A 48,995-nucleotide genomic window follows, 5' to 3' on the forward strand; every position below is an offset into this window, starting at 1 on the left:
CCAGCGAGCAGCGCCATGGGCAGGGCGACGAGCGCCCCGGCGAAGAGGTACATCCCCGCCGAGGCCACCGACACGTCGAAGCCGGCGATGCTGCGGCCGTCGAGCAGGCCGATCCGCAGCCGGGCCGCCGACGGCGTCTCCCGGACGGCCATCGACCCCGCCGGCTTGGGCCCGCCGGCCATCCGGACGATGGCGCGGGCGGTGGGCAGCGGGCCGACCTCGCGGACGGCCGCCCGGTCGGCGAGGACCTCGATGAGCAGCTGCACCTCCCGCAGCGCTGCCTCGGACCGCACTGCAGGGGGCACGGCCTCGTGCACGACGGTGAAGAACTCGAGCACGAGGTCGTGCCGACCGGCGAGGTGCGCGCGCTCGTGGGCCAGCACGGCGTCCAGCTCGCGACCGGGAAGCGTGTCGATGGTGCCCTGGGTGAGCACCACGCGGCGCCGGGACCCGGGCAGGCAGTATGCCGTGGGGGTGGCGTGCTCGAGGACGCGGACGTGGGCGTCGCCGTGGACCGCCAGCACGTCCACGAGCTCGCGGTGGCGGCGGCGCACCGCCCGCAGGGCCCGGCCCACGCGGTGCCCGGAGAGCAGCAGGCGTGCGAGGACGACGCCGCTGACGGCGGCCGCGGCTCCGATGAGTCCGACGTGGTCGAGCAGCCGGTCCTCGCGGCGCACGATCAGCGGCAGGGCGGCCGGCGCGGCGAAGAGCGCGGAGAGCACGGCGGCCACCGCCGTCGCCTGCCACACGACGAGCGCGGCCCGCGGCGCGCGCCGGAACGCGGTGAAGCCGGCCATGAGGCGCGGCACCGGCCAGGCCAGCGCGAGCGCGAGCGCGACGAGCCCCGCGATGTACACGTGCCTCAGGTCGCCCGGCGGCGGCGCAGCCGGTCGGCGACGGTGTGCCGGGTCGCGGCAGGCGCCTCGCCGCGCGCCTCCAGCTGCGCCAGAGCGGCCCGCAGCTCGTCGATCTCCTCCGGGGTCGACTCGTCGAGGAAGTGCAGCAGCGCGCTGCGCCGCTCCTCGCCCGCGAGCTCGCTGAGCGTGTGGTGCAGCGACTCCGACGTCAGCTCCTGACGCGTGGAGGCGGGCGTGTAGCGCCAGGCGCGTCCGTCGCGCTCCCGGCTGACGAGGCCCTTCTTCGCCATCCGGTCGAGGACGGTCATCAGCGTCGTGTAGGCGAGGCCCCGCTCGACGCCGACGGCGTCGTGGACCTCGCGGACCGTGACGCCCGCGGCAGCGTCGGCGGCGCTGGTCTGGGGGACGGTCCAGAGGTGCTCCATGACGGCACGCTCCAGGTCGCCGAGGCGGTTGCGTGGGTTCCGGGGCATGGTGACTCCAATCTACTCGTCCGGTCGACCGACTCTGACGACCCGGTCGAAGAGCTCGAGGCCCTCCAGGCGGTGGGTGACGAGCACGATGGTCCGGCTGCGGTCGTCGGCCTGGGCACGGAGCAGGTCGGTGAGGACGGCGAGCGCCGTGGGCCCGTCGAGGTGGGCGACGGGCTCGTCGAGCAGGAGCACCGGTCGGCGGCTCACGAGCGCTCGGGCGATGCCGAGCCGCGCCCGCTCGCCGCCCGACAGACCACGGCCCGAGCCGCCGAGGCGGGCGTCCAGCCCCTCCGGCAGGTCGGCGAGGAGCCCGCCCAGCCCCGCGCGACGAAGGGCCCCACACAGGTCCGAGTCGGTCGCGGCAGGCGCCGCGAGCAGCAGGTTGTTGCGCAGCGTCGTGGCGAAGAGGTGCGGCTCGTCGTCGACGAGCGCGACGTGGTCGCGCACCGCGTCGACCGGCAGCTCGAGGACGTCGGCGCCGTCCCACGTGTAGCGGCCGGCGCGCGGGTCGAGCTGCCGGGCCAGGACGGCGAGGAGGGTCGACTTGCCGGAGCCGTTCGACCCGGTGAGGGCGACCCGCGAGCCGGAGGGCAGGTCGAGGTCGACGGGACCGACGTGGTCGACGTCTCCCGTCCACGAGGCCGTCACGCCGCGGACGACGATGTGCGGCGCGTCGCCCGTGGGGGCGCGGTCGGCGGGGGAGCCCTCGACGGCGCGGGCCGCCGGCGGCAGGCCGAGCAGCGCGGCGATGCGGGCCGCGCTGCCCTGGGCTCGCGCGAGCGCCCGCATCGCGTCGGTGAGCGGCGTGATGGCGTCCGTGACGGCGACGGGCGTGAGCAGCAGGAGCGCCTTCACCGGCCCGGACAGGGGCAGTGGCGCGACGACCGCCGCCGTCGCCACGACGGCGCCCCCGACGGCGACGAGGAAGAGGCCCGAGGCGGCCGCCCGGCCCGCGCTCTGGCGGCGCGCGGCCCCCGCGAGCGCCTCGTGCGCGGACTCGAGCCAGCCCAGCGCGGTGTCCCAGCCGCCGACGGCGCGCAGCTCGGTGGCCGAGGACGTGACGAGCTCGGCCACCCGCGTGACCTCCGCCCGGGCGTCGAGCAGCGCGGCGAGGGAGCGCGACTCGAGCCGGTGGGCGAGCCCGCTCACCGCCGCCACGACGAGCGCGAGCCCCACGAGCACGAGCCCGACCGACGGGCTGAGCCACGCCGCCAGCACGATGGCGACCAGCCCAGCCACCGCGGAGGCGAGCACCGGCACCGTGACGCGGACCTGGGCGTCCGCGACGTCGGTGAGGTCCTCCACGACGCCCGTCAGCACGTCGGAGCGGCGGCGTCGGCCGAGCCGGGCAGGGGTGAGCGGGATCAGCCGGGCGTATGCCGCGGTGCGTCGCTCCGCGAGGGACGCGAGGGCAGCGTCGTGGCTGGCCAGGCGCTCCCAGTAGCGGAAGACCGGCCGCGCCATGCCGAAGGCCCGCACCGCGACGATGGCCGTGAGCAGGGTGAGGATGACGGGCTGCTCGGAAGCGCGCACGATGAGCCAGCCCGACGTCGAGGTGAGGGCGATGCCGGCCGCGGTGGCGACGCCGCCGAGCAGCCCGCCCCGGGCCACCCCCGCCGCCGGCCACCACACGGCCCGTCGCTGCCCCTCGTGGGTCGCCCCGGGGCCGGCGTGGGTCTGGGTCGTCATGCCGGCACCTCCGTGGCGGTTCGGGGCGGCAGCAGGTGCACGTCGGTGGGCCGGGACAGTCGCACGTGGGCGGCTGCCAGGTGGAGCAGCTCGGGTCGGTGGGTCACGGCGACGACGGTGCGGCGCTCGGCGAGCTCGGCGATGAGCTCGTGCGCCGCGTCGGCGGCCGGTCCGTCGAGGTGGGCGGTCGGCTCGTCGAGGAGCAGGAGCGGCTCGACGCTGAGCCACGCGCGGGCGAGGGCGAGGCGCTGGCGCTGCCCGGCGGACAGGCCGAAGCCGTCGTCGCCGAGCCGCCCGCCGAGGCCGCCGTCCATCCCGGCCACCACCCCGTCGAGGCGCACCCGGCGCAGCGCCTCCCACAACGCCTCGTCGGGGGCCGCACGGGAGATCGTCAGCGCCTCGCGCACCGTCCCGGCCGCGAGGAAGGGGCGCTGGGTGACCAGATGGGCACCCGGGGCCCGCAGCACGCCACCGGTCGGGGTGCGCACCCGGGCGAGCAGCTCGAGCAGGGTCGACTTGCCGACGCCGGAGGGACCGGTGATGGCGGTGAGGCCGGGACCCGCCGCGAGGTCGAGGCCCGCGAGGACGTCGGCGTCCGATCCGGGATGGCGGTAGCGCAGCCCGCGGGCCGCCACCGACGGCACAGGCGACGGCGCAGGCGAGGGCACGAGGGTGGACGCCACGGGGGACGCCGACCCCGCCTGTCCGCCCACGGACGGCCCGGCCATCGGCTCCCTCGTCAGCGCCGCGAGGATCCCGTCGAGGGCCGCGGCGCCGTCGGCGGCCGCGTGGAACTCGGCGCCCACCCGCCGGATCGGCCAGTAGGCCTCCGGAGCGAGGAGGATGGCCGTCAGGGCGGGACCGAGCGCCATCGACCCGCCGGCGAGGCGGACCCCGACGAGGACGGCGACGATGGCCACGCAGATCGTGGCCAGCAGCTCGAGCGCTGCCGAGCTGAGGAAGGCCAGCCGCAGGGTCCCCATCGTCGCGCGCCGGTGCCGGGCGCTGACGTCGCGGACGGTCTCCACCTGGCGTTCCGCCCGGCCGTAGGCGACGAGCGTCGGCAGGCCGCGCACGACATCGAGGAAATGGCCCGACAGCGCGGCCAGCGCGGCCCACCTCGCTGCGGTGGACTCGGCCGTGGCCCGGCCGATGAGCGCGGCAAAGAGCGGGAGCAGCGGCACGGTCAGCACGACGACGACGGCGCTCGGCCAGTCGACCACCGCCAGGGCGGCCAGCGCCAGGACGGGCACCACCGCGCCGGTGGCGAGCGCGGGCAGGAAGCGGGCGGCATACGGCTCGACCGCGCTCGTGCCCGCCGTGGCGAGGGTGACGGCGGTGCTGCGCTCGGGCCGCTCGTCCGCGTCGAGGTCCCCCCACCGCCGCAGCAGCGCCCAGCGCAGCCGTGTCGAGACGGACACCCCGGCCCAGGCGGCGACGACGTCGCCCGCCGCGGCGAGCAGTGCCCGAGCGACGAAGAGGGCGGCGAGCCACCACGCCGGCCCCGGCAGCGGGCGGCCCGTCACGACGGCCACGACCAGGCCCGCGAGGGCGAAGGCCGTCCCCACGGTGGCGGCGCCACTCAGCACGCCGAGGGCCGCCAGGGTGGCCAGGGGCGCGCGCACCTCGGGCACGGCGCGCACCAGGCGGGCGTCGAAGGGTCGCACGGCGGAGTCCTCTCTCGGTGGGCCGGGCCGGTCGGGTCAGTGGGTGGCGACCGAGAGCTGGACGTCCTCGGGGATGTGCGCCGCGGTGAGCCGCTTGCGGAACACCCAGTAGGTCCAGCCCTGGTAGAGCAGCACGATGGGCGTGAAGACCGCGGCCACGACCGTCATGACCGTGAGGGTGTAGGGCGTGCTCGAGGCGTTGGCCACCGTGAGGTCGTATGCCGGGTTGGTGGTCGAGGGCATGACGTCGGGGAAGAGGATGAGGAAGTAGGTCGCGACGGCCATGGCGATGGTGACGGCCGTGCCGAGGAAGGCCCAGCCCTCGCGCCCCCGGGCGTTGGCGACGAGGGCGGCCACGAGCGCACCGGCCGCCACGACGGTCGTGGCCCACGAGGCGGCCTTGCCGTTGCCGAGGCCGAGGACGAGGAGCAGCACGACGGCGAGCACGGCCGCCACGACGCCCACCTTGGCAGCGATCCCGCGGGCCTCCGCCCGGATGGGACCATCCGTCTTGAGGGCCACGAAGATCGCGCCGTGGGTGAGGAAGAGGGCGACGAAGACGAGCCCGCCGAGCAGCCCGACCGGGTTGAGGAGGGTGAAGAGGTTGCCGGTGAACTCCTTGTCCGCGTTGATCGGCAGACCGCGCACGACGTTGGTCAACGCGATCCCCCACAGCAGCGCGGGCACGAGCGAGCCCCAGAAGATCGCCGTGTCCCAGCCGGACTTCCAGGCCTGCTCGGGCCGCTTGTGCCGGTAGTCGATGCCGAGGTTGCGCAGGATGAGCGCGACGAGGATGAGCAGCAGCGGCAGGTAGAAGCCGCTGAACATGGTCGCGTACCAGTGCGGGAAGGCCGCGAAGGTCGCGCCGCCGGCCGTGAGCACCCACACCTCGTTGCCGTCCCAGACCGGGCCGATCGTGTTGAGCAGGACCCGCCGCCGCTTCTCGGCGTCGGCGGCGTCGGCGGCGAAGGCCTTGCCGCCGAGGACGGGGAAGAGCATGCCGACGCCGAAGTCGAAGCCCTCGAGGACGAGGTACCCGGTCCAGAGGACGCCGAGGACGATGAACCAGAAGGTGCTGAGTTCCATTGGTATCCCTTGGCTTTGCTGTCAGTAGGCGAAGACGAGCGGGGCGTCCTCGTCCTGGTCGCTGGGCTCGTGCGGCGGCTCGAAGGGCTCGGCGCCGCGTGCGACGTAGGCCAGGAAGAGCCGCACCTCGACGACGGCGAGCGCGCCGTAGAGCAGCGTGTAGACGACCATCGAGGTGATGACCTCACCGGCGGAGACGGCGGGGGAGACGCCGGTCGCCGTCGTCATGAGGCCGAAGACGAGCCAGGGCTGGCGGCCGACCTCGGTGAAGATCCACCCGAAGGAGTTGGCGAAGACGGGCAGCAGGGGCGCGGCCACGGCGGCATACAGCAGCCACCGCGCCGTCGGGGCGCGGTCCTTGCGGGTCAGCCACAGCACGAGGGCCGCGATGCCGGCTGTCGCGATGCCGGTGCCGATCATGAGACGGAACGTCCAGTAAGTGGTCGGGATGTTGGGCACGTATGCCGTTGCCGGATCGGCCACGAGCGGGTTGCCGCTCGCGCCGTAGCGGGCGGCATACTCCGCCTTGAGGTCGGTGATGCCGCGGACCTCGCCGGTGAAGGTGCCCGTCGCGAGGAAGGACAGCAGGCGGGGGATCTCGAGGAGCGCGTTGGCGTGCTGCCCGTCGAGGGAGCCGACCGTGAGGACCGAGAACGGTGCGCCCGCGCCCTGCGGGGACGTCTCGTAGAGCGCCTCGGCGGCCGCCATCTTCATCGGCTGCACCTCGGTCATGATCTTGCCCTGGATGTCGCCGCTCAACGCCACCCCGAGGCCGGCCACGAGGGTGAGCGCGGCTCCGAGGCGCGTCGCGCGCCGGTAGAGGGGCACGTCGGAGCTCCCCGGCGTGCGGTCCGGGTTGCGCCGAGCCTCCCGGCGCAGCAGGTGCAGCGCCACCCCCATGACGACCCCGCCTCCGACCATGTAGGCCGAGAGGGCGACGTGGGGGAAGGTGACGAGCTGGACCGGGTTGGTGAGCACGGCCCAGAAGTCCGTGAGCTCCGCGCGGCCGGTGGCCGGGTTGAAGCGGTAGCCGACGGGGTGCTGCATGAAGGAGTTGGCGGCGAGGATGAAGTATGCGGACAGCAGTGTCCCGACATGCACGAGCCACATCGTCGCGGCATGCAGCCGCTCGGGGATCCGGCCCCAGCCGAAGATCCACAGCCCGAGGAAGGTCGACTCGAGGAAGAACGCGAGCAGCGCCTCGATGGCGAGCGGCGCGCCGAAGATGTCGCCGACGAAGCGGGAGTAGTCCGACCAGTTCATGCCGAACTGGAACTCCTGGACGATCCCGGTGACCAGCCCGAGCGCGAAGTTGATCGTGAAGAGCTTGCCGAAGAACTTGGCGAGGCGCATCCAGTCGGGGTTGCACGTGCGCACCCAGGCGGTGTGGAAGACCGCCACGACGAGGGAGAGCCCGATGGTGATCGGGACGAAGAAGAAGTGGTAGACGGTCGTGATGGCGAACTGCCACCGTGCGAGGTCTGTCGCATCCATGGGCTCTCCCGGGGAGGTCGGCTCGACTACAAGACGTAGTAGATACTACGCGACGTAGTAGCCGTTTCCCGCGCCGCGCCGTCCCCTGTGGCGCACACCACACCCCAGTTGTCTGCGGGGCTGGGTATCGCTATGGCGCTATCCCGCCTCCCAGTTGTCTGCGGGGTGGGATAGCGTCCTGGCGATACCCAGCCCCGCAGTTGTCTGGGGGTGGCCGTATGCCGGTCGGCGCGCGTGCTGGCGCGGTGGGGACACGCATCGCCGGACAGGGAGGCAGGACCATGGACGAGCGCCTTGGCATCGCGGTCGACCCCGGGGCGAGCGAGCCGCCGTTCGAGCAGGTGCGCGCGCAGCTCGCCGACCTCATCGAGAGCGGCCGGCTGCTCACCGGCGACCGGCTGCCCACCGTGCGGGCCCTCGCCGGCGACCTCGGCCTCGCGGCCAACACGGTCGCGCGCGCCTACAAGGAGCTCGAGGCCGCCGGGCTCGTGCAGACCCGGTCTCGGGCCGGGACGGTCGTCGCGTCCAGCGCCCACTCGGCCGAGGCCACCGTCTCGGCGCTCGCCGCAGCGTTCGCCCGGGCGGCCCGCGCCGCTGGCCTCGACGAGGCTGCCGCCGTCGACGTCGTGCGCGCGGCCCTGCGCACCGCCGGTCGCGACGCCTGACGCAGCCCGGCGGCATACGGCCCGGTCACGACCGCGGCCGCTCGTCGACGATCCGGCGCGCCTTGCCGATCGAGCGCTCGATGGAGCCGGGCGGGCGCACCTCGACCCGGCACGTCGTGCCGATGTGCGTCTTGACCGAGTGCTCCAGGGCCCGACCGATCGCGTCCGCGTCCTCCGGGGCCAGCCGTGCCAGCGGCTCGACGAGCACGGTGAGCTCGACCATCCGCCCCGGTTGGCGCAGCACGCACTGGAAGTAGGGCGACAGCCGCGGCTCGGCGAGGACGAGCTCCTCGATCTGGGTCGGGAAGACGTTGACGCCGCGGATGATCATCAGGTCGTCGGTGCGGCCGGTCACCTTCTCCATCCGCCGCATGGCGGGCACCGCGGTCGTGGGCAGCAGGCGGGTGAGGTCGCGGGTCCGGTAGCGCACGACCGGCATCGCCTCGTTGGTCAGCGTGGTGAGCACGAGCTCGCCGCGCTCGCCGTCAGGCAGCACCTCGCCGGTCAGCGGGTCGATGACCTCGGGGTAGAAGGAGTCCTCCCAGAGGTGCAGTCCGTCCTTGGTCTCGGCCGCCTCCTGCGCCACGCCCGGACCCATGACCTCGGAGAGCCCGTAGATGTCGACGGCGTCCATGCCCGTGCGGGCCTCGATCTCGCGCCGCATCGACTCGGTCCACGGCTCCGCGCCGAAGATGCCGACCCGCAGCCGCGTCGTGGCGGGGTCGATGCCCGCGCGCTCCATCTCGTCGAGCAGGGTGAGGAAGTACGACGGCGTGACGAGGATGACCCGCGGGCCGAAGTCGGCGATGAGCTGCACCTGCCGCTCGGTCATGCCGCCCGAGACCGGCACGACGGTGCACCCGAGCCGTTCCGCGCCGTAGTGGGCGCCGAGCCCTCCGGTGAAGAGCCCGTAGCCATAGGCGACGTGCACGACGTCGCCCGGTCGGCCGCCGGCCAGCCGGATCGAGCGGGCCATCAGGTCCGCCCACCGGTCGATGTCGCCGGCTGTGTAGCCGACGACGGTGGGGCGCCCGGTCGTCCCCGAGCTCGCGTGCAGCCGGGCCAGGCGCTCCCGCGGCACGGCGAACATGCCGAAGGGGTAGTTCCCCCGCAGGTCGGCCTTCGTCGTAAGGGGCAGCCGGGCGAGGTCCTCGAGCGAGCGCACGTCCTCGGGGTGGACCCCCGCCGCGTCGAACGCGGCCCGATAGTGCGCAACGTGGTCGTATGCCGCCCGCACCGTCTCCCGCAGGCGGCCGAGCTGCAGCGCGCGCAGCTCGTCGACCGACAGCGAGGGCAGGGCGGACCCGTCCCCCTTCCGGACCGGGCTCGTCGTCATGGCCGCATCGTGGCGTCCGTCTCCCCGGCGCGCATCCGGCTGAGGAACGCGCGCGTCCGGGCCTGCTGCGGGTTGCCGATGACGTCGGCGGGCGGACCCTGCTCGCAGACGACCCCGGCGTCCATGAAGACCACGTGGTCGGCCACCTCACGGGCGAAGTCCATCTCGTGGGTGACGACGATCATCGTCATGCCGGCGTCGGCGAGGTCGCGCATGACCTTGAGCACGTCGCCGACGAGCTCCGGGTCGAGGGCCGAGGTCGGCTCGTCGAAGAGCATGAGCTTGGGGTCCATCGCGAGGGCCCGGGCGATGGCGACGCGCTGCTGCTGGCCCCCGGACAGGGCGCCCGGGTAGGCCGTCGGCTTGTCGGCGAGGCCGACCTGCTCGAGCAGCTGCAGGCCGCGTCTGGTCGCCTCCTGCCGGGAGGTCCCCTTGACCTGGACCGGCGCCTCGATGATGTTCTCCAGCGCGGTCATGTGCGGAAAGAGGTTGAACCGCTGGAACACCATGCCGATCTCCCGGCGCTGGGCGGCGACCTGCCTGTCGGTGAGGTGGTGCAGGCGACCGCCCTCCTCGCGGTAGCCGACGAGCTCGCCGTCGACCCAGATCCGCCCACCGTCGATGGCCTCGAGCTGGTTGATGCAGCGCAGGAAGGTCGTCTTGCCGGACCCCGACGGGCCGAGCAGGCAGACGACCTCGCCGCGGCCCACGTCGAGGTCGATGCCCTTCAGCACCTCGTTGCCGTGGAAGCTCTTCGTGACGTTGAGGGCGCGCACGAGGGGCTGGTCGGCGCCGGTGCGCGGTCCGGGAGCTGACGCGGTCATCAGGCCCCTCCCGCGCCTGCCGGGCGCGCCACACGCCTGGTGGCACCGGGCGCGCCGAAGCCGCGACCGAAGCGCTTCTCGAGGTAGTACTGCCCGACCATGAGCACCGAGCCGACGATGAGGTACCACGCGGTGACGGCCACGAAGGACGGCATGATCTGCAGCGTCCGGGTGCCGATGGCGCGGGTCTGGTAGAAGAGCTCGGTGATGACGGGGATCGCCGAGAGCAGCGAGGTGTCCTTCACCATGGCGATCGTCTCGTTGCCGGTCGGGGGCACGATGACGCGCATCGCCTGCGGCAGCACGATCCGGCGCATCGTCTGGCCGCGGCTCATGCCGAGTGCCTGGGCGGCCTCCGTCTGGCCCTTGTCGACCGAGATGATGCCGGCGCGGGCGATCTCGGCCATGTAGGCCGCCTCGGAGAGCCCGAGGCCGACGATGCCGGCCAGCAGCGTGCTCGAGAACTGGTTGACGTCGAGGGTGAAGAAGGTGAAGTCGGTCCGCAGACCCAGGAGCGAGGCGAGCTGCTGCCCGAAGGGCACCCCGAAGTCGAGCTCGTTGTAGAGGAAGCCGACGCCGCTGCCGATCATGGCGAGGAGCACGAGCCGCGGTATGCCGCGGAAGAACCACGTGTAGATGAACGACGTGCCGCGCAGCACCGGGTTGTCAGACAGCCGCATGATCGCGACGAGGACCCCACCTACCACGCCGATGGCCATGGCGCCGAGGGTGCCGATGATGGTGCCCTTCCAGAGGCCCTCGAGGACGGGCGTCTGGTTCATGATCTCGAGCGCGGTGCCGAAGTCCCAGCGCTCGTTCGTCAGGAACGAGCTGAGCAGCATGGCCACGACCACGACGATTCCCGCGAGGGCCACCCACCGCCACGGGTGCCGGACGGGCCGGGCGTCGATGGCGCCCGGCCGGTCCGCTGCCGACGTGGACACGATCAGGGGTTGACGGCGAAGTCGGTGATCGCGCCCGCCTCCACCGCGTACTTCTTCAGGGCCGCCTCGTAGCTGCCGTCCTTCTGGGCGGCCTTCAGCGCCTCGACGATCGCGTTGGCGAACTCGGTCTGGTCCTTGGGCAGGACGTAGCCGTACGGCGCCGAGTCGTAGATGTCGCCGAGCGCCTCGAGCCGGCCGGTCTTCTTGATCGCGTAGAGGCCGACGGGCGAGTCCGCGAGCATGGCGTCCGACTTCCCGCTGGCGACGTCGGCCGTGACCTGGTCCTGGCCCTCCTGGACGATCATGGTGATGGCGGGCTTGCCGGCGTCGGTGCACTTCTTGCTGCGCGCCGTGAGGTCATCGAGCTGCACGGTGCCCTTCTGGACGCCGATGTTCTTGCCGCAGGCGCCCTCGATGGTGACGCCCTTGGGGTTGCCCTTGGGCACCACCCACTGCGTGCCGGCCTTGTAGTAGCTGACCATGTTGACCTGCTTCTTGCGGTCCTCGTTGATGGTGAAGCTCGAGACGCCGATGTCGTACTTGCCGCCGGTCACGCCGAGGATGATCGAGTCGAACCCGGCGGGCCGGTAGTCCGCCGTCACACCGAACTTCGCGGCCACGGCGTTGAAGATGTCGACGTCGAAGCCCTCGACCGTCTTGCCGTCGCCCGCGAGCATCTCGTTCGGGGCGTAGGTGGGGTCGATGCCGACGATGATCTTGCCCGCGGCCTTGATCTTGGCCGGGAGCTTCGCGACGAGGGCCGGGTCGGCCCCGCCTCCCGTGGCGCTCGATCCCGGGGCCGGCGCGGACCCGGCGGGGGTCGAGGTGAGCGAGGACGAGCCGCATGCCGTCAGGGTCAGGCCAGCGGCCACGCAGCCGGCAACGGCGATCAGGGACACGCGGCGCATTTCGGGGACGTCCTTCCGGGAGGTGCGCAGCCGGCGAGGAGGGGTCCGGCTGAGTCGGGATGAGCCGATCCTTCCACTGATGGGTGGCGCCGGCACCCACCACCCGGGATCGTTCGCGGATCGCGACCTCCCGGAGGCTACGGCGGAGATCCTCCTCGTGGACCGATGCGGGGAAATGGGTAGGAGTCGGGTACCGTACCTCGTGGTGGCCCGCCCAGTTCTGCCTCGGGCCGACCTCTTCTCGATGGATGCGCCCCCTCGTGGCGCGCCCGTCTCGTCGATTCGCTCTTGCGCCGCGACCCAGTGCCGGTTCGCGCCGGGCAGAACGACCCCTTCCCATCTCTGGAGTCCCACCTGTGTCCACCGACACCACCTTCGCCGCGCTCGGCGTGCCCACCGTCCTTGCCGACCTCCTCGCCGCGGACGGCATCACGGTCCCCACTCCCATCCAGGCTGCGACGCTGCCCGACTCGCTCGCCGGCCGCGATGTGCTCGGCCGGGGCCGCACGGGCTCGGGCAAGACCTACGCCTTCCTGCTGCCGCTCCTGACCCGCCTCGCGCAGGCACCGGCCCCCCGGCAGGCGCGCCGCCCGAGGGCGCTCATCCTCGCGCCGACGCGCGAGCTGGTGACCCAGATCGACACCGCCATGGCACCCCTCGCCAAGGCCCTGGGCCTGACCACGCGGACCGTCTTCGGGGGCGTCGGCCAGGGTCCGCAGGTGCAGAGCCTGCGGGGCGGCGTGGACATCGTCGTCGCCTGCCCGGGGCGTCTGGAGGACCTCATGGGCCAGGGCCACGCGGTGCTCGACCGCGTCGAGATCACGATCCTCGACGAGGCGGACCACATGGCTGACCTCGGCTTCCTCCCCGGCGTCCGTCGCATCCTCGACGCCACGCCGCGGACCGGGCAGCGGATGCTCTTCTCCGCGACCCTCGACGCCGGAGTCAACGTCCTCGTCAAGCGGTTCCTCACCCGCCCGGTCACCCACGAGGCCGACTCGGCGCAGTCGCCGGTGGCGAAGATGTCGCACCACGTCCTGCATGTCACCGCGGACGCCCACCTGCCCGTGCTCCTCGACCTCACGGCGGCGCCCGGACGCACCGTGGTCTTCACGCGGACCAAGCACCGCGCGAAGAAGATCGCCCGCCAGCTGAACAGCTCCGGCGTGCCCGCCGTCGAGCTGCACGGCAACCTCAGCCAGGGCGCCCGCACCCGCAACATGGACCACTTCTCCACGGGCCGCGCCCAGACCCTCGTCGCCACCGACATCGCGGCGCGCGGCATCCACGTCGACGACGTGACGCTGGTCATCCACGCCGACCCCCCGGTCGAGCACAAGGCCTACCTGCACCGCTCCGGGCGCACCGCCCGCGCGGGCAACGAGGGCACCGTCGTCACGCTGATGATGGACGACCAGGTGCGGGACGTGCGGGACCTGACGCGCAAGGCCGGCATCACCCCGACGACCACCAGGGTCGCGACCGGCCACCCGCTGCTGGCCGAACTGGCTCCTGGCGAGCGCACCTTCACCGGCGGCCTCGTCCAGGTCGAGGAGCCGACCGCGCCCCGCGGCGCCTCCCGGGGCTCCGGGGGCGGGTCCTCAGCCGGTGGCGGCCGGGCCCGTGGCCGCGGTCGGGCCACCGGCGCTGGGTCGGGCTCGGGCGGTGGCACCGGGACGCCTCGTCGCGACAGCGCTCCCGCGGCCGGTGGCGCCCAGCGCCGCGGCGGGTCGGGGAGCGGCGGCCGCGGCGGCCCGCGCACGCCGACAGCCCGCACGGGCGGCTCGACGACCGTGCACAGCACGAGCACGGGCGGTGCCGCGGCCTTCTCCGCGGCCGGCTCCCGCCGCCGGGGGCGCTGAGCTGCTCCCGCCGCCGGGGGCGCTGAGCGGCGTCGCTCAGGCGCTCGGCAGCGCGCGGGACCGACCGCGGAACTCGGCCACGACCTGAGCGTCCGACTCGCGGGTCACCGTCACGTCGGTGATCCCGCTGCGGCCGTATGCCGTGCGCACGCGGCCGTCAGCGGTGAGGACGTCGCCGAGCCGGCTGGGCGCCGTGAAGCTGATGTCAGCTCCCGCGGCGACGGTGACCGCGCCGCGGGAGTTGCAGGCCAGGGCGAAGCACGAGTCGGCCAGGGCGAAGACGAAGCCCCCGTGGCAGATGCCGTGCCCGTTGACCATGTCGCCTCGGACGGTCATCCGCACGACGGCGTGGTCCTGCTCGACGACGAGGGCCTCCATGCCGAGCCCTCGGGAGGCGCCGTCGTCGGCCCACATCCTCCGGGCGAAGGCCACGCCGGCCGGCTCGGTGCTCATCCGAGGCTCCCGTCCGTGAGGGCGGGGCTCGGCCGGTAGCGGCCCCCGGGGTAGGCCGAGTCCAGTCGGCGCAGCTGGTCGGCGACGACGTGCAGCCCGATCTCCCGTCCCCGGGCGATCGGTCCCCACGGGTAGTTGGCGCCGAGCCGCATGGCGACGTCGATGTCCTCGGCGGTCGCCTCGCCGCGGCGGACGAGGTCGACGGCCTCGTTGACGAGCATGGCGACCGTGCGGGCCAGGGGGTCGTGCTCGACGGGGCCGCCGACGAGTCGGGCGGCGAGCCGCAGGTCGGGCTCCTCGGACACGAGGGTGCCGTCGGCGGCATACGAGTAGACGCCCGAGCCGGACTTGCGGCCGAGGCGGCCGGCCGCCACGAGGTCGCGCTGGAAGGCAGTGGGCGCGTAGCGCTCGTCGCGTCCGGTCTGCTCCCAGACCGACGTGCCGACGGCGAGGTTGACGTCCTGCCCGATGAGGTCGGTCAGCTCGAACGGCCCCATCCGGAAGCCGCCCCGCTCCCGGAGGATCCAGTCGACCGTTGCCGGGTCGGCGATGCCGTCGTGCACGACGCGTTGCGCCTCGCCGTAGAACGGCCGGGCGACGCGGTTGACGATGAAACCGGGCGTCGACGCGCACCGGACCGGCGTCTTGCCCCACGCGCGCATGAGCCCCACCACGTGCTCGAGGTAGGCCTCGGAGGTGTCGTGGCCGTGGACCACCTCGACGAGCCGCATGAGCGGCGGGGGGTTGAAGAAGTGCAGGCCGAGCACCCGCTCCGGGTCGGGCACGGCCTCTGCGATGGCGGACACGTCGAGGCTGGAGGTGTTGGTGGCGAGGACCGTCGTCGACGGCTGGTGCTGGGCGAGCTCGGCGAAGAGGGACCGCTTGAGCGCCAGGTCCTCGGGCACGGCCTCGATGACCAGGCCGCACTCGGGGAGGCCCGCGAGGGACTCGCTGCCCCGGACCAGGCTCGCGATGACCTCGGCGTCCTCGGCGGGCAGGCGGCCCCGGTCCGCGAGCCGCGCCACGCTCTCCCGGACCCGGCCCACCGCGGCGGCTGCCGCTCCGGGCGCGACGTCGACGAGCGTCACGTCGTGGCCGGCGGCCGCCGCGACCTGGGCGATGCCCGAGCCCATCGTCCCTGCGCCGAGCACGGCGACGGGCGCTGGCGGGGACGCGGTGGCCTCGGAGTCCATGCCGCCATTGTGCCGGGCGGGCACGGCTCTAGCCTTGAGGGCGTGACCGCACAGGCAACGACGCCCGCCCACCCGCTCCTCGACGCGCACGCGCCGGTCCTCGACGAGATCCGGTCCGCCCTCGCGACGCGGTCGTGGTACTCCCGATACCCCGAGTCTCCCAGCCCCCGGGTCTACGGCGAGGACGCCGCGGCAGTGGGCCTCGCGGCATACGAGGCCCATCTCGGTCGTCCGTATGCCGCCCTGGCCGACCAGCCGACCGACGGGACCTTCGTCGGCAGCGAGGTCTCGCCCTACGGCCCCACCCTCGGCGTCTCCTACCCCGCGCTCGACCTCGACGCCGGGCTCGCGGCCGCGCGCGGGGCGCTGCGCGCGTGGCGGGACGCCGGGCCGCAGGTGCGGGCCGCCGTCTGCGTCGAGATCGTCGACGCCGTGGGCCGGCGCAGCTTCGAGCTGGCCAACGCGGTGATGCACACGTCCGGCCAGCCCTTCGTCATGTCCTTCCAGGCGGGCGGCCCGCACGCCCTGGACCGCGCACTGGAGGCGATCGCCGCTGGTCTCGTCGAGCAGGAGCGGGTCCCCGCGTCGGTCGTGTGGGAGAAGCCGGCGCGCGACCAGCCGCTGCGGATGCGCAAGGACTACCGCATCGTCCCGCGCGGCGTGGGCCTCGTCATCGGGTGCAACACGTTCCCGACGTGGAACGCCTACCCCGGCCTCTTCGCCTCGCTCGTGACGGGCAACGCGGTGGTCGTCAAGCCGCACCCGCGGGCCGTGCTGCCGCTCGCGATCACCGTCGAGGCCGCCCGCCAGGTGCTCGCCGACGCCGGCTTCGACCGCGCCCTCGTCCAGCTCGCGGCCGAGTCCGACGGCCAGGGGCTGGCGCGGACGCTGGCGCAGCGCGACGAGGTGGCCATCATCGACTACACCGGCGGCCCGTCGTTCGGCGAGTGGCTCGAGCGGGAGGGTGCGACGCGGGGCGCACTGGTCTACACGGAGAAGGCGGGCCTCAACTCCGTCGTCGTCGACTCGACCGACGACCTGCGCGGGACGCTTGGCAACCTCGCCTTCTCGCTCGCCCTCTACTCGGGCCAGATGTGCACGGCGCCGCAGAACCTCTACGTGCCGCAGTCCGGCGTGCAGACCGACGAGGGGCACCTGTCCTTCGACGAGTTCGGCGACCGGCTTGCCGAGGCCGTCACCCGGCTCACGGCAGACCCCGGCAAGGCCGTGGAGCTGCTCGGCGCCACGGTCAACGACCAGGTGCGCGCCAACGCCGACGCGCTCGCGCGCGTGGCGGCGCAGGCCGACGGTCGCGTGGTGCTGGAGTCGCGCCGCGTCGTGCACCCGGCATACGCCGAGGCGGTCGTCCGGGCCCCCGGACTCGTCGCCGTCGACGTGTCGCGCGAGGACGCCTACACGCGCGAGTGCTTCGGCCCGGTCGGGTTCCTCATCCGCACGACGTCGACGCAGCAGTCGCTCGAGCGGCTGGCCGGGACCGTGCGCGAGCACGGTGGCATGACGGCCTCGGTCTACTCCACCTCCGACGAGGTCCTTGGGGCGGCGCGGGAGGCGGCCGCCGACGCCGGGGTGGCCCTGTCCGAGAACCTCACCGGGCAGGTGTTCGTCAACCAGACCGCTGCCTTCTCGGACTACCACGGCACGGGGGCCAACCCCGCCGCGAACGCCGCCTACACCGACGCGGCCTTCGTGGCGAGCCGCTTCCGGGTCATCACGTCGCGACGCCACGTGTGATGCCGGGCATCGAGGTGGACGCCGCTGCCGGCGACCGGGCGTCGGTGCAGCGGCGGGTGGTGCGCACGCTCGTCCTGTCCCAGGCCCTCGGCGGCCTGGGGATGGCGAGCGGGCTCGCGGTCGGGGCGCTCCTCGCCCAGGACGTCTCCGGCACGGAGTCGCTCGCCGGTCTCGGCACCACCTTCCAGGTGCTCGGCGCCGCCCTCATCGCGATCCCCGTCGCCCGCGTCATGGCGGCACGGGGCCGTCGCCCGGGCCTGGCGCTCGGGCTCGTGCTGGCCCTGGTCGGCGCGACCCTCGTCGTCACGGCGGCCGTGGCCCGGTCGTTCGCGCTACTGCTGCTCGGGATGCTGCTCTTCGGGGGCGGCACGTCGGCGAACAGCCAGGCGCGGTATGCCGCCGCCGACCTCGCCGACCCCGGGCGCCGGGGGCGCGACCTGTCCGTCGTCGTCTGGGCGACGACCATCGGGTCGGTCCTCGGGCCCAACCTCGTCGGCCCGGGGCAGGCGCTCGCCCGGGCCGTGGGCCTGCCACCGCTCGCCGGCTCCTTCGGCTTCTCGCTCGTGGGCTTCGTGCTCGCGCTCCTCGTCGTCACCGCGTTCCTGCGCCCCGACCCGCTCCTGCTGGCACGCGCGCTCGAGCGGGAGGCTCGCCGCGCGGGGGCAGCACGGCCCGCGGGCGCGGCGCAGCGCGTCGCCAGCGGAGCCAGCGGAGCCAGCGGGGCCGCCCTGCCGGCCGCCGACGGCGCGGCCCGCGCAGTCTCGATCCCCGCGGGATCGGCCCCCGACGGCACGGCCCGAGCGGTCTCGATCCCCGTGGGGTCGGCCCCCGACGGCGCGGCTCCACTGGAGCCGGTCGACGGCCTGGGTCCGGGCGAGCTCGGGGACGGGGCCGAGGACCACGACGGCTCCCTCACGCGCGGCCTGCGCGTGGTGCGCTCCCGCGCGGGGGCGCGGCTCGGCGTGCTGACCATCGCGCTCGGGCACGTCGTCATGGTCAGCGTCATGGTGATGACCCCCGTGCACATGCGCCACGGCCACGCGGAGCTCGAGGTCATCGGTCTCGTCATCTCGGCGCACGTCCTCGGCATGTTCGCCTTCTCCCCGCTCGTGGGCGCCGCCGTGGACCGCTGGGGCAGCCGGCCCGTCGCTGCCGGGGGAGGGGCGGTCCTCACCGTGGCCGCGCTGCTCGCGGGACGCTCGGCGGCCGGGTGGTCACCGCTTCTGCTCGTCGCCCTGCTCCTGCTCGGGGTGGGCTGGTCGGGCACGTTGATCTCCGGCTCCACGCTGCTCATCGCCGCCGTGTCCCCCGTGGAGCGGCCCGCGACGCAGGGCCTCTCGGAGGTGCTCATGGGCCTCGCCGGGGCGGCCGGCGGTGCGGTCGCCGGCGTTGTCGTCGACCGTTTCGGCTACTCGGCGCTCGCCTCGACGGCGTCCGTCGTCGGCCTGGCCATCGTCGCGCTGCAGCTGACGTCCCGCACCGGCGCGCCAAGGCGGTGACGGCGCCGGGGCCGCCGCGGTGACGCCAGCCCGACGGCTCAGGAGCGCAGCCCTCAGCCCTTGTGGGCCGCGGACGCGCGCCCCGCGGCGAGCCAGGCCGTCCACGCGGCCGCCGCGATCGCGGCGATGGCGCCTCCCGCGAAGGCCGCCTGGAGGCCCTGGGCCTGCGCCAGCAGGCCGAGGACGATGGGTCCGCCGCCGATGCCGAGGTCGATGAACACGCTCGCCGTGCCGGCGGCCGCGCCGCGCTCGCGTGGCCCGACGGTCGCGAAGACGGCGGCGAAGTACGCCGGGGTGAGGACGGACACACCGATGCCGATGATGGCGGCGGCGAGGAGCAAGGTGGGCACGCTGGCGGTCAGCGCCGCGAGCCCGGCTCCGGCCGCGGTCAGAGCGAGCGCGCCGGCCAGGTGGCGAAGCGGGGAGCCGCGATCGGCCGCTCTCGCGAACGCGATCCGTCCCGCGACGACGACGGCGCCGTAGGTCAGCAGGACCAGGCTGGGGGCGCGGCTGCCGATCTCAACGGCCCGGATGGCGGCGAAGGCAAGGAAGCCCGCGGAGGCGACCAGCCCACCGAGGAGTCCCAGGGCGACCTTGAGAGAGGGGCGGTGGATGAGGCGGGCTGGCCCCGGGGCCGGCGTGCGGTCCTGCGCCCGGTCGTCGAACGCCTGCGCGAAGAGCGCCGCCACCGCGCAGAGCGCCGCTGCCGCCCACCAGGCTGCGGCGTACCCAGCCCACCCGATGAGCCGCTCACCGAGAGGTGGCCCGAGCGCCAGGCCGCCGTAGAGGGCCATCGAGTTGTAGCTGAGCGCCTCGCCGGCCCGGCCCGGCGGTGCCACGTCGGCCAGGGCGGCGAAGCCGGCGACGAAGAAGGCCGCCTCCGCGACGCCCATGAGGAGGCGGACTGCGACGACGGCGGCGATGGTCGACGTGACGAGGAAGCCGAGTGCGCAGACGGCCGCCAGGGCCGCGCCCGACACCATGAGCCGCCGCCGCCCGAACCGGTCCGAGAGTCGCCCGGCCCACGGGCGCAGCGCGAGCGCGGTGAGGGAGTAGGCCCCGAAGGCGAGGCCCGCTCCGGCGGCCGCCGCGTGGACCGGGCCCACGGCATACAGGGGGAGCGCGTAGACGAAGAGACCCGCGGCGAGGAAATAGGCGAGATCCATCGCCGTCAGCCGGACGAATGCCGCCGTCCACAGCCGACCCGTGGGAGCGGTCGACGGCTCCACCCACCCAAGGCTAGCGCGGAGCGCGGCCGTCCCGGCGAGGCGGGCCGACCCCCCACCGGTCCACTCGCGCGGCCACGCCCGGATGGACGACTGCCAGCAGCGCGTGCGGCTGGTCCGTCAGAAGGGCGGCGGGTCGTGGGGTTGCGGGCTGGTGGGTGGTTTGGCTGGTGGTGGGTCCGGGTGGGGGTCGGGTGGTGGTCGGCGTGGTGGGGCGTGCCGGGCGGCTTCGAGCCAGTCCTTGGGGTGGGTGACGTAGCGTCGGCCGGCGGCGGTGCGCCAGGTGATGGCCGCGGTGGTGGGGTCGCGGTGCGCGTGCCAGATTCCTTGGGTCTTGACCCGGTGGTGGGTGCGGTGTTTGGCGCTGAGGTTGCTTGGGGTGGTGGGCCCGGCGGGCCAGGGGGTGTCGTGGTCGAGGTCGCAGCGTGCGGCGGGTAGGTGGCATCCGGGTCCGCGGCAGGTGCCGTCGACGGCTTGGACGTGCGCGATCATCTCGGCGCTGGGGCGGTAGCCGGTGCGGTGCAGGCCCAGCGCGTGGCCGGTGTCCACGTCGACGAGGAGGGTTTTCCAGGTGCTGTCCTCGGCGGTGATCAGGGCCCGGGCCTGCTCGGCGGCTACCCAGCCGTGGCCGGGCAGCTCGCAGGGGCTGTCGTCCAGGCCGAGGGCCGTGGTGATGGGGACCACGACCCACACGGTGGCGGCGGGTCGGCGCCCGAGGGTGGGGAAGGAGCTGTCGGGGCCGGGGTGGCCCCAGATCGCGGTGTCGCTGAGGTAGTCGGCGCGCAGCCGTTGCAGGGTGCGGGGGTCGCCGGCGGCGCGGGCGGCGCGGGCGGCGGCGTCGGCGCGGTCCATGGCGGCGGTGATCTTGTCCGCGTCGTTGGTCACCGTCAGGGTGGCGGTGCCGTCGTCGTGCAGGGTGGTGTAGGCGCCGATGCGGGCGCGGGCGGCGCGGCGGCGGGCGGCGGCGGCCTCGGCGTCGACGGCGAGGACGGCGCGGCGCAGGCGCTGCCGGAAGAGGGTCACGCTCAGGCCCGCGCCGTCGCGGGTGGGGGCGAGCGCCGCCCGGGCGACCGCCTCGACGTCCTCGTCGGGCAGCCCGGTGGTGGCCTCGAGCACCTCGCAGGCCCGGGACATCGTCGTGGTGCCGGCGGTGAGCTGGTCGGTCAGGAACCGGGTGCGGGTCGCTGGGCCGGTGGCCAGGTCCAGGCGCAGTCCCACCTCGGTGGGGCCCAGCCCGGTGGCGGTGGTGACCTCCAGCACCACCAGCTCGCGGGGGGTGAACGCGGCCGTGGCGCGCGGGGTGTCGCGGCGCATGGCGGCCAGCTCGGCCTGCGCGGTGGCGAGCATCCGGGCCAGCGCCGGGAGGGTGGCTGCGTCGAGGCGGGCCTTGAGCCGTTCGGCGCGTTCGATCAGCGCCAGCTCGGCGTGCAGCGCGGCGGCGCCGGTGGCCGGCTCGTCGGCCGGTGTGGGGAGGGGGCTCATGGCCCCGACGGTGGTGTCCACGCCCATGCTCTAGTAGAACACACGTTCGACTAAACGTCAAGCCGCGAGGGCGCCGGGGTCGGGCTGCCGCGGCCTGGGACCGCTGGGCGCTACAGGGCCACTCCACGCGCCCGCAGGAGCGTGTAGCCCACGAAGGCGACGACATCGAGGAGCGTGTGGCAGACCACGAGCGGCAGCACGCGACGGGTCCGCACGAAGACGAGCCCCAGGAGCACGCCCATGGCCACGTTGCCGGCGAAGCCCCCGAACCCCTGATAGAGGTGATAGGTGCCGCGGATCGCCGCCGACACGCCGATGACGACCGGCCACGACCACCCGACCTGGCGCCAGCGGGTGAAGAGGTAGCCGACCATGACGACCTCCTCGAGCACGGCGTTCTCGGCGGCGGCGAGGACGAGCACGGGCACGGCCCACCAGACATCGGCGAGGTTGGCCGCGGACACGGAGGTGTTGACACCGAGCGCCTTGGCGGCGACGTAGAGCAGCAGGCCCGGTATGCCGATCAGCGCAGCGAGCCCGAGACCGCGCGTCGCGTCGCGGACCGGCTCCCGGCCGTCGAGGCCGAGGAAGCGGCGCGGCGAGATGCCCATGGCGGGCGGAGCCACCCGCGCGAGGAGGAAGAGGGCGAGGAGGACCGGCACCAGCGCCAGTGCGATGCCGACGAGCTGGTAGGCGAGGTCGAGCCAGGGCCGGTCCGGGGTCACGGCGGTGTTCATCGCCGCCGTCTGCTGGGCCAGCGGCACGGGACGCGTGAGCCGCTCGACGATCTGCAGCACCGACCTGACCGCGGAGGCACCGAGCGAGACCCCGAGGACCAGCAAGGTCTCGGTGCGCAGCCCCCGTCGCTCGACCGGGCTCGAGACCGCCGCGGGGTCCCGCTTCAACGCGGCGAGCGGCACGGCATACCGGCGGGGCATGGCCGCCACTCTACGGAGCCGCGGCTCGGCCGGGCGCGCGACTAGGGTGCTCGTCATGGTGGACGAGCACGCCACCGAGAGCCAGCTGCGGCGGTGGTCGCGCGGGACGCACGCCGCGGGCCCGACGATCTATCCGACCTACCGCCGCGGCGCGGGCCCGGGGGTCGTCGTCATCCACGAGAGTCCCGGCCTCACGCCGGAGGTCATCGCCTTCGCCGACGAGGTCGTCGCCGAGGGTTTCACCGTCGTGCTGCCACACCTCTTCGGCAGCTCCCACGCACCGCCCCGGACGTGGGAGGGGGCCTGGGTCATTCCCCGCCTGTGCGTCTCCCGGGAGTTCACCATGCTGGCGACCGGGCGCACCGCGCCGCTCGCGGGGTGGCTGCGCAGCCTCGCTCGCGAGCTGCACGCGGAGCTGGGCGGACCGGGCGTCGGGGCCGTCGGGATGTGCGTGACGGGCGGGTTCGCCCTCGCCATGATGGTCGACCCGTCGGTGGTGGCGCCCGTGGTCGCGCAGCCGGCGGTCCCGCTGCCGATCGGGCGCCGGCGTGCCGCGGACCTCAACCTCTCGCCCGACGACCTTGCCGCGGTCCGGCGGCGGGTGGCCGGCGGCTGCCCGGTGCTCGGCCTGCGCTACCGCGACGACTGGGTGACGGGGACGCGGTTCGAGACGCTGCGGCGCGAGCTCGGCGACGGCTTCCTCCGCGTGGAGCTGCCCGGCCTCGGCCACTCGACACTCACCGACCACCGGCATCCCGAGGCCGTCGCGCGCGTCCTCGCCTTCTTCCGGGAGCGCCTCAAGCCGGGGAGGTGAGGGCTTGCACCCGTGGGCTTGACCCCCGACCCCGGTTCACGTCCGGGCGCCCGCCCGCCAGGGGCGCAGCCACGGCGTCTCCGGCCAGCCCTCGCGCCCGGCGACGAGCTCGTACATCGTCGCGCCGTCGATCGACTCGCGCACGATGTCGGCGTGGCCGGCGTGGCGCGCGTGCTCCTCGATGAGGTGCAGGACGACCCACCGCACGGACCACGACTCGACGTCTCGGGGGAACCAGGGCGCGTCTCGGGGCACCGGCACGGGCGCGTCGAGGTCGGCCGTGCGCAGCACCTCGCGCGTCGCGGCGCCCACCTCGTCGAGTGCCTGCAGCAGGCTGGCGAGCGTGTCCTCGTCAGTGAGGAGGAAGTCGCCGCCGTATGCCGCCGCGCGCTGCTCCCGCGATCCGCCGTCGGCTGGGGAGTGGCCGGGAGCGGCCGTGATGCGACCGACCCACGCCCACTCGGTGTGCGCGACATGCTTGAGGAGGCCGCCCATCGTGAGCGCACCCGCCGTCGGGGCGAGTCGGAGCTGCTCCTCGGTGAGACCGTATGCCGCCGAGGCGAACGCGTCGCGCTGCTGGTCGAGGAAGGCGATGAGGCCGTCTCGCTCGTCGACGACGGGGGAGACAAGTGCGGGCACGGGACTCTCCTTCTCGTGGGTCGGGCTGGGGGTGCGGGCCTGGGCTCAGCGGTGGTGGTGCGCGTAGAGGTCGCGCAGCAGGGCCACCTCGGCGCCGTGGTGGATCACCTCTCGGTTGATGTGCAGGACGAGCTCTGCGCGGGAGTGCTCCGACCACTGGCCCTCGGCGGGCCCGCACGGCTCGAGCAGGGCCTCGTCGTCCCAGCCCCGCACGCCGGCGCGCCACCCGGCATACGCCTCGTCGAGCTGGGCGAGGGCGGCACCGGCGGTGGGCGCGTAGTCGAAGGTCAGGTAGTCCGCCGGCGGGCCCCCGAAGTGGTGCTGCGTCCGGGTGCCGAGCACGCCGACGACGACGTGCGCGAGGCGCCAGGCGATGGTCGTCACGGGTGCGGGCTGCGGCTCGGGGAAGGCGAAGTCGATGGTCGTCGCGCCGGAGCCGCCCTGCAGCTCGGTGCGGCCCTCGCCTCGGGGATGGACGGTCCAGGCGCCGGGCACGGGCTCCCAGAGGTACTCGTCGTCGCTCAGCCCGTCGAGTCGGGGGCGCAGCTGCGCGGTCCAGTGCCAGTCCAGCTGCTCGGTGAGGAATCGGCTCCACGTCGTCGTCATGGGACGAGCGTCGCAGCCAACTAGGACAGGATGTGTCCGCAGTGGCGGCCACACTGGGGGAATGGCGGAGACGACGGCACGGGTGCTGCGGCTGCTGGACCTGCTCCAGTCGCGGCCCGTCTGGAGCGGCACCGAGCTGGGCGCGCGGCTCGGCGTGACGACCCGCAGCGTGCGACGCGACGTCGAGCGGCTCCGGGAGCTCGGCTATCCCGTCAACGCGACCCAGGGCGCCGGCGGCGGCTACCAGCTCGGCGCTGGGCGCCGGCTCCCTCCGCTGCTGCTCGACGACGACGAGGCGGTCGCCATCGCCGTCTGCCTGCGCGTCGCGGCGGGCGGCACGGTCGAAGGGGTCGGCGAGGCGGCCGTGCGCACCCTCGCCAAGCTCGACCAAGTGCTGCCAGGCCGGCTGCGGGGTCAGGTCGAGGCCATCCACGCCGCGACGGTGACCCTTGACCACCCCGGTCCTGTCGTGGACGCCCGGGCCCTGCTCCTGCTGGCCCGCGCGGTCCGGGGCCTCGAGCGCGTCACCTTCACCTACACGGGCGTGACCGGGCCACCGTCCCTGCGCCGTGTCGAGCCCTACCGGCTCGTCGCCACCGGGCGACGGTGGTATCTCCTCGCCTTCGACCTCGACCGCGACGACTGGCGCACCTTCCGCCTCGACCGGCTCACGGACGCCGCGGCAACGGGATGGCGGTTCGCACCGCGCGAGGCGCCGGACGCCGCCGACTACGTCCGCCGGGCGATCAGCCAGTCCGCCTACGACCACGTCGCCAGGGTCCGCATCGAGGCACCGGAACCGGTTGTGGCGCAACGCATTCCGCCCTCGGTGGGCACCGTCACCGCAGACGGGCCCCGTCGCTGCCTGCTCGAGGCCGGTGGGAGCGACCTCGACGCCATGGCGATGCACCTGGGTGCACTGCCGTGGGAGCTGACCGTGCTCGATCCACCCGAGCTGCGCGAGGCGATGGGTCGACAGGCGGACCGGCTCGCGCGCGCTGCGAGGATGAGGCCATGACCGCCGGAGTCCTCGTCCTCGCCGCCACCCCGATCGGCGACCCCCGGGACGCCGCCCCCCGGCTCGCGCAGGAGCTGTCCGACGCCGATGTCATTGCGGCAGAGGACACGCGGCGACTTCGTCGCCTCCTCGGAGAGCTGGCCGTTTCGCCCCGCGGCACCGTGGTGAGCTACCACGAGCACAACGAGGCCCGCCGCACCCCGGAACTGGTCGACCGCCTCCTCGCCGGCGACCGCGTCGTCGTCGTCACGGATGCCGGTATGCCGTCGGTCTCCGACCCGGGCTACCGGCTCGTCGCCGCCGCGGTGGAGGCGCACGTGCGCGTGACGTGCGTGCCGGGGCCGAGCGCGGTCCTCATGGCGCTTGCCGTCTCGGGGCTGCCGGTCGACCGCTTCTGCTTCGACGGCTTCCTGCCGCGCCGGCCGGGCGAGCGGGCCCGGGTCCTCGCGGACGACGTGGCCGAGCGGCGCACCATGGTCTTCTTCGAGGCGCCGCACCGCCTCGTCGACACCCTGCGGGCCATGCGGGAGGCGTTCGGCGGCGACCGCCGGGGCGCCGTGTGCCGCGAGCTCACCAAGACTTACGAGGAGGTCCGGCGGGGCACGCTCGACGAGCTCATCGGATGGGCCGAGGTGGGCGTCAAGGGGGAGATCACCATCGTCGTGGCGGGGGCGAACCGGCAGGTCGGGTCCGTCGAGGACGCGCTGGGCGGCATACGGCAGCGGGTGGCCGCCGGTGAGCGGCTCAAGGACGTCTGCGCCGACGTCGCCGCGCGCACCGGGCTGTCCAAGAAGGCCCTCTACGACGCCACGGTGGGTTAGCGATCGGCCCGCGTGGTCGGGGGTTGCGGCCGGTCCCGAGGGGGGTAAGGCTGTCTGCGCACGGCACGAACAGGTCCACATCCGAAGGAGCACACACATGGCCACCACCCGCAACGCCTCCGCCCACTGGGAGGGCTCGCTCATGGAGGGCGCCGGGCGCGTCACCCTCGACTCGTCGGGGCTCGGCACCTTCGAGGTCACGTGGCCCGCCCGCACGGAGGCGCCCAACGGCAAGACCAGCCCGGAGGAGCTCATCGCCGCCGCGCACTCGACGTGCTTCTCCATGGCGCTCTCGCACGGTCTCGCCCAGGCCGGGACGCCGGCGACGTCCATCGACACGTCCGCCGCGGTGACCTTCAAGCCGGGCACGGGCATCACCGGCATCGCGCTGACCGTGACCGGCGCCGTCCCCGGCATGACCGCCGAGGACTTCCAGAAGGCCGCCGAGGACGCCAAGGCCGGGTGCCCGGTGAGCCAGGCGCTCAAGGCCGTGCCGATCACTCTGGAGGCCCACTTCACCGAGTGACCTGACGCCACCGCCGCCGCCCCCGGGCCCCGCGTTGCCGGCGCCCGGGGGCGGCGCCGCTCCGCCCTAGGATGGCGCGCATGAGCAAAGTCCTGTCAGCGGTCGCCTGGCCCTACACCAACGGGCCGCGCCACATCGGCCACGTGGCCGGGTTCGGTGTCCCGTCCGACGTGTTCAGCCGCTACATGCGGATGGCCGGCCACGACGTGCTCATGGTCTCCGGCACCGACGAGCACGGCACGCCGATCCTCGTCCTGGCCGAGAAGGAGGGCGTCTCGCCGCGGGAGGTCGCGGACCGCTACAACCGCGTCATCGCCACCGACCTGGCCGACCTCGGCCTCTCCTACGACCTCTTCACGCGGACGACGACCGGGAACCACTATGCCGTCGCGCAGGAGCTCTTCACCGTCTGCCACGCCAACGGCTACATGATCGAGGAGACGACCCGCGGGGCGATCAGCCCGTCGACGGGCCGCACGCTGCCGGACCGCTACATCGAGGGCACCTGCCCCATCTGCGGCTACCCCGAGGCCCGCGGCGACCAGTGCGACAACTGCGGCAACCAGCTCGACCCCACGGAGCTCATCGACCCGCGCAGCAAGATCGACGGCGAGACGCCGGAGTTCGTGCTGACCCAGCACTTCTTCCTCGACCTGCCCGCGCTCGCCGGTGCGCTGGGGGAGTGGCTCGACGGGCGCGAGGCCACCGGCACGTGGCGCCCCAACGTCATCAAGTTCAGCAAGAACCTCCTCGAGGACGTCCGGCCCCGGGCGATGACGCGAGACATCGACTGGGGCATCCCTGTGCCCCTCGACGGCTGGCGCGACAACCCGCACAAGCGGCTCTACGTGTGGTTCGACGCCGTCGTCGGCTACCTCTCGGCCTCGATCGAATGGGCCCGGCGCCTCGGCGAGCCGGAGCGCTGGCGCGAGTGGTGGAACGACACCGCGGCGGTGTCGTACTACTTCCAGGGCAAGGACAACATCACCTTCCACTCCCAGATCTGGCCCGCCGAGCTGCTCGCGTATGCCGGTCGGGGGGACAAGGGCGGCACCGCCGGAGGCTACGGCGAGCTCAACCTGCCCACCGAGGTCGTGGCGAGCGAGTTCATGACCATGGAGGGCAAGCAGTTCTCGACGAGCCGCGGCCACGTCATCTACGTCCGGGAGGTCCTCGACCGCTACGGCCCCGACCCGCTGCGCTACTTCATCTGCGCTGCGGGTCCGGAGAGCCAGGACAGCGACTTCACGTGGGCCGAGTTCGTCCAGCGCAACAACTCCGAGCTCGTCGGGGGGTGGGGCAACCTCGTCAACCGCACCGCGTCGATGATCGCCAAGAGCTTCGGGGAGATCCCGGCGGCCGGTGCCTTGGAGCCCGTCGACGAAGCTCTGCTCGACACGGTGCGCGGCGCCTTCGACACCGTCGGCGAGCTCATCGAGCGGCAGCGCGTCAAGCAGGCGATCGGCGAGGTGATGCGCGTCGTCGGCGAGGCGAACAAGTACGTCTCCGACACGGAACCCTTCCGCCTCAAGGGCGCTCATGAGCGCGAGCGCCTCGCCACGGTGCTCCACGTGCTCGCGCAGGCCGTCACCGACATCAACACGCTCACCGCGCCCTTCCTGCCGCACGGCGCCAACCGGGTCCACTCGGTGCTCGGGGGCACCGGCCAGCTCGTGCCCATGCCGCGGCTCGACGAGGTGACCGACCTCGACACCGGCGTGCCCTACCCCGTCATCACCGGCGAGTACTCCAGCTCGCCGCGGTGGGAGTCCCGACCCGTCGTGCCCGGCACGCGCATCGACAAGCCGACCCTCGTCTTCACGAAGTTCGACCCGTCCGTCGTCGAGGACGAGGTCAACCGCATGCGTGGCGAGGTGGCGCAGGGCGAGGGCGAATGAGCCCGCCGGACAACGGTCGTCGGGGTCTTCCCGACACGGCCCCCGACCCGCTGCCGATCGACGTGGTCGACAACCATGTCCACCTCGACCTGGCCCGTGAGGACGAGGAGCCCCTCGCCGTGGCGGACGCGCTCAAGCGGGCGGCTTCCGTCGGTGTCACACGGCTGGTCCAGGTCGGCTGTGACCTCGACGGCATCGGCTTCACGGTGGACGCCGTCGAGAGGCATCCCGAGCTTCTCGGCGCGGTTGCCTTGCACCCCAACGAGATTCCCCGTCTCGCCGCGGCTGGCCGGCTCGACGAGGCGTATGCCGTCGTCGCCGGGGCGGTGGCCCACGAGCGCGTCCGCGCCGTCGGCGAGACGGGGCTCGACTACTTCAGGACCGGGCCCGACGGCATACCGGTGCAGCAGGAGGCCTTCCGCTGGCACATCGACCTGGCCAAGCGTGTCGGCGCGGCGCTGCAGGTGCACGACCGCGACGCGCACGACGACGTCCTGCGGATCCTCGCCGAGGAGGGAGCGCCGGAGCGCACGGTGCTGCACTGCTACTCCGGGGACCTCGCCATGGCGCGGGAGTGCGTCGAGCGCGGCTACTACCTGTCCTTCGCCGGCACGGTGACCTTCAAGAACGCCCGCCGGCTGCGCGACGCGCTCGCCGTCGTGCCGCTCGAGCAGGTGCTCGTCGAGACGGACGCGCCCTACCTGGCGCCCACGCCGCACCGGGGCGCGACGAACGCCTCCTACCTCGTGCCGTTCACGGTCCGCACGATGGCCGGCATCCTCGGCGTCGACGTGCCGGCCCTGTGCCGGGCGGTGTCCGGCAACGCCGAGCGCGTCTACGGCTCGTGGTCGTGACCGCGCGACACGCCGGTCCGTGACCAGAGTGAGGCCCTACCGTTACCGAAATTTGACCTTTCGGGCCGTGATCCGGGAGGCTGGGTGACCGTTGGCCGGTTGCCGCCCCGCATCGAGGGTCTCGAGAGCGCGCAGCACCCGGATTTCGCCCTGACCCCGGAGTGCCGTGATCTCTCGCAAGACTGCCGTCCTGTCCGCCGCCGGCGCCGCCCTCGTCTTCACGAGTGGTGGTGCCCTTGCCGCCTCCCTCGACAAGTCCGTCAACCTCTCCGTTGACGGCGCGTCGAGCTCGCACCACGTCTTCGCCCGCACCGTCGGCGACCTGCTGTCCGCCCAGGGCATCGCCGTGTCGGGCGCCGACGTCGTCGTCCCCGACCCCAGCGCCCCCCTGCACGACGGCGACACCGTCACCGTCAAGTACGCCCGCACCGTCACCGTCACCATCGACGGCAAGACCCGGACGATCACGACGACCGAGACCAACGTCGACGGCGCCCTGCTCGCCCTCGGGCTGCACGGCGGCGACGACCGGCTCTCCGTGTCCCGGTCCCAGACGATCGGCCGGCAGGGCCTGAGCCTCACCGTGACCACGCCCAAGGACATCACCGTCGTCGTGGCGGGCAAGCCGGCCAAGCACACGATCACCGCCGCGACGGTGTCGGAGGCCCTGGCGCAGCTGCGCGTCCAGGTCGGCCCCGCCGACAAGGTGGCGCCGGCCCCGGCCGCAGCCCTCGCCGACGGCACGACGATCGTGGTGCAGCACGTGACGACCAAGGACGCCGCCGTCGCCCAGGCGATCCCCTTCACGACCGTGCGCAAGCAGTCGGCCGACCTCTACGCGGGCGAGACGAAGGTGGCCACGCCCGGTGCCACGGGGAGCCGCACCGTCACCGTGCGACAGACCGTCGTCGACGGCAAGGTCGTCTCCAGCACCGCGGTCGCAGCCACGGTGACCCGGCCCGCCGTCAACCAGGTCGTCCTCGTGGGCACCAGGCAGCGCCCGGCCCCCACGCCGGCTCCTGTGCGCACGTCGTCGAGCCGCACCACGTCGCCCGCGCCCGCCCCGACGAACGGCGGCGGACTCAACCTCGCCCGTGCGTCGATGTGGGACCGGGTGGCGTCCTGCGAGTCGGGCAACAACTGGCACATCAACACGGGCAACGGCTACTACGGCGGCCTGCAGTTCTCGGTCAGCACGTGGCTCGGCTACGGCGGCGGCCAGTTCGCCCCTCGCGCCGACCTCGCGACGCGGGAGCAGCAGATCACGGTGGCCAACCGCGCGTATGCCGACAACGGCCTGTCGCAGTGGAGCTGCAAGGCCTGACCGACCTCGGTGCCGTGGCACCGCCGCAGCACGTATGCCGCCCGGCTCACCCCCAGCCGGGCGGCATACGCCGTCTTCGGGCTCGGGGACACCCACCCGCGCGCCATAGGGTGACCCCGTGAGCACCGATCCCGAGCCCGGCACCGGCGCGCTCCTCGGGCCCGCCCAGATCCGTGAGCTTGCTGCCCGGCTCGACGTGCGTCCGACGAAGCAGTGGGGGCAGAACTTCGTCGTCGACGCCAACACGGTGCGCCGGATCGTCCGCCTCGCGGGTGTCGGCGCCCGCGACGTCGTCGTCGAGGTCGGCCCGGGCCTCGGGTCGCTCACCCTCGCGCTGCTGCCCGTGGTGCGCCGCGTCACCGCGGTCGAGGTCGACCCGCGGCTCGCCGGGGCCCTCGAGGACACGGTCCGCTGGTTCCAGCCGGAGCACCTCGACAGGCTGCGGGTCGTCGCCGCCGACGCGCTCACGCTGACGTCGTTGCCGGGCCCGCGGCCCACCGCGCTCGTGGCGAACCTGCCCTACAACATCTCGGTCCCGGTCGTGCTCTCCTTCCTCGAGCACTTCCCGTCCCTGGAACGCGTGCTCGTCATGGTGCAGCTCGAGGTCGCCGAACGGCTCGCCGCTGCGCCGGGCAGCAAGACCTACGGGGTGCCGAGCCTCAAGGCGGCCTGGTATGCCGACGTCGAGCTCGCCGGCAAGGTGGCGCGGACCGTCTTCTGGCCGGTGCCCAACGTCGACTCGGGCCTGGTGTCCCTCGTCCGCAGGGAGCCGCCCGAGACGTCGGCTCCCCGCGAGGAGGTCTTCCGGTGCATCGACGCGGCGTTCCTGCAGCGGCGCAAGTCCCTGCGGGCGGCGCTCGCGCCGTGGGCCGGATCGCCGGCCGCCGCGGAGGCGGCGCTCGTGGCGGCCGGCGTCGACCCACGGGCCCGGGGCGAGCAGCTCGACGTCGCGGCCTTCGCCCGCATCGCGGCGGCCCGTCCAGCGGGGAAACCATAGGGTGACGGCATGACGATCGCCCCGACGCCGCAGGCCGTGACGGTGCGTGCGCCGGCGAAGGTCAACCTCGAGCTGCGGGTCGGCGGCCGGCGCCCGGACGGCTACCACGAGCTCGCGACGGTCTTCCAGGCCGTGTCGCTGCACGACGAGGTCTCGGTGAGCCGGTCGGCGCAGTGGCAGGTCGACGTCGGCGGCCCGTATGCCGGGCTCGTGCCCACCGGGGCGGACAACCTCGCCGTGCGGGCGGCACGGCTGCTCGCGGAGCGCTTCCATGTGGACGAGCCGGTGTCCATCCGGATCGACAAGGACATCCCGGTCGCCGGCGGCATGGCCGGCGGTTCGGCGGACGCAGCCGCCGCCCTGCTCGCCTGTGACCAGCTGTGGGGCCTCGGACTTGGCCGCGACGAGCTCGCAGACCTCGCCGCCGAGCTCGGCAGCGACGTGCCGTTCCCCCTCCTCGGTGGCAATGCGATGGGCTCGGGCCGCGGCGAGCAGCTGGCCCCGGTCCTCGCGCGCGGCAGCTTCCACTGGGTCCTCGCCGTGAGCGACACCGGCCTCGCCACGCCCGAGGTCTTCGCCGAGTTCGACCGCCTCCACCTCGGGCACACCCCGCGCGCACCTGAGGTGAGCGGTGAGCTCATGGCCGCGCTGCGCAAGGGTGACCCCACGGCGCTCGGCCGGGCCCTGCACAACGACCTGGAGCCGGCGGCCTTCGGGCTGCGCCCCGAGCTGCGCACGCTGCGCGACGCCGGGGTCGAGTTCGGCGCGCTCGGCGGCGTCGTGTCGGGGTCGGGGCCGACCGTCGCGTTCCTCACCGCGAGCCACGAGGCCGCGCTCGACCTCTCCGTGTCGCTGGCCGCGTCGGACGTCTGCCGCAACATCCGGCGCGCGAAGGGCCCGGTCCACGGCGCCTCCGTCGTGGCGGGGCCTCGTGTCGAGTGAGGGTGGTCGAGTGAGGGTGGTCGAGTGAAGGTGCACGACTGATGGCCAACCTCGTCTCGCTGGAGCGGGTCTCGCTCGTCTTCGGCACGACGTCGGTGCTCGACGACGTGTCGATCGGCGTCCTCACCGGCGACCGCATCGGCGTCGTCGGGCGCAACGGCGGCGGCAAGTCCACGCTGCTGCGGGTCGTCGCCGGCCTGCAGGAGCCGGACTCGGGCCGCCTGTCGAAGCAGGGCGGCGTCGACGGCATACGGATCGGGATGCTCGCCCAGGACGACGCCCTCGACCCCGCGTGGACGGTGCGGGAGGCGGTGCTCGGCGACCGGCCCGAGCATGTCTGGGCCGGGGACCCCCGGGTCCGGGACGTGCTCGACGGGCTGCTCGGTGGCATCGGCGCGGAGGGGATGGGCGGCCTCGACAGTCCCGTCGGGCCGAAGTCCGGGGGCGAACGGCGCCGGCTCGCCCTCGCGCGGCTGCTCGTCGACGACCCCGAGCTGCTCCTGCTCGACGAGCCCACCAACCACCTCGACGTCGAGGGCGTCGCCTGGCTCGCGGAGCACCTCGCGGCGAAGCGGCCGAGGCCGGGCAACGCAACGGTCGCGATCACCCACGACCGGTGGTTCCTCGACGCCTACGCCACGATGACCTGGGAGGTGCAGGACGGGCACGTGTCGGCCTTCGAGGGCGGCTACGCGGCATACGTCCTCGCCAAGGCCGAGCGCGACCGCCTCGCCGGGGTCGTCGCGGACCGGCGCGCCAACCTCCTGCGCAAGGAGCTGGCCTGGCTGCGCCGGGGCGCGCCGGCGCGCACCAGCAAGCCGAAGTTCCGCATCGACGCGGCCAACGTGCTCATCGCCGACGAGCCGCCGCCGCGCAACGGCGTCGAGCTCGTGTCCTTCGCCACCCGCCGGCTCGGCAAGGACGTGCTCGACCTCGAGGACGCCACCGTGGTGCTCGGCGACCGCACGATCCTCGACCGTGTGACGTGGCGGCTCGCCCCGGGCGAGCGGGTCGGGCTCGTCGGCGTCAACGGTGCCGGGAAGTCGACGCTCCTACGGGCCCTGACGGGGGAGGTCGCGCTCACGAGCGGCCGCCGCAAGGTCGGCAAGACCGTCGTCATCGCCCATCTCACGCAGGAGGTGCGCGAGCTCGAGCGCTTCGAGCAGTGGCGGGTCATCGAGGCCGTCGAGGAGGTCCGGCAGTGGACGACGTTGGGGGGCAAGGAGATCAGCGCCGGTCAGCTGGCGACGCGGCTCGGCTTCCCGGGAGGGCGCCAGCAGTCTCGGGTGGGTGACCTCTCGGGTGGCGAGCGCCGGCGCCTGCAGCTGCTGCGGCTGCTCCTCGCCGAGCCCAACGTGCTCATCCTCGACGAGCCGACCAACGACCTCGACATCGAGACGCTGACCTCCCTCGAGGACGTCCTCGACGGCTGGGCGGGGACCCTCATCGTCGTCTCGCACGACCGCTACCTCCTCGAGCGGGTCTGTGACCACGAGCTGGCCCTCCTGGGGGACGGCCGCCTGCGTGACCTGCCCGGCGGGGTGGAGGACTACCTGCGCCTGCGGGCCGCGGGCCGTGCCCTCGCGCCGGGCTCCGCCGGCTCCAGCTCCGGCGGCTCGGGCGGCATACCCGGATCGACCGCAGGACCGGCGCAGATCCGAGAGGCGCGCAAGTCCATGGCCCGCATCGAGAAGCAGCTGACCCGGCTGGCCGAGCGCGAGGAGCGGCTGCACGCCGAGATGGTCGTCCAGGCGACCGACCCGGTGGCCCTGGCCGACCTCACCGCGAAACTGCAGGCCGTCACGGCCGAGCGCGACGAGCTCGAGGTGCAGTGGCTCGAGGCGGCCGACGTCGCGGGCTGAGCCACGCCGTCTTCGTGGGCTCTTCATGGGCTCAGCCGTCGTGCGACTCCAGGGGCGCGAGCATCTGGCGCAGGAGGGCGGCGAGGCGCCGCTGGTCACTGGTCGGCAGGTCGTTGAGCAGCGTCTTCTCCTGCTCGAGGAGGTCCGCCATGGCGGCGTCGACGACGTCGCGGCCGGCGGTCGTGAGCCGCACGAGCACGCCGCGCCGGTCGGCCGGATCGGGTCGGCGAGCCACGTAGCCGCTGCGCTCCAGCCGGTCGACCCGGTTGGTCATCGTGCCGGAGGACACCAGCGTCTGTTGGACGAGCTGGCCGGGGGAGAGCTCGTAGGGCTCGCCCGCGCGGCGGAGCGCGGACAGCACGTCGAAGGCCCAGCTGTCCAGCTGGTGCTCCGAGAAGGCGGAGCCGCGGGCGAGGTCGAGGCGGCGCGCGAGTCGCGAGACCCGGGAGAGCACCTCGAGCGGCGTAACGTCGAGGTCGGGCCGCTCGCGGCGCCAGGCGGCCACGATCGCGTCGACGTCGTCGACGGGACGCGGTTCGGGTCTCATGGCACAACCTTAGGTCGCATCAAGACTCTCGACGTCGAAGGAAAGGACTGCTCGGCATGGTTCACCAGCGCTCGGGGGCGCCGGCGTGGGACCCCGGACAGTACGCGCTCTTCCGCGAGCACCGGCGACGGCCCTTCGACGACCTCCTCGCCCGCGTCGGGGCCGAGGACCCACGCATGGTCGTCGACCTCGGCTGCGGCCCCGGCGACCTCACGCTGGAGCTCGCCCGCCGCTGGCCCCGGGCTCGCGTCGTCGGCATCGACAGCTCGCCGGCGATGCTGGAGCGGGCGCGCGCGGCCGACCCGGACCGCCGCGTGGAGTGGGTGCTGCAGTCGGTGGAGGACTGGGACCCGGTCGCTGCTCCGCCGGTGGACGTCCTCGTGACGAACGCCACCCTCCAGTGGGTGCCGACCCACCTGCGGCTGCTGCCGACCTGGCTCGCCGGCCTCGCGCCGGGCGGCACGTTCGCCATGCAGGTGCCGGCCAACTTCGCTGCCCCCTCGCACCGGTTGATGCGCGAGGTCGCCGCCCGGCATCCGCGCGCGGAGGAGCTGCGCCCGGGCCTGGAGCGCGCGGACGCGGTGGCCCTGCCCCAGACGTATGCCGCCCTCCTCCTCGAGCGGGCCGGCGCGGTCGACGTGTGGCAGACGACGTACCAGCACGTGCTCCCGTCGGGGGAGGGCGCGCGGCACCCCGTGCTGGAGTGGGTGATGGGCACCGGCCTACGGCCCGTGCTCGAGGTGCTCACGGATGGGGCTGAGCGCGACGCCTTCCTCGCCGACTACGGGCGCGAGCTGGAGACGGCATACCCGCGTCGCGCCTTCGGCGTGCTCTTCCCGTTCTCGCGCACCTTCGCCGTCGCCCACCTCCCCTGACCTCCCAGTTGTCTGGGGGGCTGGGTATCGTCCTGGCGCTACCTGGCCCCGCAGTTGTCTGGGAAGGGGGGTGAGGACTCCAGGCCGGCCAGGCCGTTCCACGCGAGGTTGACCAGGTGCGCGGCGACGTCGGCCTTCTTGAAGCCCCGCCGGTCGAGCCACCACTGCCCGGTGAGGGCGACCATGCCGACGAGCATCTGCGCGTAGATCGGCGCCGACTTCGGAGCCAGCCCGCGCTGCTTGAACTCGGCTGCGAGGAGGTGCTCGACCTGCCGGGCCACGTCACCGAGCACGCTCGCGAACGACCCGGTCGCCTGCCCGGGAGGGGAGTCCCGGACCAGGATCCGGAAACCGTCCGGGTCCGCCTCGATGTAGTCGAGCAGGGCGAGGGTGGCGTGCTCGAGCAGCCGGCGGGCGCCCCCACCCTGGTCGAGGGCACCGGTGATGCCGCCGAGCAGGGCCTGGATCTCCCGGTCGACGACGACGGCATACAGCCCCTCCTTGCCGCCGAAGTGCTCGTAGACGACGGGCTTGGACACCTTGGCCTTCGCCGCCACCTCCTCGACGGTCGTCGCCTCGAAGCCCTTCTCGGCGAAGAGCCGCCGGCCCACCGCAAGCAGCTGCTCACGCCGCTGCGAGCCGGTCATCCGGGCTCTTGCGGATGTGGCAGGGCGGGTGGGCTCGGGGCTCATGGAGGTCCATTGTGCCGACCGCCATGCGCGACGGCCGTCGACACCGCCTGCACTACCCTGTGGGAGTCTCGGCGCGGAGCGCGGGGCGATCCCCGGTTGGTCTGCTGGCAGGGCCCGCCTGACTTTGAATCAGGACAAGCGACGTAGGTTCGATTCCTACCCGGGGAGCCCACACTGCAGTTCATCCCCATAGGAGCGGGCCCCGTCAGGAGCGTTCGGGGGTGTCTTGGACCCGCCGAGACCGTTGCTGACATGACTCGAAGGGCGTCGGGGCCGAGGCCCAAGCGAGGCTGGACCGCGTAGCCGCCGAAGGGCCTTGGGACCGGCGCCCAGCGAGTCGACGATGTGGCAGCCCGGGTGGGTCGGGGTCAGTTCGGCCAAGGCGTATGGCGTTCCAGCATCGACCCTGCCGAGCTCATGCATCAGCGTCGACAGCGCGCCGAACGATCCTGGCACGCCTTTGCAAGACCCCGCCGATTGGGGAGCCAAGGCGCCGCAGATCCCCATCCTGTCCCACCGCCTGAGTCACAACGGCGAAATTCATCAACGTTGTGGGGCCCCGGTGTCCCGTCACGGTAGGGCGCCTTGGATCGTGGTCGAGACGATGACCTCATAGAGGTGCCCGTCGACCCTGGGGATGCCTTCGGGGTCCAGCGCGGTGGAGAACACAGCGACCACGGACTTGTCGGGGACGACCTCGACCAGCTGTCCCCCGAAACCGATCGCGGCGTATGCGGGGTGGCCCCCGGCAGTCGTCACCCACCACTGGTAGCCGTACTCCTCGCCGCCGAAGGCCCCGGGCGCCGGAACTTGCCCTGTGGTTGCGGCGTGCACCCATGTCGCAGGGACGACCTGATGGCCCTTCCAGGTGCCGTTGTCAAGGTAGAGCTGCCCTAGTTTGGCCATGTCTTGTGGGCGCATCTTGAGCCAGCCGCCGCCGAAGTTGAACCCCTGGTGGTCCACTGGCCAGGAGAAGGAGGCCTTGTTGTAGGCCGCTTCCGAGGCGGGCACCAGCAGCGGCTGAGTCGCTCCCCGGGTGGCAATCCCCAGCGGCCCGAACAGCTTCTCCACCGCATAGTCCATGACCGGGCGACCGGTCGCTGTGGCCAAGATGGCGGACAGCAGGTGCGAGCTCGCCGAGGAGTACGCGAACGTGCCAGGAGCCTCCACGATCCCCTCGCGCAGTATCCGCTCGACGAACCTGTCGCTCTCCATCCAGGCACCGACGGTGGCGTTCGACTGGTCGGCGTCAAGACCGCCCGTCATGGTGAGCAGCTGTCGCAGCGTGATGCCCGCAACCTTGGTGCTCATCGCCCCGCGGTATTGAGGCAGGAGCTCACCCAAGGTCTGATTGAGCCCTTTCAGCGACCCGTCGGCCAGGGCGATACCGACGAGGGTCCCGACGAAGCTCTTGGTCACCGAGGCGATGTTGCGGCTCTCGTCGGCAGATGCGGATCGATACTCCTCGTGAACCCTTGTCCCGCAGACGTCGATGAGTACAGCCCGTAGGTTGTTCAGGTTGTCTTTGATGGGTTCGAACTGCTGGGTCAGCGCGGCCGTGAGCTTCGCGTCCAGTGCCTTACGATCCGCCTCGGTCGTAGGGCAATGGGAGGAGGTCCTCGCCGCCGAGTCGCGGAGCGGTTCACCCGAGCAGCCCGCCGCGAGCAGAAGCAGCCCTGACGTCAGGGCAACGGCTCCAACGGTTCGCATCCGAGCAGCGCCGCTATCCGCTCCCATAACACCATTCTCGCCTCCGGCGAGAGCACCTGCATACCCCCACCATCGCGCCCACCAAGGCGCCCGCGACGTGCCCCGGCCTTTGCCCGACCCATCGTGCCCGCTTGCGAGCGTTCGAAAATGGTGGACGGTCCGGCATCAGGCTGCTTCGACGACCTCTTTCACGTCCATGGATGGGAAGCGTCCTCGGCTCTGCTGGACGCCGCGCGCAGAGAAGTGGAGGAGGACGCGATGCTCTCCCGGCTCACCGCGGCGTTGGCCTACAGCACCTGGCCGTGGTGAACAGCTGTCGGACCCATGGAACCCCGGCCGTGGCCGGCCCTAGCCTTGGTGGGAAGGGTCGGCATGACACCCTGCCGACGAGTGCTGAAAGGAAGCCCGGGGATGCCCGCGAAGAAGGCAAACACCGAGTCCGAGGGGTTCAGTGCCGAGGAGCGCGCCGCGATGAAGGAGCGCGCGGCCGAGCTGCGCGCCGAGGGCAAGGCCGGCGGCAGGAAGGCCGACGGCCTGCAGGCGGTCCTCGACAGGATCGCGGAGATGGCACCGGAGGACCGGGCGCTCGCCGAGCGGGTGCATGTGACGGTGACGGCGACGGCTCCGGAGCTGTCACCCAAGACGTGGTATGGGATGCCCGCCTACGCCAACGCGGACGGCAAGGTCGTCGTCTTCTTCCAGGACGCGGGCAAGTTCAACTACCGGTACTCGACCCTGGGCTTTCAGGACGCGGCGCACCTCGACGACGGCGACCTGTGGCCGGTGTCCTACGCGCTCCTGAGGTGGAGCCCCGCGGTGGAGCAGCAGGTCGTCGAGCTCGTGAAGGCCGCGATCTCCTGAGCATTGTCGTTCGGCTGCCCACCGCGAGGCCCCCGGCCCCGACACCTGCCCCCGGTGTCCGCGGAGCTCCACGCGCGCGGAACGTCCGGACGACCGCCGACCCAGGGCGCCGACGCGCCCCGAGTAACATGGGCGCGGCGCGTCGCGGCCCCCGGGCGCGCGTGCGGCCGGACAGGTTGTCGACCAGGAGGAGCTGCGACCCGTGAGCGATGTGGGGCCCACCGCCGTGATCGTCCTCGCCGCCGGCGAGGGCACCCGCATGAAGTCCCGCACCCCGAAGGTGCTGCACACGATCGGGGGACGCAGCCTCATCGGGCACGCCATCACCGCGGGGCGTGCGGCGTCGCCCGAGCACCTCGTGGTCGTCGTGCGCCACCAGCGCGACCGCGTCGTGGAGCACATCGTCGAGTTCGACGAGCAGGTCGTCATCGCCGACCAGGACGAGGTCAAGGGCACCGGGCGAGCCGTGGAGTGCGCGCTGAAGCGGCTGCCCGACGACCTGGCGGGCACGGTGCTCGTCACCATGGGCGACGTGCCGCTCCTCACCGGCGAGACGCTGCGCGGCCTCGCGGCCGCCCACGCCGAGTCCGGGAGCGCGGTCACGGTGATCACCGCGTCGGTGACCGACCCCACCGGCTACGGCCGGGTCCTGCGCGACCCGCACGGCCTCGTCGCCGGGATCGTTGAGCACAAGGACGCGACGGCGGAGCAGCGGCTGCTGACGGAGGTCAACTCCGGTCTCTACGCCTTCGACGCCGCCTTCCTGCGGTCGGCCCTCGCCGAGGTGGGCACCGACAACGTCCAGGGCGAGAAGTACCTCACCGACGTCCTCGCCATCGCGCGGGCGCGTGGCCTGCACGTCGGCGCCCACCTCGTCGACGACCTGTGGCAGACAGAGGGCGTCAACGACAAGGTCCAGCTCGCGCGGCTCGGCGCCGAGCTCAACCGCCGCACCGTCGAGCAACTCATGCGGGACGGCGCCATCGTCATCGACCCCGCCACGACGTGGGTGGACGCCGACGTGACGATCGGGCCCGACACCGTCGTGCACCCCGGGACCCAGCTCCTCGGAGCGACGACCATCGGGGCGGACTGCGTCATCGGCCCGGACACCACCCTCAAGGACGTCGAGGTGGCCGACGGCGCCACGGTGGTGCGCACCCAGGCGGAGCTGGCCTCGATCGGCGCCGGGGCCACCGTGGGGCCATTCTCGTACCTCCGGCCCGGCACGCAGCTCGGCGACGGGGGCAAGATCGGCGGCTTCGTCGAGACCAAGAACGCGACCATCGGCAAGGGCGCCAAGGTCCCGCACCTGTCCTACTGCGGAGACGCGACGGTGGGGGAGGGCGCCAACATCGGGGCCGGGACGATCTTCGCCAACTACGACGGCGTCACCAAGGGACGCACCGACATCGGCCCGCACAGCTTCGTCGGCAGCAACTCGGTCATCGTGGCACCGCGGACCATCGGCGCCGGCAGCTACGTCGCCGCCGGCTCGGCCGTGCTCAAGGACGTGCGCCCGGGGCAGCTCGCCGTGACCCGCGCCCAGCAGCGCAACGTCGACGGCTGGGTCGCCCGAAGGCGGGCCGGCACGCCCGCCGCCGCCGCCGCACAGGCCGCACAGACCGCGTCGGCTGCGTCGGCAGCGTCCGACGACTCCGACGCCACTGGTATGCCGCAGGGCCCCGACCCGAAGGACGCCACCGCATGACGGGGATCAACAAGGCGACCGAGAAGCACCTCATGGTCTTCTCGGGCCGCGCCCATCCGCAGCTCGCCCAGGAGGTGGCCGAGCAGCTGGGCACGGAGCTGGTGCCGACATCGGCATACGACTTCGCCAACGGCGAGATCTACGTGCGCTACGAGGAGTCGGTGCGCGGCTCCGACGCCTTCGTCATCCAGAGCCACACCGCTCCGATCAACGAGTGGATCATGGAGCAGCTCATCATGATCGACGCGCTCAAGCGGGCGTCGGCGAAGCGGATCACGGTCGTGCTGCCCTTCTACGGCTACGCCCGCCAGGACAAGAAGCACCGCGGCCGCGAGCCGATCTCCGCCCGGCTCATGGCCGACCTGTTCAAGACCGCCGGCGCCGACCGGCTGATGGCGATCGACCTGCACACCGCCCAGATCCAGGGCTTCTTCGACGGCCCGGTGGACCACCTCATGGCCATGCCGATCCTCGCCGAGTGCGTCCAGGAGAAGTACGGCCACCTGGACCTGGCGGTGGTGTCGCCGGACGCCGGACGGATCAAGGTGGCCGAGGACTGGTCGACCAGGCTCGGTGGCTGCCCGCTGGCCTTCATCCACAAGACCCGCGACATCAACCGGCCCAACCAGGTCGTCGCCAACCGTGTCGTCGGCGAGATCAAGGACCGGGTGTGCATCCTCGTCGACGACATGATCGACACGGCGGGCACGATCACCAAGGCGGCCGACGCCCTCCTCGACCAGGGAGCGAACTCGGTCGTCATCGCGGCCACCCACGCCATCCTGTCCGGTCCCGCGGTCGAGCGGCTCAAGGCGTGCAAGGTCGACGAGGTGCTCGTCACGAACACGCTGCCCATTCCGGAGGACCGCCGCTTCGACAAGCTGACGGTGCTGTCCATCGCCCCGCTCGTCAGCATGGCGATCCGGGAGGTGTTCGAGGACGGCTCGGTCACGAGCCTCTTCGACGGCAGGGCCTGACCGGCTACCGCCAGACCGGCCTCGCGAGCAGCAGGTGGTGGTCGGAGTAGGGTGCGTCGATCGTCTGCGACGTGCCGGGACCGAAGGCGGACCCGGAGGCGAACACGTAGTCGATCTTCGTCGAGCCGCGGGTGGGCGCCCCACACCGGCACGGCAGGCCGCCTCTGGTAGAGCCTCCCTCGACGTAGGCGCCCGTCGCCCCACCGCCGTAGGAGGGGGCGTAGACACGGTCGAAGGAGTCGGAGGCGGGGTAGTCGTTGAGGTCGCCCATGAGCAGTGTCGGTCGGCTGACCAGCCTGGCGAAGGCCACCGTCTCGGCCACCTGACGGTCCCGGACGGCGGCGCGCCGGGGGCCGGGCGAGAGATGCGTCGTGCAGACCTGGGACGCCCGGGCGAGCTGGGTCAGCACGCACAGCACGGCCCGCTTCTGCGCCCCACCGTCCTGGGCGGCGAAGACGTGACGACGGACCGACGCCTGGGTCGTCCGCGTGAGCACGGCATTGCCGTATGCCGTGCCGGCGCACCGGCTGCCGCCGGCCGGGACCGTCGCCATGAAGCTGGCCTGCATCGCGTAGCCGCCGGCCCGCAGCCTGTCGGTGAGCACGCTGAGCTGGTTGCCGCACACCTCGTTGAGGGTGAGCACCCTGGCCTGCCGCGCGATGACCGTGGAGGCGATCCAGCCGACCTTCTGAGCGGGCGTCCCGGAGCAGTCGTTGCCTCCGCACATGTTGAACTGGGCCACGATCGGGCCTGGGGTAAGGGCCCAGGCCGCGGGGGGCGAGGCTGGCCCGGACAGGCCGAGGGCGGCGAGGGCCATGGCCACGGCGAAGGACGCGAAAAGACGACCCACGTGTCGCATGTGCTCTCCTCACGATCGACGAGACCCACTGGTAGCCATCCTGCCGAACCGCGGGCTTCCGCATCGCCGACGCAACCACCCGATCTTGCGGATCTCGTCCGGAGACGGCGGGTGCGTGCCGATTTCTGCCCGTGCTGGTGCTCGGGTAACATCGGACGAGTTGCCTCGGCGAGGGACGGCGCGCGGCCGTCCGTGATCGACGCGGTGGGAGCCCGACTGCCTCCGCACGTCGGTCCTCGTCCGTGCCGCGTCCCGCGTCGAGGCCCACCGTCACCGCATACGAGGAGAGTCCCATGTCCGAGGTCAAGCTCGTCGCCGAGGCCCGCACCCAGTTCGGCAAGGGTGCCGCGCGCAAGATCCGCCGCGACCACAAGATCCCCGCGGTCATCTACGGCCATGGCACCCAGCCGGTCCACGTCGCCCTCCCCGGCCACGAGACGATGATGGCCCTCAAGACCGCCAACGCGCTGCTCGACATCCAGCTCGACGGCACGAGCCAGCTCGTCCTCGCCAAGGACGTCCAGCGCGACCCGATCAAGCCAGTCATCGAGCACATCGACCTTGTCGTCGTCCGGCGCGGCGAGAAGGTCGTCGTCGACGTCGCCGTCCACGTCGAGGGCGAGGCCGCAGCCGAGACCGTCGTCACGGTCGACTCGCAGACGCTCCAGCTGTCGGCCGAGGCGACGCACATTCCCGAGCACGTCGTCGTCTCGGTGGAGGGCGTCGAGGCCGGCACCCAGATCAAGGCCGGCGACCTGACGCTGCCCGAGGGCACGCTGCTCGTCACCGACCCCGAGACGCTCGTCGTCAACGTCACCGCGCAGATCTCCGAGGGCGCCCTCGAGGCCGAGCTCGCCGAGGCCGAGGCCGAGGCCGGCATCGAGCACGACGAGCCGGAGGCAGCCCCGGCGGAGGCCGAGGCCGCTGCTCCTGCCGCGGACGCCGAGCAGGCCTGAGCCACAGTCACACTCGCTTCCCCACCATGGACCCCTGGCTGGTTGTCGGGCTCGGCAACCCGGGCCCGGAGTATGCCGGCAACCGGCACAACGTGGGCGCCATGGTGATCGACGAGCTCGCCACCCGCGACGCCTCAGGCGTCGCGGGTGGCCGTGCGTCGTTCAAGACCCACAAGGCGCGCGCGCGAGTCGCCGAGGTCCGTCTCGGGACCGGACCAGGCGGCGCGCCGGGGCCCAAGGCGGTCCTCGCGGTCCCGAGCACCTACATGAACGTCTCCGGTGCGCCGGTCGCCGCCCTTCTGAGGTTCTGGTCGATCCCCGTGGAGCGGCTGGTGGTCATCCACGACGAGCTCGACATCGACGCCGGCGCCGTCCGGCTGAAGCGAGGTGGAGGCGAGGGCGGCCACAACGGCCTCCGGTCCATCTCCGCTGCCGTCGGGACGAGGGACTACCTGCGCGTGCGCGTCGGCATCGGCCGGCCGCCGGGACGGATGGACCCGGCGGCATACGTGCTCAAGGACTTCTCGAGGGCCGAGCGAGAGACCTTGCCCTTCCTGCTCGCCGACGCGGCTGACGCGACCTTCGCCCTCATCGAGGTCGGCCTGGAGGCCGCGCAGCAGCGCTTCCACGCCCCACGCTGAACCGAACTTTGGGCCCATATCGCCCTTTTCGTGGATTCTGCCAACGGGGCCGCCGCGCCCCCGTAGCATGAACACAAGCAACGGCCGGAGGCACCGATGGAGTCGCCCGCAGGCCGTACATGTGTCGCGAAACCGCTTGGAGCATAAGGGGATTGGTTAATCCGCCCCGGTGCTCCAGGCATGCGCGACTTGGGGGAGTAAGTGGGGGCTATGACTACTGTTGACGTGATGGGCCGCGCCGCGGAGGCGGTGGAGTCGCTCAGCGACCACGCCTTGGCGCGGCTGCTGGCCGACTCGGCCGGTGAGGTCCTGCTGGGGCTTCGCGCGGAGTCGGGCGACCTCGCCCCGCGCCAGCTCAAGGACGAGGGGGACCGGAGGTCGCAGGCGCACCTCGCGGCGGGCCTCGGTCGCTACCGACCCGGCGACGCGGTGCTGAGTGAAGAGGCTGGGGACGACCCGGCCCGCCTCGAGGCCGACCGGGTGTGGATCATCGACCCGCTCGACGGGACAAGGGAGTTCTCCGAAGTTCCCCGCGAGGACTGGGCGGTGCACGTCGCCCTCTGGGAGGGCGGTGACCTCGTCGCGGGTGCCGTCGCCAGGCCGGCGATGGGCTCGACCCTCGCCACCGATGCGCCGCCCACCGCGCCGGAGCCGGTCACGGGGCCGATCCGGCTCGCGGTGAGCCGCACCCGGCCGCCGGAGTTCGTCGAGCGGCTCGCGGCTCGCCTCGGCGCCGAGCTCGTGCCCATGGGATCGGCAGGGGTCAAGGCCACGGCCGTGCTCGACGGCGTCGTGGACGCCTACGTGCACGCCGGTGGCCAGTATGAATGGGACTCGGCGGCGCCTGTCGCCGTCGCCCGCAGCGCGGGGCTGCACACGAGCCGGATCGACGGGTCGGTCCTGCGGTACAACCGCCGCGACCCGCTGCTGCCCGACCTGCTCATCTGCCGCCCGGAGCTCGCGGACCAGCTGCTGGCAGCCATCGAGGAACTCACCAAGGGGGAAGCGCAGTGAAGACCGAGTCACCCGACTACCAGCTGAGCCAGCTGAGGGTCCTCGAGGCGGAGGCCATCCACATCATGCGGGAGGTGGTCGCCGAGTTCGAGCGGCCGGTCCTGCTCTTCTCCGGAGGCAAGGACTCCATCGTCATGCTCCGGTTGGCGCAGAAGGCCTTCCACCCGGCGCGCATCCCGTTCCCCGTCATGCACGTGGACACCGGGCACAACTTCGACGAGGTGCTGGCCTTCCGGGACCGCAGGGTGAGCCAGCTCTCCGTGCAGCTCATCGTCGCAAGCGTGCAGGAGGCCCTCGACAACGGCAGCGTCGTGGCGCCACGTGACGGCACGCGCAACCGGATCCAGACGCCGGTCCTGCTCGATGCGCTGGAGAAGCATGCCTTCACCGCCATCTTCGGCGGCGCCCGACGCGACGAGGACAAGGCGCGGGCCAAGGAGCGGATCTTCTCCTTCCGTGACGAGTTCGGTCAGTGGGACCCGAAGAACCAGCGCCCCGAGCTGTGGACGCTGTTCAACGGCCGGATCAACTCGGGGGAGAGCATCCGCGTCTTCCCGCTGTCCAACTGGACCGAGCTCGACATCTGGCACTACATCAAGGAGGAGCAGATCGAGCTGCCCTCGATCTACTTCGCGCACGAGCGGGAGTGCTTCGAGCGCGACGGCATGGTCTACGCCGTCCACGAGTTCAAGCAGCCCCGGCCGGGCGAGGAGGTCTTCACCGAGCGCGTGCGCTACCGCACCGTCGGAGACGCGAGCCTGACCGCCGCGGTGCGTTCGGACGCCGACACCGTCGAGAAGGTCATCGACGAGGTCGCGTCGACCAGGGTCACGGAGCGCGGAGCCACGCGCGGTGACGACAAGTTCAGCGAGGCTTCGATGGAAGATCGCAAGCGTGAGGGGTACTTCTGATGGACATTCTGCGCTTCGCCACCGCCGGCTCGGTCGATGACGGCAAGAGCACCCTGATCGGCCGTCTCCTCTACGACACCAAGTCGGCCTTCTCCGACCAGATCGACGCGGTCGAGAAGGTCAGCCGTGAGCGGGGGGACGAGCACGTCAACCTCGCGCTGCTGACCGACGGCCTGCGCGCCGAGCGGGAGCAGGGCATCACCATCGACGTGGCCTACCGCTACTTCGCGACGCCCAAGCGGAAGTTCATCATCGCCGACACGCCCGGCCACGTGCAGTACACCCGCAACATGGTCACCGGGGCCTCCACGGCTGACCTCGCGCTCGTCCTCGTGGACGCGCGCAAGGGCATCGTCGAGCAGAGCCGGCGGCACGCGTTCCTCGCCACCCTGCTGCAGGTGCCGCACCTCGTCCTCTGCGTCAACAAGATGGACCTGGTGGACTACTCCCAGGAGGTCTACCAGGAGATTCACGACGAGTTCACCGCGTTCGCAGCCAAGCTGCGGGTCCCGGACCTCACGACGATCCCGGTCTCCGCGCTGGGCGGCGACAACGTCGTCACGCGCTCGGACAACATGCCGTGGTACGACGGGCCGAGCCTGCTGCACCACCTCGAGAACGTCCACGTCGCGAGCGACCGCAACCTCATCGACGTGCGGTTCCCCGTGCAGTACGTCATCCGTCCCCAGTCCGACGACTGGCACGACTACCGGGGGTATGCCGGGACCGTGGCCGGTGGGTCCATCCGCAAGGGCGACGATGTCATGGTGCTGCCCTCGGGGTTCACGAGCAAGGTGAAGGCGGTCGAGACGGCAGACGGCGAGGTGCCCGAGGCCTTTCCGCCCATGTCGGTCACGCTCCGGCTCGAGGATGACATCGACGTGTCCCGCGGCGACATGATCTGCCGGCCGCACAACCGGCCGCACGTCGCGCAGGACGTCGACGCGATGATCTGCTGGATGGACGAGTCGGCCGGCCTGCGCGTCGGCGGGAAGTATGCGATCAAGCACACGACGCGGACGGCTCGCACGATCGTCAAGGACCTCAGCTACCGGCTCGACGTCAACTCGCTGCACCGGGACGAGGACGCATCCTCGCTGGGACTCAATGACATCGGTCGAGTCCGGCTTCGCACGACGGTGCCGCTGCTCTGCGACGACTACAGCCGCAACCGCGCCACCGGTGGCTTCATCCTCATCGACGAGGCGACCAACAAGACGGTCGCCGCGGGCATGATCACCGACGCGGCCTGAGGATCGGCAGCGAGCGAGCCCTCGCAGCGGCCCCCACCCGTGCGCCCCTGGCGCCGGGCGAGGAGGGCCGGTGCGGGGGCTCGCTCGCGTGGTCGCCTGATCCGGCTTCGCCGACGCGAGGCGTTGGCCCTCACCTGGCCGTCGGCATCCGGCGTGCGCAAAGGGCGTCGGTCGGGTGGACGAGGCTGTCCCACTCGACGCGGGGCGAGGGCGCACGGAACTGGCCACTCGACGAGGGGCGAGGGTGCACGGAACTGGCCACTCGACGAGGGGCGAGGGTGCACGGACCTGGCCACTCGACGAGGTCGCCTGCGTCAGCCGCGGTCGCGCCCACCGGGGAACGAGATCAGGGCGCCCAGCTGCAGGGGCTCGCGCAGCGACCACAGGCCGCCGGCGTAGAGCACTACCGCCACGGCGCAGCCCACCACCAGGTCCGGCAGGCCGTCGCCGAGGAGCGCCCGGAACGCCATCGGGATGCCGAGGAACGCGACGAGGTTGAGGGCCACCGTGAGCAGCGTGGCCCGCCCGAAGGGGTGCAGCCTCAAGGCCAAGCGCACCTGTCCGAGGCCGACGACGTTGCGCACGACGATGGCGCTGGCCCACCCGATGGCGGCTCCGAGGACTCCCCACGCCGGGATGAGGAGCAGGTCCAGGCCGAACATGACCGCGGCGGCGAGCACCGCGTTGACCAGGTTCCAGCCGGTGTGTCCCGCCATGACGATCACCGAGTCGACGGTGCCGAAGGCGGTGGAGAGCAGCATGGCGAGGGACAGGACCACCAGGGCGGGTCCCGCGCTGCCGTAGTCAGGACCGAAGATGGCGAGCAGCGGCTCGCGCAGGACGACGAGGAGCAGGAACATCGGCCACGTCAGCGCGACGAACCACGCCGTCGAGGCCTGGTAGATCTCCCGCACCGCGCCCGTGTTCCCGCTCGCCATGCTCGCCGCGATGCGCGGGTCGCTCGCGTTGCCGAGGGCCGTGCCGAGCGTCTGGCCCACGACGACGAACCGGCTGGCCGCCGTGTACACCGCGGCGGCCCCGGCGCCGGCGAGCGCCCCGACGAGGACGATGTCGAGGCGCTGCATGGCCATCTGCAGGATGCTGGTCAGGGCCCGGGCCGAGCTGAAGCGCCAGAAGGCGCGCCCCACCGGCTCCGCGGACCCAACAGCCGGCTCGGGCCCTCCGGGGGCGGGGTCGGGCGGTGCGGCGCCCATCCTCCGGGCGAGCTTGCGCAGCCACCAGACGGCCACCGCGGCACTGGGCAGGTAGACCACCGCCCAGCCCGCACCTGCCCAGGCGAGGGAACCGCCGAGCAGCAGCGCCGCGACGACGAGGAGCA

At 72.9% G+C, this 48,995-nt stretch carries 45 protein-coding genes and 1 tRNA gene; 24 read left to right on the forward strand and 22 right to left on the reverse strand.

The annotated features are described in order from the left end of the window. From VFJ94_RS14695 to VFJ94_RS14720, 6 genes are all read right to left on the reverse strand, one after another. A partial coding sequence (locus tag VFJ94_RS14695; RefSeq protein ID WP_325004971.1) for a M56 family metallopeptidase occupies window positions 1–857 on the reverse strand: 857 nt, incomplete at its 3' end. A gap of 5 nt (window positions 858–862) precedes the next feature. Then, window positions 863–1,330, reverse strand: a complete 468-nt coding sequence (locus tag VFJ94_RS14700; protein ID WP_325004972.1) for a BlaI/MecI/CopY family transcriptional regulator — start codon at window positions 1,328–1,330, stop codon at window positions 863–865. A 12-nt stretch (window positions 1,331–1,342) separates the two neighbouring features. Continuing rightward, window positions 1,343–3,019, reverse strand: a complete 1,677-nt coding sequence (cydC, locus tag VFJ94_RS14705; RefSeq protein ID WP_325004973.1) for a thiol reductant ABC exporter subunit CydC — start codon at window positions 3,017–3,019, stop codon at window positions 1,343–1,345. Next, a complete protein-coding gene (gene cydD / locus VFJ94_RS14710) occupies window positions 3,016–4,686 on the reverse strand; it encodes a thiol reductant ABC exporter subunit CydD (protein ID WP_325004974.1) in 1,671 nt (556 codons plus the stop codon). The genes cydC and cydD overlap by 4 nt, the downstream gene beginning before the upstream one ends. Before the next feature lie 36 nt (window positions 4,687–4,722). After that, complete coding sequence (gene cydB, locus VFJ94_RS14715; RefSeq protein ID WP_325004975.1) at window positions 4,723–5,772, reverse strand: cytochrome d ubiquinol oxidase subunit II; 1,050 nt, start codon at window positions 5,770–5,772, stop codon at window positions 4,723–4,725. A 21-nt stretch (window positions 5,773–5,793) separates the two neighbouring features. Next, complete coding sequence (locus VFJ94_RS14720) at window positions 5,794–7,266, reverse strand: cytochrome ubiquinol oxidase subunit I (protein ID WP_325004976.1); 1,473 nt, start codon at window positions 7,264–7,266, stop codon at window positions 5,794–5,796. A 281-nt stretch (window positions 7,267–7,547) separates the two neighbouring features. Here VFJ94_RS14720 and VFJ94_RS14725 point away from each other — a divergent pair, with 281 nt between their 5' ends. Continuing rightward, window positions 7,548–7,931 carry a GntR family transcriptional regulator gene (locus tag VFJ94_RS14725; protein ID WP_325004977.1) on the forward strand — a complete coding sequence of 128 codons (384 nt, stop codon included), beginning with the start codon at window positions 7,548–7,550 and terminating at the stop codon, window positions 7,929–7,931. A 25-nt stretch (window positions 7,932–7,956) separates the two neighbouring features. Here the strand turns inward: VFJ94_RS14725 and paaK are convergent, their stop codons facing one another. Genes paaK through VFJ94_RS14745 form a run of 4 tightly spaced genes read right to left on the reverse strand, consistent with a single transcriptional unit; the run spans window position 7,957 to window position 11,943 of the window. Continuing rightward, window positions 7,957–9,267 carry a phenylacetate--CoA ligase PaaK gene (gene paaK, locus VFJ94_RS14730; RefSeq protein ID WP_325004978.1) on the reverse strand — a complete coding sequence of 437 codons (1,311 nt, stop codon included), beginning with the start codon at window positions 9,265–9,267 and terminating at the stop codon, window positions 7,957–7,959. Then, window positions 9,264–10,091, reverse strand: a complete 828-nt coding sequence (locus tag VFJ94_RS14735) for an amino acid ABC transporter ATP-binding protein (RefSeq protein WP_325004979.1) — start codon at window positions 10,089–10,091, stop codon at window positions 9,264–9,266. The genes paaK and VFJ94_RS14735 overlap by 4 nt, the downstream gene beginning before the upstream one ends. Next, complete coding sequence (locus tag VFJ94_RS14740; RefSeq protein ID WP_325004980.1) at window positions 10,091–11,035, reverse strand: amino acid ABC transporter permease; 945 nt, start codon at window positions 11,033–11,035, stop codon at window positions 10,091–10,093. Before VFJ94_RS14740 ends, VFJ94_RS14735 begins: the two co-directional genes overlap by 1 nt. Before the next feature lie 2 nt (window positions 11,036–11,037). Continuing rightward, entirely contained in the window at window positions 11,038–11,943 is a 906-nt protein-coding gene (locus VFJ94_RS14745) for an ABC transporter substrate-binding protein (RefSeq protein ID WP_325004981.1), read from the reverse strand. 356 nt (window positions 11,944–12,299) lie between these two features. On the opposite strand from VFJ94_RS14745, the gene VFJ94_RS14750 reads away from it, so the two are divergent. After that, complete coding sequence (locus tag VFJ94_RS14750) at window positions 12,300–13,805, forward strand: DEAD/DEAH box helicase (protein ID WP_325004982.1); 1,506 nt, start codon at window positions 12,300–12,302, stop codon at window positions 13,803–13,805. Window positions 13,806–13,841: 36 nt separating this feature from the next. On the opposite strand, the gene paaI is transcribed toward VFJ94_RS14750, so the two are convergent. Both paaI and VFJ94_RS14760 read right to left on the reverse strand, forming a co-directional pair. Further along, on the reverse strand, window positions 13,842–14,258 hold the full coding sequence (gene paaI, locus VFJ94_RS14755; RefSeq protein WP_325004983.1) for a hydroxyphenylacetyl-CoA thioesterase PaaI: 417 nt from the start codon (window positions 14,256–14,258) through the stop codon (window positions 13,842–13,844). Continuing rightward, entirely contained in the window at window positions 14,255–15,451 is a 1,197-nt protein-coding gene (locus tag VFJ94_RS14760) for a 3-hydroxyacyl-CoA dehydrogenase NAD-binding domain-containing protein (protein WP_325004984.1), read from the reverse strand. The genes paaI and VFJ94_RS14760 overlap by 4 nt, the downstream gene beginning before the upstream one ends. Window positions 15,452–15,493: 42 nt before the next feature. Here VFJ94_RS14760 and paaN point away from each other — a divergent pair, with 42 nt between their 5' ends. Both paaN and VFJ94_RS14770 read left to right on the forward strand, forming a co-directional pair. Continuing rightward, the gene (paaN, locus tag VFJ94_RS14765) at window positions 15,494–17,203 is read left to right on the forward strand and encodes a phenylacetic acid degradation protein PaaN (RefSeq protein WP_325004985.1); all 1,710 of its coding nucleotides are present in this window, start codon (window positions 15,494–15,496) and stop codon (window positions 17,201–17,203) included. Continuing rightward, window positions 17,203–18,702 carry an MFS transporter gene (locus VFJ94_RS14770; protein WP_325004986.1) on the forward strand — a complete coding sequence of 500 codons (1,500 nt, stop codon included), beginning with the start codon at window positions 17,203–17,205 and terminating at the stop codon, window positions 18,700–18,702. Before paaN ends, VFJ94_RS14770 begins: the two co-directional genes overlap by 1 nt. A gap of 53 nt (window positions 18,703–18,755) precedes the next feature. On the opposite strand, the gene VFJ94_RS14775 is transcribed toward VFJ94_RS14770, so the two are convergent. From VFJ94_RS14775 to VFJ94_RS14785, 3 genes are all read right to left on the reverse strand, one after another. Next, window positions 18,756–19,931, reverse strand: coding sequence for an MFS transporter (locus VFJ94_RS14775; protein ID WP_325004987.1), 1,176 nt, complete (start codon window positions 19,929–19,931; stop codon window positions 18,756–18,758). 117 nt (window positions 19,932–20,048) lie between these two features. Further along, window positions 20,049–21,410 (reverse strand): HNH endonuclease signature motif containing protein, encoded by a 1,362-nt coding sequence (locus VFJ94_RS14780; RefSeq protein ID WP_325004988.1) that lies wholly within the window; start codon window positions 21,408–21,410, stop codon window positions 20,049–20,051. 110 nt (window positions 21,411–21,520) lie between these two features. Further along, entirely contained in the window at window positions 21,521–22,348 is an 828-nt protein-coding gene (locus VFJ94_RS14785; protein WP_325004989.1) for a CPBP family intramembrane glutamic endopeptidase, read from the reverse strand. A gap of 55 nt (window positions 22,349–22,403) precedes the next feature. On the opposite strand from VFJ94_RS14785, the gene VFJ94_RS14790 reads away from it, so the two are divergent. Continuing rightward, on the forward strand, window positions 22,404–23,162 hold the full coding sequence (locus VFJ94_RS14790; RefSeq protein WP_325004990.1) for a dienelactone hydrolase family protein: 759 nt from the start codon (window positions 22,404–22,406) through the stop codon (window positions 23,160–23,162). 36 nt (window positions 23,163–23,198) lie between these two features. On the opposite strand, the gene VFJ94_RS14795 is transcribed toward VFJ94_RS14790, so the two are convergent. Both VFJ94_RS14795 and VFJ94_RS14800 read right to left on the reverse strand, forming a co-directional pair. Next, on the reverse strand, window positions 23,199–23,801 hold the full coding sequence (locus tag VFJ94_RS14795) for a DinB family protein (RefSeq protein WP_325004991.1): 603 nt from the start codon (window positions 23,799–23,801) through the stop codon (window positions 23,199–23,201). Window positions 23,802–23,846: 45 nt separating this feature from the next. Further along, on the reverse strand, window positions 23,847–24,407 hold the full coding sequence (locus VFJ94_RS14800) for a DinB family protein (RefSeq protein WP_325004992.1): 561 nt from the start codon (window positions 24,405–24,407) through the stop codon (window positions 23,847–23,849). A 61-nt stretch (window positions 24,408–24,468) separates the two neighbouring features. Between VFJ94_RS14800 and VFJ94_RS14805 the strand changes: the two genes are divergently transcribed. The 9 genes from VFJ94_RS14805 (at window position 24,469) to VFJ94_RS14845 (ending at window position 34,649) form a co-directional block, all read left to right on the forward strand. Continuing rightward, window positions 24,469–25,425 carry a YafY family protein gene (locus tag VFJ94_RS14805; RefSeq protein ID WP_325004993.1) on the forward strand — a complete coding sequence of 319 codons (957 nt, stop codon included), beginning with the start codon at window positions 24,469–24,471 and terminating at the stop codon, window positions 25,423–25,425. After that, on the forward strand, window positions 25,422–26,246 hold the full coding sequence (rsmI, locus tag VFJ94_RS14810) for a 16S rRNA (cytidine(1402)-2'-O)-methyltransferase (RefSeq protein WP_325004994.1): 825 nt from the start codon (window positions 25,422–25,424) through the stop codon (window positions 26,244–26,246). Before VFJ94_RS14805 ends, rsmI begins: the two co-directional genes overlap by 4 nt. 97 nt (window positions 26,247–26,343) lie before the next feature. Continuing rightward, a complete protein-coding gene (locus VFJ94_RS14815) occupies window positions 26,344–26,772 on the forward strand; it encodes an OsmC family protein (RefSeq protein WP_325004995.1) in 429 nt (142 codons plus the stop codon). An 80-nt stretch (window positions 26,773–26,852) separates the two neighbouring features. After that, complete coding sequence (metG, locus tag VFJ94_RS14820; RefSeq protein ID WP_325004996.1) at window positions 26,853–28,670, forward strand: methionine--tRNA ligase; 1,818 nt, start codon at window positions 26,853–26,855, stop codon at window positions 28,668–28,670. Next, a complete protein-coding gene (locus tag VFJ94_RS14825; protein ID WP_325004997.1) occupies window positions 28,667–29,524 on the forward strand; it encodes a TatD family hydrolase in 858 nt (285 codons plus the stop codon). The genes metG and VFJ94_RS14825 overlap by 4 nt, the downstream gene beginning before the upstream one ends. A gap of 166 nt (window positions 29,525–29,690) precedes the next feature. Next, the gene (locus VFJ94_RS14830; RefSeq protein WP_325004998.1) at window positions 29,691–30,848 is read left to right on the forward strand and encodes a transglycosylase family protein; all 1,158 of its coding nucleotides are present in this window, start codon (window positions 29,691–29,693) and stop codon (window positions 30,846–30,848) included. 118 nt (window positions 30,849–30,966) lie between these two features. Then, a complete protein-coding gene (gene rsmA / locus VFJ94_RS14835) occupies window positions 30,967–31,845 on the forward strand; it encodes a 16S rRNA (adenine(1518)-N(6)/adenine(1519)-N(6))-dimethyltransferase RsmA (protein WP_325004999.1) in 879 nt (292 codons plus the stop codon). 9 nt (window positions 31,846–31,854) lie between these two features. Next, on the forward strand, window positions 31,855–32,787 hold the full coding sequence (locus VFJ94_RS14840; RefSeq protein WP_325005000.1) for a 4-(cytidine 5'-diphospho)-2-C-methyl-D-erythritol kinase: 933 nt from the start codon (window positions 31,855–31,857) through the stop codon (window positions 32,785–32,787). A 41-nt stretch (window positions 32,788–32,828) separates the two neighbouring features. Next, window positions 32,829–34,649 (forward strand): ABC-F family ATP-binding cassette domain-containing protein, encoded by a 1,821-nt coding sequence (locus tag VFJ94_RS14845; protein ID WP_325005001.1) that lies wholly within the window; start codon window positions 32,829–32,831, stop codon window positions 34,647–34,649. A 31-nt stretch (window positions 34,650–34,680) separates the two neighbouring features. Here the strand turns inward: VFJ94_RS14845 and VFJ94_RS14850 are convergent, their stop codons facing one another. Beyond that, entirely contained in the window at window positions 34,681–35,196 is a 516-nt protein-coding gene (locus VFJ94_RS14850) for a MarR family winged helix-turn-helix transcriptional regulator (RefSeq protein WP_325005002.1), read from the reverse strand. A 56-nt stretch (window positions 35,197–35,252) separates the two neighbouring features. Between VFJ94_RS14850 and VFJ94_RS14855 the strand changes: the two genes are divergently transcribed. After that, entirely contained in the window at window positions 35,253–36,071 is an 819-nt protein-coding gene (locus VFJ94_RS14855) for a methyltransferase domain-containing protein (protein WP_325005003.1), read from the forward strand. A 38-nt stretch (window positions 36,072–36,109) separates the two neighbouring features. Here the strand turns inward: VFJ94_RS14855 and VFJ94_RS14860 are convergent, their stop codons facing one another. Then, window positions 36,110–36,718 carry a TetR/AcrR family transcriptional regulator gene (locus VFJ94_RS14860; RefSeq protein ID WP_325005004.1) on the reverse strand — a complete coding sequence of 203 codons (609 nt, stop codon included), beginning with the start codon at window positions 36,716–36,718 and terminating at the stop codon, window positions 36,110–36,112. A gap of 134 nt (window positions 36,719–36,852) precedes the next feature. On the opposite strand from VFJ94_RS14860, the gene VFJ94_RS14865 reads away from it, so the two are divergent. Next, window positions 36,853–36,931, forward strand: a tRNA-Gln gene (locus tag VFJ94_RS14865). Window positions 36,932–37,333: 402 nt separating this feature from the next. Here VFJ94_RS14865 and VFJ94_RS14870 read toward each other — a convergent pair. Then, complete coding sequence (locus VFJ94_RS14870; RefSeq protein WP_325005005.1) at window positions 37,334–38,500, reverse strand: serine hydrolase; 1,167 nt, start codon at window positions 38,498–38,500, stop codon at window positions 37,334–37,336. A 384-nt stretch (window positions 38,501–38,884) separates the two neighbouring features. On the opposite strand from VFJ94_RS14870, the gene VFJ94_RS14875 reads away from it, so the two are divergent. The 3 genes from VFJ94_RS14875 (at window position 38,885) to VFJ94_RS14885 (ending at window position 42,022) form a co-directional block, all read left to right on the forward strand. Further along, window positions 38,885–39,334, forward strand: coding sequence for a hypothetical protein (locus VFJ94_RS14875; protein ID WP_325005006.1), 450 nt, complete (start codon window positions 38,885–38,887; stop codon window positions 39,332–39,334). 202 nt (window positions 39,335–39,536) lie between these two features. Continuing rightward, window positions 39,537–41,045, forward strand: a complete 1,509-nt coding sequence (gene glmU / locus VFJ94_RS14880; RefSeq protein ID WP_325005007.1) for a bifunctional UDP-N-acetylglucosamine diphosphorylase/glucosamine-1-phosphate N-acetyltransferase GlmU — start codon at window positions 39,537–39,539, stop codon at window positions 41,043–41,045. After that, window positions 41,042–42,022: a ribose-phosphate diphosphokinase gene (locus tag VFJ94_RS14885; RefSeq protein ID WP_325005008.1), complete on the forward strand. Its 981-nt coding sequence runs from the start codon at window positions 41,042–41,044 to the stop codon at window positions 42,020–42,022. The genes glmU and VFJ94_RS14885 overlap by 4 nt, the downstream gene beginning before the upstream one ends. Before the next feature lie 4 nt (window positions 42,023–42,026). Here VFJ94_RS14885 and VFJ94_RS14890 read toward each other — a convergent pair whose 3' ends face one another. Further along, window positions 42,027–42,881, reverse strand: a complete 855-nt coding sequence (locus VFJ94_RS14890) for an endonuclease/exonuclease/phosphatase family protein (protein WP_325005009.1) — start codon at window positions 42,879–42,881, stop codon at window positions 42,027–42,029. A 293-nt stretch (window positions 42,882–43,174) separates the two neighbouring features. Here VFJ94_RS14890 and VFJ94_RS14895 point away from each other — a divergent pair, with 293 nt between their 5' ends. The 5 genes from VFJ94_RS14895 (at window position 43,175) to cysN (ending at window position 47,656) form a co-directional block, all read left to right on the forward strand. Continuing rightward, window positions 43,175–43,837, forward strand: a complete 663-nt coding sequence (locus tag VFJ94_RS14895; protein ID WP_325005010.1) for a 50S ribosomal protein L25/general stress protein Ctc — start codon at window positions 43,175–43,177, stop codon at window positions 43,835–43,837. 26 nt (window positions 43,838–43,863) lie between these two features. Next, window positions 43,864–44,478, forward strand: coding sequence for an aminoacyl-tRNA hydrolase (pth, locus tag VFJ94_RS14900; RefSeq protein ID WP_325005011.1), 615 nt, complete (start codon window positions 43,864–43,866; stop codon window positions 44,476–44,478). Window positions 44,479–44,688: 210 nt separating this feature from the next. After that, the gene (locus tag VFJ94_RS14905; RefSeq protein WP_325005012.1) at window positions 44,689–45,492 is read left to right on the forward strand and encodes a 3'(2'),5'-bisphosphate nucleotidase CysQ; all 804 of its coding nucleotides are present in this window, start codon (window positions 44,689–44,691) and stop codon (window positions 45,490–45,492) included. A 65-nt stretch (window positions 45,493–45,557) separates the two neighbouring features. Then, window positions 45,558–46,403, forward strand: coding sequence for a sulfate adenylyltransferase subunit CysD (gene cysD / locus VFJ94_RS14910; protein ID WP_325005015.1), 846 nt, complete (start codon window positions 45,558–45,560; stop codon window positions 46,401–46,403). Further along, the gene (gene cysN, locus VFJ94_RS14915; RefSeq protein WP_325005013.1) at window positions 46,403–47,656 is read left to right on the forward strand and encodes a sulfate adenylyltransferase subunit CysN; all 1,254 of its coding nucleotides are present in this window, start codon (window positions 46,403–46,405) and stop codon (window positions 47,654–47,656) included. Before cysD ends, cysN begins: the two co-directional genes overlap by 1 nt. Before the next feature lie 314 nt (window positions 47,657–47,970). On the opposite strand, the gene VFJ94_RS14920 is transcribed toward cysN, so the two are convergent. Continuing rightward, window positions 47,971–48,995, reverse strand: a 1,025-nt coding sequence (locus VFJ94_RS14920) for a lipopolysaccharide biosynthesis protein (protein ID WP_325005014.1), incomplete at its 5' end; no start/stop codon positions are given.

Origin of the sequence: Intrasporangium sp. (genome assembly GCF_035688975.1) — a bacterium.
Taxonomy (GTDB): Bacteria; Actinomycetota; Actinomycetes; order Actinomycetales; family Dermatophilaceae; genus CALMNV01.

Excerpts from the sequence above, each read along its gene's own strand:
- VFJ94_RS14725 (WP_325004977.1), top strand. The coding sequence starts at position 7,548 with ATGGACGAGCGCCTTGGCATCGCGGTCGACCCCGGGGCGAGCGAGCCG.
- VFJ94_RS14840 (WP_325005000.1), top strand. The coding sequence starts at position 31,855 with ATGACGATCGCCCCGACGCCGCAGGCCGTGACGGTGCGTGCGCCGGCG.
- VFJ94_RS14815 (WP_325004995.1), top strand. The coding sequence starts at position 26,344 with ATGGCCACCACCCGCAACGCCTCCGCCCACTGGGAGGGCTCGCTCATG.
- VFJ94_RS14745 (WP_325004981.1), bottom strand. The coding sequence starts at position 11,943 with ATGCGCCGCGTGTCCCTGATCGCCGTTGCCGGCTGCGTGGCCGCTGGC.
- VFJ94_RS14770 (WP_325004986.1), top strand. The coding sequence starts at position 17,203 with ATGCCGGGCATCGAGGTGGACGCCGCTGCCGGCGACCGGGCGTCGGTG.
- VFJ94_RS14875 (WP_325005006.1), top strand. The coding sequence starts at position 38,885 with ATGCCCGCGAAGAAGGCAAACACCGAGTCCGAGGGGTTCAGTGCCGAG.
- VFJ94_RS14790 (WP_325004990.1), top strand. The coding sequence starts at position 22,404 with ATGGTGGACGAGCACGCCACCGAGAGCCAGCTGCGGCGGTGGTCGCGC.
- VFJ94_RS14735 (WP_325004979.1), bottom strand. The coding sequence starts at position 10,091 with ATGACCGCGTCAGCTCCCGGACCGCGCACCGGCGCCGACCAGCCCCTC.
- cysD (WP_325005015.1), top strand. The coding sequence starts at position 45,558 with ATGCGGGAGGTGGTCGCCGAGTTCGAGCGGCCGGTCCTGCTCTTCTCC.
- VFJ94_RS14860 (WP_325005004.1), bottom strand. The coding sequence starts at position 36,718 with ATGACCGGCTCGCAGCGGCGTGAGCAGCTGCTTGCGGTGGGCCGGCGG.
- VFJ94_RS14720 (WP_325004976.1), bottom strand. The coding sequence starts at position 7,266 with ATGGATGCGACAGACCTCGCACGGTGGCAGTTCGCCATCACGACCGTC.
- cysN (WP_325005013.1), top strand. The coding sequence starts at position 46,403 with ATGGACATTCTGCGCTTCGCCACCGCCGGCTCGGTCGATGACGGCAAG.
- VFJ94_RS14845 (WP_325005001.1), top strand. The coding sequence starts at position 32,829 with ATGGCCAACCTCGTCTCGCTGGAGCGGGTCTCGCTCGTCTTCGGCACG.
- VFJ94_RS14700 (WP_325004972.1), bottom strand. The coding sequence starts at position 1,330 with ATGCCCCGGAACCCACGCAACCGCCTCGGCGACCTGGAGCGTGCCGTC.
- VFJ94_RS14825 (WP_325004997.1), top strand. The coding sequence starts at position 28,667 with ATGAGCCCGCCGGACAACGGTCGTCGGGGTCTTCCCGACACGGCCCCC.
- VFJ94_RS14885 (WP_325005008.1), top strand. The coding sequence starts at position 41,042 with ATGACGGGGATCAACAAGGCGACCGAGAAGCACCTCATGGTCTTCTCG.
- VFJ94_RS14895 (WP_325005010.1), top strand. The coding sequence starts at position 43,175 with ATGTCCGAGGTCAAGCTCGTCGCCGAGGCCCGCACCCAGTTCGGCAAG.
- VFJ94_RS14785 (WP_325004989.1), bottom strand. The coding sequence starts at position 22,348 with ATGCCCCGCCGGTATGCCGTGCCGCTCGCCGCGTTGAAGCGGGACCCC.
- pth (WP_325005011.1), top strand. The coding sequence starts at position 43,864 with ATGGACCCCTGGCTGGTTGTCGGGCTCGGCAACCCGGGCCCGGAGTAT.
- VFJ94_RS14780 (WP_325004988.1), bottom strand. The coding sequence starts at position 21,410 with ATGAGCCCCCTCCCCACACCGGCCGACGAGCCGGCCACCGGCGCCGCC.
- VFJ94_RS14890 (WP_325005009.1), bottom strand. The coding sequence starts at position 42,881 with ATGCGACACGTGGGTCGTCTTTTCGCGTCCTTCGCCGTGGCCATGGCC.
- cydB (WP_325004975.1), bottom strand. The coding sequence starts at position 5,772 with ATGGAACTCAGCACCTTCTGGTTCATCGTCCTCGGCGTCCTCTGGACC.
- cydC (WP_325004973.1), bottom strand. The coding sequence starts at position 3,019 with ATGACGACCCAGACCCACGCCGGCCCCGGGGCGACCCACGAGGGGCAG.
- VFJ94_RS14870 (WP_325005005.1), bottom strand. The coding sequence starts at position 38,500 with ATGGGAGCGGATAGCGGCGCTGCTCGGATGCGAACCGTTGGAGCCGTT.
- VFJ94_RS14805 (WP_325004993.1), top strand. The coding sequence starts at position 24,469 with ATGGCGGAGACGACGGCACGGGTGCTGCGGCTGCTGGACCTGCTCCAG.
- metG (WP_325004996.1), top strand. The coding sequence starts at position 26,853 with ATGAGCAAAGTCCTGTCAGCGGTCGCCTGGCCCTACACCAACGGGCCG.
- VFJ94_RS14760 (WP_325004984.1), bottom strand. The coding sequence starts at position 15,451 with ATGGACTCCGAGGCCACCGCGTCCCCGCCAGCGCCCGTCGCCGTGCTC.
- VFJ94_RS14855 (WP_325005003.1), top strand. The coding sequence starts at position 35,253 with ATGGTTCACCAGCGCTCGGGGGCGCCGGCGTGGGACCCCGGACAGTAC.
- VFJ94_RS14905 (WP_325005012.1), top strand. The coding sequence starts at position 44,689 with ATGACTACTGTTGACGTGATGGGCCGCGCCGCGGAGGCGGTGGAGTCG.
- paaK (WP_325004978.1), bottom strand. The coding sequence starts at position 9,267 with ATGACGACGAGCCCGGTCCGGAAGGGGGACGGGTCCGCCCTGCCCTCG.
- paaI (WP_325004983.1), bottom strand. The coding sequence starts at position 14,258 with ATGAGCACCGAGCCGGCCGGCGTGGCCTTCGCCCGGAGGATGTGGGCC.
- VFJ94_RS14800 (WP_325004992.1), bottom strand. The coding sequence starts at position 24,407 with ATGACGACGACGTGGAGCCGATTCCTCACCGAGCAGCTGGACTGGCAC.
- VFJ94_RS14850 (WP_325005002.1), bottom strand. The coding sequence starts at position 35,196 with ATGAGACCCGAACCGCGTCCCGTCGACGACGTCGACGCGATCGTGGCC.
- rsmI (WP_325004994.1), top strand. The coding sequence starts at position 25,422 with ATGACCGCCGGAGTCCTCGTCCTCGCCGCCACCCCGATCGGCGACCCC.